40 protein-coding genes and 5 tRNA genes (1 of these 45 running past the window's edge) are annotated in these 48,860 nt (G+C 75.3%); 25 read left to right on the top strand and 20 right to left on the bottom strand.

Annotation, left to right across the window (positions count from 1 at the left end; translation table 11 throughout):
- Positions 1-259 precede the first annotated feature (259 nt).
- From ACGF5C_RS02260 to ACGF5C_RS02240, 5 genes are all read left to right on the top strand, one after another.
- Positions 260-1,087 (top strand): universal stress protein, encoded by an 828-nt coding sequence (locus tag ACGF5C_RS02260; protein WP_393295907.1) that lies wholly within the window; start codon positions 260-262, stop codon positions 1,085-1,087.
- 127 nt (positions 1,088-1,214) lie between these two features.
- Positions 1,215-3,617: a phosphoketolase gene (locus ACGF5C_RS02255; protein ID WP_393295905.1), complete on the top strand. Its 2,403-nt coding sequence runs from the start codon at positions 1,215-1,217 to the stop codon at positions 3,615-3,617.
- Entirely contained in the window at positions 3,614-4,486 is an 873-nt protein-coding gene (locus ACGF5C_RS02250; RefSeq protein WP_393295903.1) for a universal stress protein, read from the top strand. Before ACGF5C_RS02255 ends, ACGF5C_RS02250 begins: the two co-directional genes overlap by 4 nt.
- A 69-nt stretch (positions 4,487-4,555) precedes the next feature.
- Positions 4,556-5,566 (top strand): Acg family FMN-binding oxidoreductase, encoded by a 1,011-nt coding sequence (locus ACGF5C_RS02245; RefSeq protein ID WP_393295901.1) that lies wholly within the window; start codon positions 4,556-4,558, stop codon positions 5,564-5,566.
- A gap of 99 nt (positions 5,567-5,665) precedes the next feature.
- The gene (locus ACGF5C_RS02240; RefSeq protein WP_393295952.1) at positions 5,666-7,342 is read left to right on the top strand and encodes a GAF domain-containing protein; all 1,677 of its coding nucleotides are present in this window, start codon (positions 5,666-5,668) and stop codon (positions 7,340-7,342) included.
- Between the two features lie 154 nt (positions 7,343-7,496).
- Here ACGF5C_RS02240 and ACGF5C_RS02235 read toward each other — a convergent pair whose 3' ends face one another.
- Positions 7,497-8,135 (bottom strand): response regulator transcription factor, encoded by a 639-nt coding sequence (locus tag ACGF5C_RS02235; protein WP_350711705.1) that lies wholly within the window; start codon positions 8,133-8,135, stop codon positions 7,497-7,499.
- Between the two features lie 302 nt (positions 8,136-8,437).
- Here ACGF5C_RS02235 and ACGF5C_RS02230 point away from each other — a divergent pair, with 302 nt between their 5' ends.
- Positions 8,438-9,412 carry an Acg family FMN-binding oxidoreductase gene (locus tag ACGF5C_RS02230; RefSeq protein WP_393295898.1) on the top strand — a complete coding sequence of 325 codons (975 nt, stop codon included), beginning with the start codon at positions 8,438-8,440 and terminating at the stop codon, positions 9,410-9,412.
- Here ACGF5C_RS02230 and ACGF5C_RS02225 read toward each other — a convergent pair.
- The 4 genes from ACGF5C_RS02225 to ACGF5C_RS02210 form a co-directional block, all read right to left on the bottom strand.
- The gene (locus ACGF5C_RS02225; protein ID WP_393295896.1) at positions 9,399-10,172 is read right to left on the bottom strand and encodes a hypothetical protein; all 774 of its coding nucleotides are present in this window, start codon (positions 10,170-10,172) and stop codon (positions 9,399-9,401) included. The genes ACGF5C_RS02230 and ACGF5C_RS02225 overlap by 14 nt on opposite strands.
- A gap of 188 nt (positions 10,173-10,360) precedes the next feature.
- Positions 10,361-11,371, bottom strand: coding sequence for an NAD-dependent epimerase/dehydratase family protein (locus ACGF5C_RS02220; protein WP_393295894.1), 1,011 nt, complete (start codon positions 11,369-11,371; stop codon positions 10,361-10,363).
- 182 nt (positions 11,372-11,553) lie between these two features.
- Positions 11,554-11,628, bottom strand: a tRNA-Val gene (locus tag ACGF5C_RS02215).
- Positions 11,629-11,677: 49 nt separating this feature from the next.
- Positions 11,678-11,750, bottom strand: a tRNA-Gly gene (locus ACGF5C_RS02210).
- Positions 11,751-11,925: 175 nt separating this feature from the next.
- Between ACGF5C_RS02210 and ACGF5C_RS02205 the strand changes: the two genes are divergently transcribed.
- Positions 11,926-12,165, top strand: coding sequence for a DUF6458 family protein (locus ACGF5C_RS02205; protein ID WP_357696420.1), 240 nt, complete (start codon positions 11,926-11,928; stop codon positions 12,163-12,165).
- Between the two features lie 128 nt (positions 12,166-12,293).
- On the top strand, positions 12,294-13,964 hold the full coding sequence (locus tag ACGF5C_RS02200) for a helix-turn-helix domain-containing protein (protein WP_393295892.1): 1,671 nt from the start codon (positions 12,294-12,296) through the stop codon (positions 13,962-13,964).
- 446 nt (positions 13,965-14,410) lie between these two features.
- Here ACGF5C_RS02200 and ACGF5C_RS02195 read toward each other — a convergent pair.
- The 3 genes from ACGF5C_RS02195 to ACGF5C_RS02185 form a co-directional block, all read right to left on the bottom strand.
- Positions 14,411-14,485, bottom strand: a tRNA-Val gene (locus tag ACGF5C_RS02195).
- Between the two features lie 13 nt (positions 14,486-14,498).
- Positions 14,499-14,569, bottom strand: a tRNA-Cys gene (locus ACGF5C_RS02190).
- A gap of 34 nt (positions 14,570-14,603) precedes the next feature.
- A tRNA-Gly gene (locus tag ACGF5C_RS02185) sits at positions 14,604-14,676 on the bottom strand.
- A 281-nt stretch (positions 14,677-14,957) separates the two neighbouring features.
- Between ACGF5C_RS02185 and ACGF5C_RS02180 the strand changes: the two genes are divergently transcribed.
- The 5 genes from ACGF5C_RS02180 to ACGF5C_RS02160 all read left to right on the top strand — a co-directional run bounded on the left by ACGF5C_RS02180 (position 14,958) and on the right by ACGF5C_RS02160 (position 21,413).
- Positions 14,958-15,560, top strand: a complete 603-nt coding sequence (locus ACGF5C_RS02180; RefSeq protein WP_393295890.1) for a TetR/AcrR family transcriptional regulator — start codon at positions 14,958-14,960, stop codon at positions 15,558-15,560.
- A gap of 148 nt (positions 15,561-15,708) precedes the next feature.
- Positions 15,709-16,284, top strand: coding sequence for a TIGR03086 family metal-binding protein (locus ACGF5C_RS02175; protein ID WP_393295888.1), 576 nt, complete (start codon positions 15,709-15,711; stop codon positions 16,282-16,284).
- 276 nt (positions 16,285-16,560) lie between these two features.
- Positions 16,561-19,488 carry a M36 family metallopeptidase gene (locus ACGF5C_RS02170; protein ID WP_393295886.1) on the top strand — a complete coding sequence of 976 codons (2,928 nt, stop codon included), beginning with the start codon at positions 16,561-16,563 and terminating at the stop codon, positions 19,486-19,488.
- A gap of 83 nt (positions 19,489-19,571) precedes the next feature.
- Complete coding sequence (locus ACGF5C_RS02165; protein ID WP_350684270.1) at positions 19,572-20,240, top strand: 50S ribosomal protein L11 methyltransferase; 669 nt, start codon at positions 19,572-19,574, stop codon at positions 20,238-20,240.
- Positions 20,241-20,249: 9 nt separating this feature from the next.
- Positions 20,250-21,413 carry a cytochrome P450 gene (locus ACGF5C_RS02160; protein ID WP_393295884.1) on the top strand — a complete coding sequence of 388 codons (1,164 nt, stop codon included), beginning with the start codon at positions 20,250-20,252 and terminating at the stop codon, positions 21,411-21,413.
- Between the two features lie 129 nt (positions 21,414-21,542).
- Here the strand turns inward: ACGF5C_RS02160 and ACGF5C_RS02155 are convergent, their stop codons facing one another.
- The 4 genes from ACGF5C_RS02155 to ACGF5C_RS02140 all read right to left on the bottom strand — a co-directional run bounded on the left by ACGF5C_RS02155 (position 21,543) and on the right by ACGF5C_RS02140 (position 25,899).
- A complete protein-coding gene (locus ACGF5C_RS02155) occupies positions 21,543-22,220 on the bottom strand; it encodes a response regulator transcription factor (RefSeq protein ID WP_350711683.1) in 678 nt (225 codons plus the stop codon).
- Positions 22,217-23,806 (bottom strand): sensor histidine kinase, encoded by a 1,590-nt coding sequence (locus ACGF5C_RS02150; protein ID WP_393295882.1) that lies wholly within the window; start codon positions 23,804-23,806, stop codon positions 22,217-22,219. Before ACGF5C_RS02150 ends, ACGF5C_RS02155 begins: the two co-directional genes overlap by 4 nt.
- 54 nt (positions 23,807-23,860) lie before the next feature.
- Positions 23,861-24,565, bottom strand: coding sequence for a dethiobiotin synthase (gene bioD / locus ACGF5C_RS02145; RefSeq protein WP_393295950.1), 705 nt, complete (start codon positions 24,563-24,565; stop codon positions 23,861-23,863).
- Positions 24,566-24,762: 197 nt separating this feature from the next.
- Positions 24,763-25,899, bottom strand: coding sequence for an 8-amino-7-oxononanoate synthase (locus tag ACGF5C_RS02140; protein ID WP_393295880.1), 1,137 nt, complete (start codon positions 25,897-25,899; stop codon positions 24,763-24,765).
- Positions 25,900-26,054: 155 nt separating this feature from the next.
- Here ACGF5C_RS02140 and bioB point away from each other — a divergent pair, with 155 nt between their 5' ends.
- The 3 genes from bioB to ACGF5C_RS02125 are packed head-to-tail and all read left to right on the top strand — an operon-like array spanning position 26,055 to position 27,827.
- Positions 26,055-27,050 (top strand): biotin synthase BioB, encoded by a 996-nt coding sequence (gene bioB / locus ACGF5C_RS02135; protein WP_350711677.1) that lies wholly within the window; start codon positions 26,055-26,057, stop codon positions 27,048-27,050.
- A 25-nt stretch (positions 27,051-27,075) separates the two neighbouring features.
- A complete protein-coding gene (locus tag ACGF5C_RS02130; protein ID WP_393295948.1) occupies positions 27,076-27,315 on the top strand; it encodes a hypothetical protein in 240 nt (79 codons plus the stop codon).
- 5 nt (positions 27,316-27,320) lie between these two features.
- On the top strand, positions 27,321-27,827 hold the full coding sequence (locus ACGF5C_RS02125; RefSeq protein WP_393295878.1) for a GNAT family N-acetyltransferase: 507 nt from the start codon (positions 27,321-27,323) through the stop codon (positions 27,825-27,827).
- Here the strand turns inward: ACGF5C_RS02125 and ACGF5C_RS02120 are convergent.
- From ACGF5C_RS02120 to ACGF5C_RS02110, 3 genes are all read right to left on the bottom strand, one after another.
- Positions 27,817-29,232, bottom strand: coding sequence for a WD40 repeat domain-containing protein (locus ACGF5C_RS02120; RefSeq protein WP_393295876.1), 1,416 nt, complete (start codon positions 29,230-29,232; stop codon positions 27,817-27,819). The two genes, ACGF5C_RS02125 and ACGF5C_RS02120, sit on opposite strands and share 11 nt — an antisense overlap.
- Positions 29,232-29,747, bottom strand: coding sequence for a SigE family RNA polymerase sigma factor (locus ACGF5C_RS02115; RefSeq protein WP_393295874.1), 516 nt, complete (start codon positions 29,745-29,747; stop codon positions 29,232-29,234). The genes ACGF5C_RS02120 and ACGF5C_RS02115 overlap by 1 nt, the downstream gene beginning before the upstream one ends.
- Before the next feature lie 66 nt (positions 29,748-29,813).
- Positions 29,814-30,338, bottom strand: coding sequence for a DUF488 family protein (locus ACGF5C_RS02110; protein ID WP_393295872.1), 525 nt, complete (start codon positions 30,336-30,338; stop codon positions 29,814-29,816).
- A 126-nt stretch (positions 30,339-30,464) separates the two neighbouring features.
- On the opposite strand from ACGF5C_RS02110, the gene ACGF5C_RS02105 reads away from it, so the two are divergent.
- The 3 genes from ACGF5C_RS02105 to ACGF5C_RS02095 all read left to right on the top strand — a co-directional run bounded on the left by ACGF5C_RS02105 (position 30,465) and on the right by ACGF5C_RS02095 (position 34,705).
- Positions 30,465-31,424, top strand: a complete 960-nt coding sequence (locus tag ACGF5C_RS02105; RefSeq protein WP_393295870.1) for a hypothetical protein — start codon at positions 30,465-30,467, stop codon at positions 31,422-31,424.
- A 457-nt stretch (positions 31,425-31,881) separates the two neighbouring features.
- On the top strand, positions 31,882-32,658 hold the full coding sequence (locus ACGF5C_RS02100) for an LPXTG cell wall anchor domain-containing protein (RefSeq protein WP_393295868.1): 777 nt from the start codon (positions 31,882-31,884) through the stop codon (positions 32,656-32,658).
- A 481-nt stretch (positions 32,659-33,139) separates the two neighbouring features.
- Positions 33,140-34,705, top strand: coding sequence for an aldehyde dehydrogenase family protein (locus ACGF5C_RS02095; RefSeq protein WP_393295866.1), 1,566 nt, complete (start codon positions 33,140-33,142; stop codon positions 34,703-34,705).
- A gap of 21 nt (positions 34,706-34,726) precedes the next feature.
- Here ACGF5C_RS02095 and ACGF5C_RS02090 read toward each other — a convergent pair whose 3' ends face one another.
- Positions 34,727-35,803, bottom strand: a complete 1,077-nt coding sequence (locus ACGF5C_RS02090) for a GNAT family N-acetyltransferase (protein WP_393295864.1) — start codon at positions 35,801-35,803, stop codon at positions 34,727-34,729.
- Between the two features lie 149 nt (positions 35,804-35,952).
- Entirely contained in the window at positions 35,953-36,657 is a 705-nt protein-coding gene (locus tag ACGF5C_RS02085) for an amino acid-binding protein (protein WP_393295862.1), read from the bottom strand.
- Positions 36,658-36,806: 149 nt separating this feature from the next.
- Between ACGF5C_RS02085 and ACGF5C_RS02080 the strand changes: the two genes are divergently transcribed.
- Together ACGF5C_RS02080 and ACGF5C_RS02075 are read left to right on the top strand one after the other, a co-directional pair.
- The gene (locus tag ACGF5C_RS02080) at positions 36,807-37,895 is read left to right on the top strand and encodes a phosphotransferase family protein (protein ID WP_393295860.1); all 1,089 of its coding nucleotides are present in this window, start codon (positions 36,807-36,809) and stop codon (positions 37,893-37,895) included.
- Positions 37,895-39,118 carry an acyl-CoA dehydrogenase family protein gene (locus ACGF5C_RS02075; protein ID WP_393295858.1) on the top strand — a complete coding sequence of 408 codons (1,224 nt, stop codon included), beginning with the start codon at positions 37,895-37,897 and terminating at the stop codon, positions 39,116-39,118. The genes ACGF5C_RS02080 and ACGF5C_RS02075 overlap by 1 nt, the downstream gene beginning before the upstream one ends.
- Before the next feature lie 156 nt (positions 39,119-39,274).
- On the opposite strand, the gene ACGF5C_RS02070 is transcribed toward ACGF5C_RS02075, so the two are convergent.
- The 3 genes from ACGF5C_RS02070 to ACGF5C_RS02060 form a co-directional block, all read right to left on the bottom strand.
- A complete protein-coding gene (locus ACGF5C_RS02070) occupies positions 39,275-40,321 on the bottom strand; it encodes a LacI family DNA-binding transcriptional regulator (protein WP_393295856.1) in 1,047 nt (348 codons plus the stop codon).
- Between the two features lie 86 nt (positions 40,322-40,407).
- Positions 40,408-41,841 carry a GH1 family beta-glucosidase gene (locus ACGF5C_RS02065; RefSeq protein WP_393295854.1) on the bottom strand — a complete coding sequence of 478 codons (1,434 nt, stop codon included), beginning with the start codon at positions 41,839-41,841 and terminating at the stop codon, positions 40,408-40,410.
- A gap of 185 nt (positions 41,842-42,026) precedes the next feature.
- Complete coding sequence (locus ACGF5C_RS02060; RefSeq protein ID WP_393295852.1) at positions 42,027-42,572, bottom strand: plasmid pRiA4b ORF-3 family protein; 546 nt, start codon at positions 42,570-42,572, stop codon at positions 42,027-42,029.
- Positions 42,573-42,722: 150 nt separating this feature from the next.
- Here ACGF5C_RS02060 and ACGF5C_RS02055 point away from each other — a divergent pair, with 150 nt between their 5' ends.
- The 4 genes from ACGF5C_RS02055 to ACGF5C_RS02040 all read left to right on the top strand — a co-directional run.
- Positions 42,723-43,469 carry a pyrimidine reductase family protein gene (locus ACGF5C_RS02055; protein WP_393295850.1) on the top strand — a complete coding sequence of 249 codons (747 nt, stop codon included), beginning with the start codon at positions 42,723-42,725 and terminating at the stop codon, positions 43,467-43,469.
- 143 nt (positions 43,470-43,612) lie between these two features.
- Positions 43,613-45,367, top strand: a complete 1,755-nt coding sequence (locus ACGF5C_RS02050; RefSeq protein WP_350711645.1) for an ATP-binding protein — start codon at positions 43,613-43,615, stop codon at positions 45,365-45,367.
- Between the two features lie 64 nt (positions 45,368-45,431).
- The gene (locus ACGF5C_RS02045; protein ID WP_393295848.1) at positions 45,432-46,580 is read left to right on the top strand and encodes an exonuclease SbcCD subunit D; all 1,149 of its coding nucleotides are present in this window, start codon (positions 45,432-45,434) and stop codon (positions 46,578-46,580) included.
- Positions 46,580-48,860, top strand: the 5' portion of a protein-coding gene (locus ACGF5C_RS02040; RefSeq protein ID WP_393295846.1) for an AAA family ATPase. Its footprint extends 194 nt past the window's final position; 2,281 of the gene's 2,475 nt are visible here — the first part of the coding sequence; the start codon lies at positions 46,580-46,582; its stop codon lies beyond the right edge, outside the window. The genes ACGF5C_RS02045 and ACGF5C_RS02040 overlap by 1 nt, the downstream gene beginning before the upstream one ends.

Below are 48,860 nucleotides of genomic sequence, written 5' to 3'. Positions count from 1 at the left end.
GCCCGGAGCCGGGCACGGCGGGCCACACCCCCACCACCACGCACCGCAACCCAACACCCCACCACGACCGCAGAACAACCCACACCCCACCACGAGCGCAGAACAAGCCACACCCCCACCACGACCGCACAGCAAGCCACAACGCCACCAAGCCGGCGAGCCACGACGCAGAGCAACCGCCGATCACACCCCGCGGCCCCACCGCCGGTACTAGCCTCGACAGCAGGGCCGGGCGCGACGCCTGCGGAGGTGATGCCGGATGGCCGCAGCCACCGAGGCGGCCGTGCTGGTCGGGCTCGGCTCGGAGCGCAACCTGCCGGTGGTCAGGCTGGCCGCGCAGGAGGCCGCCGCGCACGGTCACCCGCTGTGCCTGCTGCACGCGTTCGACTGGACGGCCGCACTGAAGGCCCCGTCGATCGCCGGGCCGCGCGCCGAGGCCGACGAGCTGATCTCCCGGGCCGCCGAGGTCGCCGCCGAGGTCGCGCCGGCGGTGCCGGTCAGCGGTGAGATCGTCGAGGGTGCCGTCGTCGACACCCTGGTCCGCCGGTCGGAGTCGGCGTTCCTGCTCGCCATCGGGGACGCCGGCATGGCGGCATGCGGCGACTGCGTGCCGGCCGACGCGCCGGCGGTGCAGCTCGCCGCCCGGGCCGGATGCCCGGTGCTGGTGGCCCGCCGGGATCCGCCGCCGCAGGGCCCGGTGCTGGTCGGAGTGGACGGCTCCACCAGTTCCCTGGGCGCGCTGGAGTGGGCGTTCGAGTGCGCGGCCCGGCGGGAGTCGCGGCTGCTGGCCGTCCGGGTCGTCGAGCCGGAGGACGGCACCGAGGATCCCGAGTTGCTCGTCGGGTTGGTGGCGCGCTGCGCGCGCCGGTTCCCGTCGGTGCCGGCGGAGTGCCACACGATCCGCGGCGACCCCGGCACCGTCCTGGTCGAGCAGTCCCGCTCGGCGCAGGTGGCGCTGGTCGCCGCCCGGGGCGACGAGCCGTGGCGGGGCATGCTCGGCGCGGTGAGCCAGGCGCTGCTCTACCACTCCCCCGCGCCGGTGATCGTGGTGCGCGGGCTGACGGGGGTGCCGGTGGACGGGGCGTAGCGCCCGCCCGGCGCGGGACCAACGGCCCTGATCCACATCGGCGCCGACCTGCGAAGCTGGGACCGGCCCGGACGAATCCGCGCTCCGAGGATGCAGGATTCCCCTATCCGCGAGAGGCTCATGCAGTATGGACACCGCTCTCGACCTGCACAGCCCCCTGACACGAGACGAGCTGCGCCGGCTGGACGCCTACTGGCGGGCGGCGAACTACCTGACCGTGGGGCAGATCTACCTGCTGGACAATCCGTTGCTCCGCGAACCGCTGGCGCCCGAGCACGTCAAGCCGCGGCTGCTCGGCCACTGGGGCACCAGCCCCGGCCTGAACCTGCTCTATGCCCACCTCAACCGGGTGATCGTCGCCCGTGACCTGCGGGCCATGTTCGTGACCGGTCCCGGCCACGGCGGCCCGGCGATCGTCGCGAACACCTGGCTGGAGGGCACCTGGAGCGAGCGGTACCACCACATCGGCCGCGACGAGGCCGGCATGGCCGGGCTGTTCCGCCAGTTCTCCTTCCCCGGCGGCGTCCCGAGCCATGTGGCGGCGGAGGTGCCCGGCTCGATCCACGAGGGCGGCGAGCTGGGGTACGCGCTGAGCCACGCCTACGGCGCGGCGTTCGACAACCCCGACCTGCTGGTCGCCTGCGTCATCGGGGACGGGGAGGCGGAGACCGGCCCGCTCGCGGGGAGCTGGCTGTCCAACGTGTTCCTCAACCCGGCCCGCGACGGGGCGGTGCTGCCCGTCCTGCACCTCAACGGCTACAAGATCGCCAGCCCGACCGTGCTGGACCGGATTCCCGAGGACGACCTGCTGGACATGATGCGCGGCTTCGGCTACCAGCCGTACGTGGTGGCCGGTGACGACCCGGCGACCGTGCACCAGACGCTCGCCGCCACGCTGGACCGGGCGCTCGACGAGATCGCCGACATCCAGCGGCGGGCCCGCTCCGGCGGCGCCGTCGAGCGGCCCCGCTGGCCGATGATCGTCCTGCGTACGCCGAAGGGCTGGACCGGGCCGCGGGACGTCGACGGCAAGCAGGTGGAGGGCACCTACCGCGCGCACCAGGTGCCCCTGGCGGAGGTACGTAAGAACCCAGAGCACCTGGCCGAGTTGGAGCGCTGGCTACGCAGCTACCGCCCGGAGGAACTCTTCGACGCGACCGGCGCGCCGGTGGCCGAGCTGGCCGAGCTGCCCCCGACGGGCGAGCGGCGGATGAGCGCCAACCCGGTCACCAACGGCGGGCTGGTGCTGCGCGACCTGAGGCTGCCGGACTTCCGCGACTACGCCGTCGACGTGCAGCGGCCCGGCGAGACCGTGGCCGGGGCCACGGGCGCGCTGGGCCCGTGGATACGCGACGTGATCACCGCCAACCCGCAGACGTTCCGCCTCTTCGGCCCGGACGAGGTCGCCTCGAACCGGCTGGGCGCGGCGTTCGAGGTCACCGACCGGGCGTGGATGGCCGGGACGGTGCCCGGCGACGAGCACCTCTCGCCGGACGGGCGGGTGATGGAGGTCCTCTCCGAGCACCTGTGCCAGGGCTGGCTGGAGGGGTACCTGCTCACCGGCCGGCACGGCATCTTCACCAGCTACGAGGCGTTCATCCACATCGTCGACTCGATGGTCAACCAGCACGCCAAGTGGCTGAAGGTCACCCGGGGCATCCCGTGGCGCACGCCGGTGGCGTCGCTGAACTACCTGCTGTCGAGCCACGTGTGGCGGCAGGACCACAACGGCTTCTCCCACCAGGACCCGGGCTTCATCGACCACGTGATGAACAAGAAGGCGGAGGTGGTACGGGTCTACCTGCCGCCGGACGCGAACACCCTGCTCTCGACGATGGACCACTGCCTGCGCAGCCGGCACTACATCAACGTGGTGGTGGCCGGCAAGCAGCCCGCGCCGAACTGGCTGTCGATGGACGAGGCGGTCATGCACTGCCGGCGGGGCATCGGCATCTGGGACTGGGCCAGCACCGACGGCGGCGAGGAGCCGGACGTCGTGCTCGCCTGCGCCGGCGACGTGCCGACGCTGGAGACGCTGGCCGCCGCCGACCTGCTGCACAAGCACCTGCCGGAGCTGAAGGTGCGGGTGGTCAACGTGGTCGACCTGATGCGCCTGCAGCCCCCGACGGAGCACCCGCACGGGCTGTCGGACAAGGAGTTCGACACGATCTTCACGCGGGACAGGCAGGTCATCTTCGCCTACCACGGCTACCCGTGGCTGATCCACCGGCTGACCTACCGCCGCACCAACCACGAAAACCTGCACGTGCGCGGCTACAAGGAGGAGGGCACCACCACCACGCCGTTCGACATGGTGATGCTCAACGACCTGGACCGCTTCCACCTGGTCATCGACGTGATCGACCGGGTGCCGGGGCTGGCCGCCCGGGCCGCCCACCTGCGGCAGGACATGGTCGACGCGCGCCAGTCCTGCCGGGACCACACCCGCCGGTACGGCGAGGACGACCCTCGGGTCGCGGAATGGCGCTGGGTCCGCGAGACGGACGCCGGTCTGAGAGGTGAGGCATGAGCGGCAACGAGATCCTGGTCGGCTACGACGGCTCCCCCGACGCCTCGGTCGCGCTGGAGTGGGCGCTGGAGGAGGCCAGCCGCAGCGGACGCCCCGTCCGGCTGGCGTACGTCTTCGAGTGGGTCACCGTGGCCGGCTGGGTCGGCCCCGGCATCGCCCCGGGCATCTGGCCGGACGAGGCGGCCCGCCGGCAGGTCGAGGAGCTGGTACGCAAGGCGGCGGCGGACGCGATCGCCGCGCACCCGGAACTGACCGTCGCCGGTGAGGTGTTCGACGGGCCGCCCACGGTGGTGCTCCAGGAGCGTTCGGCCCGGGCCGGCCTGCTGGTGCTGGGCACGCGGGGGCACGGCGGTTTCGGCGGGCTGCTCGTCGGTTCGACGGCGGTCGCGGTCACGGCCCACGCGCACTGCCCGGTCGTGGTGGTCCGCCAGGAGGCAGCCGCGGGCGGGCGGGCGGGGCCCGTGGTGGTCGGCGTCGACGGCTCGGAGTGCTCGCTGGTGGCGCTCGGCTTCGCGTACGAGCAGGCGGCCGCCCGGGAGCTGCCGCTGCACGTGCTGCGGGCCTGGCATCCGGGGGCCGTCCAGCGCCCGCCGTCGGATCCCGAGGCGCGGGAGGCGGCGGCCGCCGACCGGGCCGAGCTGGACGAGCCGCTGGCCCGCTGGAGCCGGACCTTCCCCGACGTGGAGGTCGAGGTACAGGTGGCGGCGGGCAGCCCGGCGTCCCTGCTGGTCGACGCCAGCCGCAACGCGTCCCTGGTGGTGGTCGGCACCCGCGGCCGGGGCGGCCTGAAGGGGATGCTGCTCGGCTCGGTCAGCCAGCAGCTCATCCAGCACGCCCACTGCCCGGTGGCGGTCGTCCGCGAGCGGTGAGAGGAGGGGGACCTGGTCCGGGCAGCGTCGGGCTGGGGCACGATGGGGAGAAACGGAAGGGTCGAGACGATGAGCCACGAAACGCCGGCCAGGGACCGCCCGCTGGCCACCGCCCTCGCGGAGGCCGCCGCGACGGCCGGGCACGCGCCGTCGGTGCACAACAGCCAGCCGTGGCGGTGGCGGGTGCTGCCGGACGCGCTGGAGCTGCGCGTGGTCCGGGATCCCCGGCTGACCGCCACGGACCCGGAGGGTCGGCTGGTGGCGTACAGCTGCGGGGCGGCGCTGCACCACGCGCGGGTGGCGCTGACCGCGGAGGGCTGGACGGCCGTGGTGGAGCGGATGCCGGACCCGGACGCCCCTGATCTGCTCGCCCGGCTGACCGGGCTGGGCCGCGTGGAGGCCGACCCGGAGGCCATGCGCCTGGTGCAGTGCATGCAGGTCCGGCACACGGACCGGCGCCCGGTCAGCGACGAGCCGGTGCCGACCGACACCCTGGGGCGGATCGCGGCGGCGGTCGCCGCCGAGGGGTGCCAGCTCCAGTTCCTCGACCGCGACAACATCCTGGAGCTGGCCGCCGTCGCCAGCCACGCCGCGACGGTCGAGGCGGAGGACTCGCAGCTGCGCGAGGAGTTGGAGTACTGGACCAGCCGGAGCGGATCCGGCACCGGCCTGCCGCCGGAGGTGCTGCCCGAGGAGGCGCCGCAGACCACCGTGCCGGCCCGGGACTTCGGCCGCCCCGGCACCCTGCCGGTCGGTCCGGGGCACGACCGGGCCGCCGTGTACGGGCTCCTCTACGGCGACGAGGACGAGCCGGACAGCTGGCTGCGCGCCGGCGAGGCGCTCTCGGCCGCCTGGCTGACCGCCACCCGGCTCGGGGTGTCGGTGGTGCCGCTGAGCGGCGTGGTGGAGGTGGCGGGCACCCGGCAGACGCTGCGTGGGCTGCTGGCCGGCCTCGGCTACCCGTACCTCGTGCTGCGGCTGGGGATCGCGGACCCGGCGCACGCCGGCCCGCCGCACACCCCGCGGCTCGAGGTGCGGCAGGTGGTGGACACGTCGGCGGTCCGCTCCGGGGGCGCGTAGCGCGCGCCTTGGGCCACGGCCACCGGGAGATACCATCGCCCGGTGGCCGCCAGCGCACCGAACCCGCCGTACGAACCGCACGTGACCCCTTCCCTGGGGCTGAGCCCGCTGTCCCGGATCCGGCTCGACGAGCTGCTCCAGGAGATGCTGGACCGGGTCGGCGAGGTGGTGACCAGCCGGGAGCGGCTGCGGGCCCTGCTCGACGCGGTGGTCGGCATCGGCAGCGACCTGGATCTGCGCAGCACCCTGCAACGCATCGTGGAGGCGGCCTGCGAGCTGGCCGGCGCCCGCTACGGCGCGCTCGGCGTGATCGGCCACGACCGGATGCTGCACGACTTCGTCACCCACGGCATCGACGCGGAGCTGCACGCGAAGATCGGCGACCTGCCCCACGGGCGGGGCGTGCTCGGCCTGCTCATCGACGATCCGCGCCCGCTGCGGATGCCCGACATCACCCAGCACCCGAAGTCCTACGGGTTCCCGCCGCACCACCCGCCGATGCACAGCTTCCTCGGCGTGCCCGTGCGCATCCGCGACCACGTCTTCGGCAACCTCTACCTGGCCGAGAAGCAGGGCGGCGCGGAGTTCACCGAGGACGACGAGGAGATCGTGGTCGCGCTCGCCGCGGCGGCCGGCGTGGCGGTCGAGAACGCCCGCCTCTACGCGCTGGCCCACCGGCGGGAGCGCTGGCTCGCGGCGACCGCCGAGATCACCGGCGTGCTGCTGGGCGAGGTGCGCCGCACCGACGCGCTGGCGCTGGTGGCGCGGCGCGCCCGCGAGGTCGCCGAGGCGGAGGTGGCGCTGGTCCTGCTCTACGACCCCGACGCCGAGGAGTTCACCGTCGAGGTGGTGGACGGGGCGGACGAGCAGGCCGGCGCGCTGGTCGGCACGGTGCTGCCCGCGGCCGAGACGAGCTTCGCCGCCGCCGTCGCCGAGGGCCGGCACGACCAGGTGGCGGACCTGGCCCACGCCGCGCCCTGGCCGGCGTTGCTGAGCACCGGGCCGGCGGTGGTCTCCCCGCTGGCCACCGCCGACACCCTGCATGGCGTGCTGGTGATCGCGCACCGCCCCGACCGGTTGCCCGTGGCCACCGACGACGACATGGCCCTGTTGGGCAGCTTCGCGGGGCAGGCCGCGCTGGCCATGGAACGGGCCCGCGGGCAGGAGGAACGGGAGCTTCTGGTGGTCCTGGAGGACCGCGAGCGGATCGCCCGGGACCTGCACGACGTGGTCATCCAGCGGCTCTTCGCCACGGGCCTGCAGTTGCAGAGCGCCGCCCCCATGGCCGCCCGGCCGGAGCTGGCCAAGCGGATCAACGCGGCGGTCGACGACCTGGACGCCACCATCAAGGACATCCGCCGCACCATCTTCGAGCTGCGCACCCCGATGAGCGCGGCGCTGCGCACCGAGATCCGCGAGGCGGTCGAGGTGGCCGCCGAGTCACTCGGCTACCGGCCCCACCTGGAGCTGACCGGGCCGATCGACAGCGCCGTCCCCGACGAGATCCGTCCCGACGTCACCGCCGTGCTGCGGGAGGCGCTCTCCAACGCCGTACGCCACGCCCAGGCCACCCGGATGACCGTTGCGGTGCTCGTCGACGCTGGCAGGGTGACGCTGACCGTCACCGACGACGGGGTGGGCTGCGACCCGGCCGCCGCGCGCGGCGGGCTGGTCAACCTGCGCGAGCGCGCCGAACGTCACGGCGGCGAGTTCGAGGTACGCCGGGCCGAGCCCCACGGCACCGAACTCCACTGGTCCGTCCCCCTGCCCGCCTAACCCCGCGCCCCCGTCCCCGCCCCGCCCTCGTGCGCGATCTTGGACTTTTGGCCCCAGCAAAAGGCGCATATGGCGCGTATCAGGGGCCGAAGGTGCAAGATCGGCGAGGAAGGGGGCGGGTGGGACGGCGGCGCGGGCGGCGTACCGGGGTCGGTCAGCGGGTCTTGCCGAGGAGCCGGGTGGCGAGGACGGCGGCCTGGGTGCGGCGCTCCAGGCCGAGCTTGGCCAGCACGCTGGAGACGTAGTTCTTCACCGTCTTCTCGGCCAGGAACATCTTCCCGGCGATCTCCCGGTTGGTGAGGCCTTCGGCCACGTACTCCAGGATCCGCCGCTCCTGCTCGGTGAGCGACTTCAGCTCGCGGGGCTGCTCGACGCCGCTGCGGATGCGCTCCAGCACGCGGGTGGTGATCGCCGGGTCGAGCAGCGACTGGCCAGCCGCCACCCGGCGCACGGCGTCGACCAGGTCCGTGCCGCGGATCTGCTTGAGCACGTAGCCGGCGGCGCCGGCCATGATCGCCGCGAAGAGCGCTTCGTCGTCCTCGTACGAGGTGAGGATCAGGCCCTTGATCGACGAGTCCACGGCCCGGACGTCCCGGCACACGTCGATGCCGTTGCCGTCGGGCAGCCGCGCGTCGAGGATCGCCACGTCCGGCCGCAGGGCCGGGATGCGGCGGGCTGCCTCCTGGGCCAGGCCCGACTCGCCCACCACCTCGATGTCACCGCTGCTCTGCAGCAGGTCGGCCAGGCCACGACGGACGACCTCGTGGTCGTCGAGCAGAAACACGCGGATCATCCCTCGTTTCTACCCCGTTCCCACCGGTTTTCGCACGGGCCGAAGGTCCCGAACCGGCTCGTCCAGGCCGTCGTCCGGCCCCACTCCGCCGGGATGCCCGTGGGCGGGTCGGCGGAGCCAGCCGGGCCGAAGGCCCCTGACCTGCGACGAAGCCCGCCGGGCCGAAGGCCCCTGACCTGGGACGGGGCCGGTCGGGCCCGGCGGGACGGGACGTCCGGCCCTGCCCGCGCCCCGCCCCGCTGACGCACCGTGGAGGTGTCCCGGACGGGGGCGGCACGACCTGCCACGGAAGGAGCACAATCATGGACACCGGCTTCACCGTCGAGCAGCTACGGGCCGCCGCGACAGACGCCGTACGGGCACCGTCGCTGCACAACACCCAGCCGTGGCGGTTCCGGCTGCGCGACGGCGGCATCGAGGTGCTGGTCGACCCGGCCCGGCGCCTGCCGGCCACCGACCCGAACGGCTGGGGCGCCCGGATCGCCTGCGGGGCGGCGCTGTTCAACCTGCGGCTCTCCCTCGCCGCGGCCGGCGCCCCGGCGACCGTACGGCTGCGTCCCTACCCGGCGGAGCCGGACGTGGTGGCCCGGCTGGTCCCGGACGTGCCGCGCCACCCCACCCCCGCCGACCAGGCCCTGCACGCGGCGATCCCCCGCCGGTTCAGCAACCGGGCGCCGTTCTGGCCCGACCCGGTGCCCGCCGACGCCCGCTGGCGGCTGGCCGAGGCGGCCCGCGCCGAGCACTGCTGGCTGGAGTTGCTGATCGGGGTCAGCGCCGTCAACGCGTTCGCCGAGATCGCCCGCAGCGCCCACCGGGTCCTCGAACGCGACCCGGCGTACGTGGCCGAACGCCAGGAGTGGGTGCGCTCGGCCCCCGCCCCCGACGGGGTGCCGGTCGCGTCCGGCGGCCCGCTGGGCGAGCCGCAGGACCTGCTGCCCTCCCGGGGCTTCGGCGGCCTGGACCGGGCGCCGGGGCGGGACTTCGAGCCGGAGCCGCTGGTCGTGGTGCTCGGTTCGCCCGGCAACACCGCCGTCGACCAGGTCGTCGCCGGCCAGGCGTTGCAGCGGGTGCTGCTGACCGCGACGGATTCGGGGCTGGCGGTGTCGATGCTGTCCCAGCCGATCGAGGTGCCCAGCGCGCGGGAGCGGTTGCGGCTGTCGCTGGGGCGGTTCGGCACGCCGCAGATGGTGATGCGCGTCGGGTACGGCCAGCCGGGCTGGCCGACCCCACGCCGGGAGGTGGACGAGGTGCTGGACGTGCCGGTCAGGCGGTCATGACCAGCCCCCGCTCGCTTTCCGACGTATACGAACGGGGGCTGCCCGCCGCAGCTTCCACTGCGATCCCATTGAGCGTCCTTCGACGATCTAGCGGGAGGCGGCGGGCGAGCTCTCCGTCACCCGCGATGGCTTCGGCTGGCCAGGTGGCAGTGCCCAACCAGGCGAGCAACGGGCGCACCACCGCAGCCGGATCAGCTTCCGACCGCGTCATCTTGTCGATCATCCGTGTGATCGACGTCTGATCGATGTTGGCCGCCTGGTCGCCCGACAGTTCGCGCAACTCGTCGTGCAGGGCCTCGGGCACACGACGTCGCACCAACGCCGCAGCGTCGCCGGCCGGCCTGAACTGGACGTCCCCCTCTTCCAATTCCAGGGCGGTGATCATCTCACTCAACAGGCTCCTCGAGCCGCCCTGAACACCCAACCCCGAAAGAAAGAGTTCCAGGTCGATTGGATTCGAGGTGGCGAGATCGGCCCCGAACCGGTCGCGTTGCCAGGCGATCGCACCCGGGTGCACCGACGCGGAGCCGATGAGAACGTCGTCGGCGTCGTGCAGGGCCAGCGTGAGATCACCAGGACACCTGCAGATGTCTTTCAACACCTCACCTGACGTGGTCAATGTCCGCAGCTTCTCCAACGCCGTGGGTTCCGCGACTTCGGCGAGCACGTCGCGATCCGGCAATGGAGGGCCGTCCTCCCCTTCGGACAGGATTCGAGCAACGCGGACATGAGCCCATGCGTCTTCGAGCCATTGCCGCATCCGCATAGTGTTCTTGCGTGAATTCAAGGGACGAACACCATCCTGGTCGTTCGGGACTACCGGAAACGTTCGCCGCCCGCCCGGCGCCGGGAAACCACCCACGGTGAACGCTTTCCGGGCAGCACGACGACGACCATCCACCCAGGACAGTGGACGGCCGCCGTCGGGCCGGGGGTGTCGAAGCAGGATCAGGCCCGGGCCGGGCCCGTCGCCGACAACAGCGCCGCCTCCCGCTCCGGGGCCAGACCGACCGGGGCGCGCTGTGGCCGGCCCGCCCGCGGCGGAACCGTGCCCACCTTCCGCAGCCACGCCCAGGTGTCCGCGACCGTCTCCGCCACCGGGCGGCAGGTCAGCCCGGCCGCGTACGCCTTCTCGACGCCGCGCTCCTGCAACCAGCGGTACTCGTGCCCGGCAGGGATCCAGGCCGGCAGGTCGTTCCACGGCACCACCCCGGCAGCCAGGATCGGCTCCGGGTCGGTCCACCGCAGCCGCGCGTCGGCGCCGGTGACGGCGACGCAGGCGTCGAGCAGGTCGCCCATGGTCGCGTGCCCGGTGCGGCTCACCACGTTGAACGCCCCGCCCAGCCCCTCCGCGCCCCGGTCCAACATCCAGCCCGCCAGGTCCCGCACGTCGACGTACTGCAACGGCAGGTCGACCGGGCCCGGCGCCAGCACCTCCCCGCCCCGGGCGATCCGCTCCAGCCACCAGGGCAGCCGGCCGATGTCCTCCCCCGGCCCGAGGATCAGCCCGGCCCGGGCGAGCAGCGCCCGGTCGCCGAACACCTCCCGCACGGCCCGCTCGCCGCCGGCCTTGTTGTGCGCGTAGTCGCCGTCGTCGGCGTCCGACTCGGCGTCCACCACGGGGGCCTCCTCGCCCACCCCGTCGACGACCGGCTGCGCGTAGACCGAGCCGCTGGAGACGTAGACGTAGCTGCCGACGCGGTCGACCAGCGCGCGGGCGGCGTCCCGCGCCGCCCGGGGCGCGCCGTCCCAGGTGTCGACCACCAGGTCCCACTCGCCGTCCGCCAGCGCCGCAAGACCGCCGGGCGCGGTCCGGTCACCCCGCAACCGGCGTACGCCCTGCGGCGCCGCGCCGTGCAGGCCCCGGTTGAACACCGTCACCGACCAGCCCCGACGCACCCCCTCGGCGACCGTGGCGCCGCCCACGAAACCCGTCCCACCCAACACCAGCAGTCTCATGGGCTCCACTGTGCCGGCTCGGACCGGTCGTCCGGCCCCCTGTTCACGGTGAGCGGATCTGCCCAGGGCAGAAGATCCGGCGGGCGGCGGGAGACACGGGTGGCGGAGCACACCGCCCCTCCGTACACCTGGACAGCACGAAGGCCCGCCACCGACGACGGTGACGGGCCTCGCGGATCATCTGGTGGGCGATACTGGGTTTGAACCAGTGACCTCTTCCGTGTCAAGGAAGCGCGCTCCCACTGCGCCAATCGCCCGTGGTGGCCACCCGGGCCCGGCAGACCGGGCCGGCAGGGGCAGGATGCGAGCGGACGACGGGATTCGAACCCGCGACCCTCACCTTGGCAAGGTGATGCGCTACCAGCTGCGCTACGTCCGCGTGCCGCCAGCGTTCCCCGGCGACGGAAGGAACTCTACCCGACGGCAAGATCGCCCGGCACGCCGCCCCGCCGGCCGCCGCGTCGGTTCCCGCGCAGCCGATGGTTGCGCTGGTCAGCGACGGGGTACTGACCTCCATCGACAGCACACCACATCCCCTGACCAAGGAGGCTGTCGTGGGTATCGGCACCAGCATCTTCCTGATCGCGCTCGGCGCGATCCTCACCTTCGCGCTCGACGCGAGCCTCGGCGGCATCGACCTCGACATCGTCGGCTGGATCCTGATGGCGGCCGGCGTGCTCGGCCTGATCATGACCACGCTCATCTGGGGACGCCGCCGCCAGGTGGTCAGCACGACCGAGCCGGTGGAGTACCGGCGGGTCGAGGAGCGCCGGGACATCGCCCCGCCGCTCTGAACCAACGAACCGACCGCCCCGCGCGGCCGACGGCTTCCCCGAGGGGCGGGAGCGCCGGCGTGCCGGGCGTCACCCCTCCGCCGCCTCTCCTCGTGACCCGCGCCACCCGGGTACTACCGTCTGCTGTCGTGCGGACGGAGCAGGACGGGTCGCGAACGCCCGGGCGACAGCCGTCGCGAGTCCGCTCCGAGCGCGCCGAGGCCGTCGTCGCGATGACCCGCCTCGCCGCCGGCCCCGATCCCGTCCGGGCCGTCCTCGACACGCTCGCCCGTCGATCCACCGCGGCCGCCCTGATCGGCGTGGACGGCGCCCTGCTGACGGTCCACCCGGGCCGGAACCCGCTCGACCGGACCGTGCTGGGCACCGCCGCCCGCGCCGTACCCGAGCTGCACGGACGCGGCACGCCGGCGGCCGTGTGGGGCGGCACGGGCGCGCCCACCGTCCACCTGGTCTCCCTCGGCGCCGGGGAGCCCGACGACGGCGCGGGGTGCGACCCCGACCGCGGGACCGAGCCCGCCCCCTGGCTCGCGGTGGTGGATCCGGTGGACCCGCTCCCCGGCGACCTGCTCGCCGACGCGGCGCGCGTCCTCGGTCTCTGCTGGCGGCTGGAACGCTCGGAGCGGGCCCGGCGGCGGGTCGCCGCCGGCGACGTCCGCAGCCGGGAGGCGGTGCTGCACCTGCTGATGGTCGGCGACGTGGCACCGGCCCGGCGCATCGCCGCGGCACTGCGCCCCCACCTGCCCGACCTGGTCCGGGTGTGCGTCGTCGAGTGCGCGCCCCGGCGACGCGGCGAGGCGGCCGGGCAGGTGACCCGCGCGCTGGGCGGGCGGGCCTGGGTGGTGCCCTGCCCGGTCCGCTCCCGGCACCTCATCGCGCTGGTGCCGGCCCCGGACCGCGCCGGGCCGCGAGAGGCCGGCGACGCGGACGCGCTGGGGAGACTCGTCACCGGACGGGTGCCCGGGACGCGGATCGGGGTGAGCGAGCCGGTCCCGCTGCGCCGCACCGCCGCCGGCTACGAGCAGGCGTTCCACGCCCTCGCGGTGGCCCGGAACGGGCCGGACGGGCACTGTCGCTTCGACCGGGCGACGGAGCTGCGCGCCCTGCTCGGCGCCGCGGGGCAGGACTGGGCGCGGACGCTGCTGGCGCCGTGCCTGTCGTACCGGCCGGCCCGACGGATCGATCCCGACGGGCAGGAACTGCTCGCCACCCTCGGCTCCTGGCTCGCCTTCGACGGCGCGGCCCACCGGCACCTGCGGATCCACCGCAACACCCTGGCGGCCCGGCTGGCGCTGCTGCGCGACCGCCTCGGGCTCGACCTGTCCCGGATCTCCGACCAGTCGGTCGCATGGTTGGCCCTGCACCTGCTCGGTTCCGCCGCGACCCCGGAAGACGCGCCGGAGGCGCCGCCCGTCGTCGGTGGTGGCGCGGACGACGCGTTCGGGCAGGGGGCGGCGGCCGGTGACCGGTGGGTCGGCCTCGACCGGCTGCTGGCGACACCCGCCCTGCGCCTCTGGGCGCGCGGCCAGCTCGCACCCCTGGAGGCCGGCGGGACGCCCGTCGCCCTGGTCACCGTACGGGCGTGGCTGCGCGCCGGGGCGCGACTGCCCGACACCGCCGCCGCGCTCGGCGTCTCGGTGTCCGCCGTACGCAAACGCCTCGGCCGGGCCGAGCAGGCGCTGGGGCGTTCGCTGCTGCGCGGGCCGAGCGCCCGGCACGAGCTCTGGCTTGCCCTGCGGACCCTCGACGCGACCGCCGACGCGGGCCTGGTCGACGATCCGGCCGGGTGGCCGCCCGCCTGACCGCCGGTGGCCTCCCGCCCGCGCGCCCCCGAGCAGCGGCGCCGGTTGCGGTCGCTGTGCAGCCCGACACCGCCGGTGCCGTCGCTGTGCGGATCGGTCCTCGCGTCCGGCCGGCGGTGCTCCCTACCGTTGACGGGAGACGGCGGCGAGGACGCCACCAGTTGAGCCCGACCGGCGATCCGGTGAGCTGACGACCGACGTCCGGACGCGCCGCAACGGGGGACGCGTCCGGCCGGCTCCGGGGGGTGCGGCCGCCCAGTCCGCGACGACACCGCGGGCGGGCGGCCGTGGTCGTCCGTGGCTCCGGGTGCACCGGGGCGATCCGGGCGCGGCCCGCGAACGGTGGCGGTCCGAACGGCAGTGCCTTGTGCGCGGCGGAGGCTCGGCGCAGCGCGGCGTCCGGGAACGGCGAAGGCCCGTCACCGAATGGTGACGGGCCTTCGTTCTGGTGGGCGATACTGGGTTTGAACCAGTGACCTCTTCCGTGTCAAGGAAGCGCGCTCCCACTGCGCCAATCGCCCTCGTCTGTTGCCGAGGTGGGGACGGGATTTGAACCCGCGTACACGGCTTTGCAGGCCGTTGCCTCGCCTCTCGGCCACCCCACCGAGGTTGCCCCCGTCATGCGTGGCGGCATCTCCGAGCGGACGACGGGATTCGAACCCGCGACCCTCACCTTGGCAAGGTGATGCGCTACCAGCTGCGCTACGTCCGCGTGTCTCCGGCGTTAACCGGTGACGGGTGAGAACTTTAGCCGAGCCGGCGAGCGGTTGCCAAATCGGGGTGGTTCTCGGCGCGTCCGACGGTGGCGGGCCGACCCACCCCTGAGCTTCCTAGGAGGCTGCCCAGCCACTCTCCCCGGGTCCAGGCGAAGAGCGGGTCGGCCGCGGCGCCGGTCGCGGCGTGGGCGAACTGTCCGGCTTCCGACTCTCGGGAGGGCGGACGGGCCGTGATCGGTGACGCCTCGTGTTCAAGCTGATGCGCTACGGTAACGGCGTGACGAGACGTGCGGCCGAAATCCGCCTGGATGCCCTGCTGCGCACGGCCTGTGACGTGATCGTGGAGCGGGGCCTGGCCAACACCCGCACGGCCGACGTGGCGCAGGCGGCCGGGGTGAGCCAGGCGTTGGTCTTCTACCACTTCGCCACGAAGGACCGGCTGCTCGCGCAGGCGTTCGCGTACGCGGTGGAGCAGGACCTGGCCCGGCTGGACGCGGTGATGCGGTCCAGCGCCCCGCCGCTGGCCAAGCTGCGCCGGATCGTGAAGCTCTACACGCCGGCCGGCCGGGCGACGTCGTGGGCCATGTGGATCGACGGCTGGGCGGAGTCGCTGCGCACCCCGGAGCTGGAGAAGGTCTCCCGCCGGCTCGACCTGCGCTGGCGGGAGGACCTCGCGGCGGTGATCTCGGAAGGCGTTCGCGACGGCACCTTCGAGTGCGCCGACCCGGCCGGCGCCGCGTGGCGGATCAGCGCCGTGATGGACGGCCTGGCGGTGCAGCTCGCGGTGCACGACCGGGTGATCTCCCGCCGCCAGTTCGCCGAATGGGTCCGCCTGGTCACCGCCCGCGAACTCGGGCTCGACCCGGACCAGCTCGACTGACCTCGACCGCCCGAGGCCGGCGGACCGGACCAGCTCGACCGATGCCACCGGAGGGCGGTGAAGCGGACAGGCTCGGCCGATGCGGCCATCCCCGGCCGAAGCCGGCAAAACGGCTCGGCCCCCGAGGCCACCCGGAACAATCGTCGGCATGGACCCGCTGGAGACGTACCGCCGCAGCCTGGCCGAGTTCACCGAGCGGGTGGAGCTGGTCGGCCCCGGGCAGTGGTCGGACCCGACCCCCTGCCCGGACTGGGACGTCCGGGCGCTGGTCAACCACGTCGTCGGCGAGGACCGGTGGAGCGTGCCGCTGCTCGCCGGCCGGACGATCGAGGAGGTCGGCGACCGCTACGACGGCGACGTGCTCGGCCCGGATCCGGTCGAGGCGGCCCGGGAGGCGGCGGCGCAGGCGGAGCTGGCCTTCACCCGCCCCGGGGCACTGGAGCGCACCGTCGCGCTCTCCGCCGGCGAGACCCCGGCGGACGAGTACCTGCACCAGCTCGTCGCGGAGCACCTCATCCACGGCTGGGACCTGGCCGTGGCGATCGGCGCCGACCCCCGGCTGGACGCCGACGCGGTCGCCGAGTGCGCCCGCTGGTTCGGCCGACGGATCGGCGACTACCAGCGGGACAGGCTGATCCGGTCGGAGGCCGACGTGCCGGCGGAGGCTGACCAGCAGGACCGCCTCGTCGCCGCCTTCGGCCGCGACCCCGACTGGGCGCCGTAGCCCCCGCGTCGCGCCCGCCGCCACCAGGGCGGCACAGCGCGGCGCCCACCACCCCCTCCTGGTGGCGCGCCGCGGGTGCGTCGCCCACGAGCCCGTGGCGCTCCCGGTAATCGATCACCGCCGGTCTCCACGATCCGTGCAGCCGCCATCGCGGCCGGCCCTTGAGTAGGCGTGGCCCTTGTTCCCGCCGACCCGGCCTGATATCCACAGATGCGCATGCTTCACCGCGCGCGGCCGGTGGACAGCCGGCCACCCCCGCTCCCACGAGGAGGTCCCGTGGCACAACCGGAGTGGACACCCTGGATGAGCCGGCGGCGACGCCGGCTCGTTCCCGTCCTGGCAGCGACCGCGGTGGTGGCCGCGCTGCTCCCCGCCGGCCCCACCGGCGCCGCCCCCACCGGCGGTGCCGCCACCGAACGGCGCTCCGGCCCGTTCGCCGAGGGGCACGAGCACGCCGACGTCGACAACCGCCCCGGCACCGCCGCCCCCGACGCCCGGCAGCGGGGCCTGGCCCGCAAGGCCGACCCGGACGTCCGCTGGAACCGGCTCGGCACCCCGCACGCGCTCGGCCCCGCACGCGCCCCGCTCGCCACCGGCCTCCCCGGCGACCCGGAAGCGGCCGCCCGCGCGTACCTGACCGGCAACCAGGACCTCTTCGGCCTGGACGCCGCCGCGGTCGAGGCGATGGACCGGCTGCTGGTCCGGCCGATCGGCGACGGCGCGGTGGTCACCCTCCGGCAGCGCTTCGGCGCCCTGCCGGCCGGGCACGACGGCCTGGTCACCGTCGCGGTCGCCGACGGCACGGTCCTCGCGGTCAGCTCCTCGCTCTCCCGGGACACCGCCGCGCCGGCGCCCGCCACCCTCACCGACGAGCAGGCGTACGGCGCGGCGCTCGCCGACGCCGGCCTGTCCGCCGACGCGGTCCGCAGCCACAGCGTGCGGGCCGTCGCCGTGCCCACCCCGCTCGACGGGCCCCGGGCCGCGTACGAGGTGACCCTGATCGGCGCCGACGACGACCAGCCGGAGGCGTTCACCACCTACGTCGACGGGATCACCGGGCAGGTGCTGATCCGCGAGGACCTCGTTGACTTCGACTCCGACAACCCGAGCTGGGCCGTCTTCCCGGCCACCCCGCCGCGCGACCTCGGCCCCGGGCAGGACCCGCGGGTGCGCTGGTGCGGCGACCCCGCACCGGAGTGCCGGGAGGCGTTCCGCGACCCGGCCACCGGGCAGCCGTGGGACGTCGACGCGGCCACCGGCACGCCGACCGGCACCGCGCGCGGCAACTCCGCCAACACCGTACGGTCCTGGGGCGGCGGCACGCCGGCCGTGCCGGTCACGCCCAGCCCGGCGCGGCGCTACGAGTACCCGTTCACCGACCAGTGGCACCAGGCCCGCTGCAACCCCGCGGTGTTCACCTCGGCGCAGCGCAACGACGACGACGCCGCGATCGCCAACCTCTTCGCCATGCACAACCGGATGCACGACTGGGCCTGGCACCTCGGCTTCACCGAGGCCACCTGGAACCTCCAGGCGGTGAACCTGACCCCGCAGGGCCGGGGCGGCGACGCCGAGCAGGGCCGCGCGCAGCAGGGCGCGCTCAGCGGCAACCGGAACAACGCCAACCAGGGCACGCCGCGCGACGGGCTGCCGCCGACCACCAACATGTACCTGTGGCAGCCGCAGGCCGGCGGGCCGTACCCGCCCTGCGTCGACGGCGACTACGACATGACGGTGATCGGGCACGAGTACACCCACGCCATCACCAACCGGATGATCGCCGGCCCGGACAGCGGCATCGGCGGGCACCAGGGCGGTTCGATGGGCGAGTCGTGGAGCGACCTGCTGGCCGCCGAGTACCTCTTCGAGCACGGGCTGCGCGCCCCCGGCGAGACGCCCTACGTCACCGGCGGGTACGTCACCGGCAACCTGGTCAGCGGCATCCGCAACCACGACTTCAGCCGCAGCCCGCTGAACTACTCCGACGTCGGCTACAACACCGGCGGGCCGGCGGTGCACGCCGACGGCGAGATCTGGAGCGCCACCAACTTCCGGGTCCGTGCCGCGCTGATGAAGCGGTACGGCCTCGGCACCCCGCAGCGCCAGCTCGACTGCGCGCAGGGCAGGGTGACGGTGGACCGGTGCCCGGGCAACCGGCGCTGGGCGCAGCTCGTCTTCGACTCGTTCCTGCTCCAGGCCGCCAGTCAGGTCAGCATGCTCGACATGCGGGACAACATGCTCACCGCCGACCTGCTCCGTTTCGGCGGCGCCAACCAGGACCTGCTCTGGGCCGAGTTCGCCCGCTCCGGGATGGGCCGGGACGCCGCCAGCAACGGCGCCTCCGACACCGACCCGACGCCGAGCTTCGCCGCCCCCGACGCCGACAACGCCGTGCTCACCCTCCGCCCGAAGGGCGACAGCGCCGACGCGCCGATCCGGGTGTACGTCGGGGCGTACGAGGCGCGGGCGGTCCCGGTGGCCGACACCGACCCGGCGACGGCGCTGCCGGACCGGATCGAGCTGGTGCCCGGCACGTACCAACTGCTCGCCGTCGCGCCCGGCTTCGGCCACCAGCGGCTCACCGTGGTCGCCAAGGCCGGCAAGGAGGGGTACGTCGACCTGCGGATGAGCCGCAACCTGGCGTCCACCGCCTCTGGCGCGACGATCACCGGCGACGGGGTCAACCTGGACCGGATCGCCGACGACACCGAGGCGACCAACTGGGCCTCCCTCGACGGGGTGGCCGGCAGGCAGGTCACCGTGGCGCTGCCCGGCGACGCGCCGCAGGTCGTGAAGCGGGTCAACGTCAGCGCGATGCTGCGCCCGTCGATCACCGGCGACGCCGACCCGGGCAGCCAGAACTCGCTCAGCGCGCTGCGGTCGTTCGCGGTGTCGGCCTGCAACGCGAAGACCACCGACTGCGCGGATCCGGCGAGCTGGCAGCGGATCCACACCAGCGCGGCGGACGCGTTCCCGGGCGGGGCGTACCGGGCGTACGTGCGGGACATCAACCTGCGCGAGTTCCCGGTGCCGACCACGCTGGCCACGCACCTGCGGCTGGAGGTCCTGGCCAGCCAGTGCACCGGCGGGCCGGACTACGCGGGCGAGCAGGACGACGACCCGGCGACCACCACCGACTGCGCGACCGCCAGCCCGGCGCGTACGCAGGTGCGGATCGCGGAGTTCCAGGCGTTCTCGAAGTGACCGTCCGTCGGGCCGGTCGGTACGCCGACCGGCCCCGACGGCCGGTGGCGCCGGCCGGCGGACGGCGGGGGACAATCGACGGCGTGTCCGACCTTTCCACCGCCTTCGTCCGGCTGCACGCCCGCCTCGCCCCGGTCGCCTTCGTCCCCGAGGTGCGGCTGCACCAGGCGGACGACGCCATCGGGCTGTGGGAGCTGACCGAAGGCGAGTTCCGTAGCGCGCAGCCGCCGCCGTTCTGGGCCTTCGCCTGGGCCGGCGGGCAGGCGCTGGCCAGGTACGTCAGCGACCATCCCGAGCTGGTCGCCGGCCGCCGGGTACTCGACCTCGCCGCCGGCTCCGGCCTGGTCGCCATCGCCGCCGCGCGGGCCGGCGCCGCCGCCGTCCGCGCCGTGGAGATCGACGAGCTGGCCGTCGCGGCCGTGGCGGTCAACGCCGAGGCCAACGGGGTACGCGTCGACGCGGAGCTCGGCGACATCCTCGACGGCGACGCCGGCGGGGCCGAGGTGGTGTTCGCCGGGGACGTGTTCTACAGCGAGGCGATGGCCAACCGGGTGCTGCGTTTCCTGCTCCGGGCCGCCCGCGCCGGGGCGGACGTGCTGGTCGGCGATCCGGGCCGGGCGTTCCTGCCCCGCGACCGCTTCGACGAGCTGGCCGCCTACGACGTGCCGGTGCCCGAGACGCTGGAGAGCGTACGGGTGAAGCGCACCACGGTGTGGCAGTTGCGGGCCGGGCTGCCGGGAGCCGCCCGATAGCGTGTCGACGTGCTGTTCCGGAGCTGGGCGCAGACCACCGACGCGCGCTGGCCGGACGTGGCCCGGGTGGCCGACCACGTGGGTGTCGAACACCTGGTGGTGACCCGGCACGCGCTGGTCCGGGAGGTGCTGACCGACCCGGTCACGTACCGGCCGGACAACGCGCTGGACGCGGTGACCCCGATCCCGGTGGCCGCCCTGCGGGTGCTGGCCGGGCACCGGTTCCGGCTGCCGCCGACCCTGGCGAACAACGGCGGCGCCAGCCACCCGCAGATCCGGGCGATCGTCGCCGAGGCCCTGCACCCGACCCGGGTCGCCGCGCAGCGGCCCTGGCTGACCGGACTGGTCCGGGAGCGCCTCACCGCGATCGGCGCCGCCCTGGACGCGGGCGCGCCGGTCGACCTCTACGCCGAACTCGCCGCCGACCTGCCGCTGCTGGTGCTGGCCCGGCTGGTCGAGCTGCCCGACGCGCCGGTCGGGGCCGTGAAGGAGTTCGCCCGCGCGGCGCTGGAACTGTTCTGGGCGCCGCTGGACGCCGACCGCCAGGCGGCGCTCGCGGCCGAGGTGGGCCGGTTCCACCGAGTGCTGCGGGAGTTCGCCGAGACCGGGGGCGGGCTGGCGGGGTCGCTGCGGGCCGCCGGGCACCCGCCCGACGTGGTGGTCGGCGCGCTGTTCTTCCTGCTCGTCGCCGGCCAGGAGACCACGTCGCAGTTCCTCACCCTGCTGCTGCACCGGCTGGCCGGCGAGCCGGCCGTGCTGGCCGGCCTGCGGGGCGGCACCGTCGCGGTCGCCGACGTGGTCGAGGAGGGACTCCGGCTGGAGCCGCCGATCGTCACCTGGCGACGGGTGGCCGCCGTGGACGCCACGCTGGGCGCGACGGCGGTGCCGGCGGGCACCAGCATCGTGCTGTGGCTGGCCCGCGCCGGCCGGGACCCGGCCGCCGTGGAGGCGCCCGACGAGTTCCGGCCCGGGCAGCGCGGATCCCGCCGGCACCTGGCCTTCGGGGCGGGCGCGCACCGCTGCGTCGGCGACCAGCTCGCCCGGATGGAGGCGGCGGTGGTGGTCGGCGAGACGGCCCCGCTGCTGGACGGGGTCACCGTCGTCCGCGAGCCGTGGTGCCCCGACAACCTCACGTTCCGGATGCCCGACGCCTTCGTCGTCCAACGCCGCTGAGCCGCCGACGCCCCGATGCCCCGGCGCGGCGGCGCGGGTCGCTTTTCGGCCGAGGGCGGGCAGTCTGAGCGCCCCGGTGGGGTGCCGCGCCCGGTGGCGCCGCCCTGGGCGCGTGCGGCCCGGGGCGGGTCAGCCGCTGGGCTCGACCAGCCCCGCCTCGTACGCGAGGATCGCCGCCTGCACCCGGTTGCGCACCTCCAGCCGGGTGAAGATGCTGGTCAGGTAGCTCTTCACGGTCCCCTCGACCAGGTACAGCCGGCGGGCGATCTCGGCGTTGGACAGTCCCGCCCCGACCAGCGCGAGCACCTCCCGCTCCCGCTCGGTCAGCCCGGCGAGCCGGTCCCGCGCCACCGGCCGGCGGGCCACCCGGTCCCCGCCCAGCTCGATCACCCGACGGGCCACCCGCGGCGACAGGTACGCGCCGCCGTCGGCGACGGCGTGCACCCCGGCGATCAGCTCGCGCGGGTCGCCGGCCTTGAGCAGGAACCCGCTGGCCCCGTGCCCGAGCGCCCGGGCCACGTGGTCGTCCTCGCCGAAGGTGGTCAGCATGACCGTCGCGGTCTCCGGCACGAGGCGGCGGATCTCGGCGGCCGCGCTGAGCCCGTCCAGCCTCGGCATCCGGATGTCCAGCAGCGCCACCCGGGGCCGGTGCGCCCGGACGAGGTCCACCGCGGCCCGGCCGTCGGCGGCCTCGCCGATCACCTCGATCCCGGGGTCGGTGGCCAGGATGGCCCGGACACCGGCCCGGATCATCGCCTCGTCGTCGGCGAGCACGACCCGCACCGGGCCGCCCGTGTCGGCGTTCATCCTTCGATCCGCTCCTTGCTGACCAGCCGGCCGTCGGCGAAGCAGAGCCGCCAGGTCGGCTCGGCCAGGGGGAAGTTCCCGTCGGTGTAGTACTCGCAGCCGGGCCGCGCCGGTTCGGTGGGCGGGTCGAGCTGGCGCCGGGGCAGCCCGGTCAGCGCGGCGCGCTCCGCGCCGAGGGGCATCCGGGCGAAGGCCTCCGCGTGAAGCACCGTACCGGCGGTGGCCACCGGGTAGTAGACCAGCGACAGGACGAGGGCGAGGCCCACCGGGGCGCCGAGCGCCGTGAGCAGGCTACGCCGGACCCGCCGGCGGGCGGCGCGCAGCCGCCGCTCGGCCTCGGCCGGCCGAGGGCCGCCGGCGGAGCCTGGGCCGCCGCCGGGGCCTGGGGCGTCGCCGGGCGGGAGGACGGCGTCGGCGCCGGGAAGGCCGCCCAGCGGCAGCCGGGCGCGGACGGCGAAGCCGCCACCGCCACGGGGACCGGCCGTCAGGGCGCCGCCGGCGAGGCGGACCCGCTCGGCGAGGGCGAGCAGGCCGGAACCGCTGGACGGCGGCCCCGGCAGCGGCCCGGCCGGCGGCGGCGCGTTGACGACCGACACCTCGACCCGGTCGCCGTCGCCGGCCAGGGCGACGGTGACCGCCGCGCCGGGCGCGTACCGGGCAGCGTTGGTGAGCGCCTCCCGGACCACCCGGTGCAGGGTGCGCGCGGTGGCCGCCGGCAGGTCCGGCAGCCCGCCCGGCGGGTCCACGTCGACCGCCATGCCGGCCTCCCGGGCCCCGTCGACCAGGTCCGCGACGGTCTCGTCGGCCGGCCGGGTGGTGGCCGTTCCGCCCTCGTCCCGGAGCACCCCGATGATCCCGTGCAGCCGCTCGGTGGCGGCCGCGACGCTGGCCCGCAGTTCGCCGGCGGCGGCCCGGTGCGCCGGGGCGAGGTCGTCGGTGACCTCCAGGGTGGCCGCGCGCAGAGCGATCAGGCTCAGGTCGTGCCCGAGCGAGTCGTGCATCTCCTGCGCGATGCGGGCCCGTTCCCGCAGTCGGATCCGCTCCGCGGCACCCCGCTGCTCGCGGTCCCGGGCCTCGGCGTGCCACCGGCCGGCGTCGGCCAGGGCGGCCTGCTGGCGCCGGTACCGCCCCACGAGCCACGGAAACACCCCGGCGAAGAGCAGCACCGAGGCAAGCAGGAACCAGGTGGCCGCGCCGGTGCCGAGCAGCCCCAGGTTGAGGGCGGTGCCGCCGGCCGCGATGGCGGCGAAGGCGAGAGCAGCCGGCACGGCGGTGGCGCTGCGCCGGCCGGCCAGGTAGCTGAACACCGGGATCGCGAAGAGGAAGTTGCCGTCCAGCAACGAGCCGAGCACCGCCGCCACCAAGGCGGCCACCGGCCACCGCCGGCTCACCGCGACCGCCCCCGAGAGCAGCAGCAGCGCGCCGACCGTCAGGGCGACGGCCCGCCCGGAGTGCGGCGGCGTGACGCCCGCGTACCCGATCGGGGCGGCGGTCACCAGCCACAGGAACAGGTCACCGGTCCACCGCCGGACGCCCGCCCGGGCCACCCGTCCGCCGCCCGCGAGCGCGGCCCACCAGCTCTCCACCGCGGCCAGGCTACCCACGCCCGCCCCGGGCGGGCACCGACGAAAGTCAGATGCTCAGCTGATCTCCTCGGCCCAGGCACGCCAGTCGTCGAGCACCCCGTAGAGCGCCGGGGTGAGCCAGCCGGGCGCGGACCGCCGGAACACACCCGGGTCCATCGCGCCGGCACCCGCCGGCAGGGCGCCCAGCAGGTGCGGCACCAGGTCGGTGAGGTTGGCCCAGTGCACCAGCTCCGGGCCGGCCGGCCACGCGCCGATCACCACGCCGGCCGGCACCGCCCGGCGTTCCAGTGCCTCAAGGGTGAGCGCCGTGTGGTTCAGGGTGCCCAGCCCGGCCCGGGCCACCACCACGGCCGGACACCCCAGCGAGACCGCCAGGTCGGCCACCGTCCAGGGCTCACCCGACGGACGCAGCCCCATCGGTACGAGCAGCCCGCCGGCGCCCTCCACCAGCACCAGGTCGTGCTTCTCGGCCTCCTCGCGGACCGCGTCGACGGCGGTGTAGAGCTCCAGCGGCTCCAGCTCGGCGACCCGGGCCGCGGCCAGCGGCGCGAGCGGGTCCGGGAAGCTGGCCAGGGTGCGGCCGGTCAGCGGGGCGGCCAGCCGGGTGACGGAGTCGACGTCGCCGGGCTCGCCGGTGGCCGTACCCGTCTGGCCGGGCTTGACCACCGCGACGCGCAGGCCGGCGGCCTGCGCAGCGGCCGCGATCGCGGCGGTCACCACGGTCTTGCCGACCTCGGTGTCGGTGCCGGTCACCAACACCGGCCCCCGCCACGGCTTGGTCACTGTGCCACCTCAGTTCGCGACTGCGGGGCTCGCAGAACCGGCTCACTCCTCGCGCTCACGGTGCCACCTCAGTTCGCGACTGCGGGGCTCGCAGAATCGGCTCACTCCTCGCGCTCACGGTGCCACCTCAGTTCGCGACTGCGGGGCTCGCAGAATCGGCTCACTCCTCGCGCTCACGGTGCACACTCCACGATGACCTCCAGGGCCCGCTCGAAGTCCCGCCGGGGCACCCCCGCGTTGATGGTGAGCCGCAGCCGGGACCGGCTGTCCGGGGTGGACGGGGGGCGGAAGCAGCCGACGGCCACCCCCCGGTCGCGGCAGTCGGCCGCCCACGCGGTCGCCGCCTCGGGCCCCGGTGCGGTGACCGAGACGACCGCGCCGTCGGGGTCGGAGACGGCCAGGCCGGCGGCCGTCAGCCGGCGCACCGCGAGGGCGGCCCGCTCGGCCAACTCCGCGCGCAGGCCGTCGCCGGCGCGGGCCAGCCCGACGGCGGTGTGGACGCCGGCGGCGACCGCCGGGGGCAACGCGGTGTCGAAGATGAACGTCCGCCCGGTCTCGACCACGTGCCGGACGAGCGCGGCCGGCCCGGCGACCACGCCGCCCGCGCCGCCCAGCGCCTTGGACAGGGTCGCGGTGACCACCACGTCGGGCTGGCCGGCGAGACCGGCGGCGGCGACGCCCCCGGCGCCCGCCGGGCCGGTCACCCCGAGGGCGTGCGCGTCGTCGACGAGCAGTATCGCGCCGTGCTCCCGGGCGACGGCGTGCAGCCGGGCCAGCGGGGCGAGGTCGCCGTCGACGGAGAAGACCGACTCGGTGACGACCACCGCCGGCCGGCCCGGCGCGGCGGCGAGCGCGGCGGCCACCGCCGCCACGTCGGCGTGCGGCGTCACCACGGTCTCCGCGCCGGAGATCCGGCAGCCGTCGATCAGCGACGCGTGGTTGTGGGCATCGGAGACCAGGAGCGTACGCGGCCGCACGAGCGCCCGGACCGCCCCGAGGTTGGCCAGGTAGCCGGACGAGAAGACCAGCGCCCGGTCGGTGCCGAGCCAGTCGGCGAGGGCGTCCTCGAGCGCGTGGTGGGCGTCGGTGGAGCCACGCACCAGCCGCGACCCGGTGGCCCCCAGCCCGTACGCGGACAGCGCCCGCGCCGCCGCGGCGGTGACCTCGGGGTGGGTGGCCAGGCCGAGGTAGTCGTTGCCGGCCAGGTCGACCACGGCGTCGCCGCCGGCCCGGGGCAACAGCGTGCGGGTCAGCCCCGCCTTCGCGCGCAGCTCGGCGCGGCGGTCGAGCGCCGCCAGCCAGTCCGCCACCGTCACCCCCACGCCGCCCGTGCCGCTCGTCGTCGGCTGCTTCCGCCGGGCGAAATTACCACCCGCCGGACCTGGCCCGGCGCGTCCACCCCGGCGCCGCCGGCCCGACACGCTGGCCGTTCTTCCCGGCCGGGCGGCCTTGTAGGGTACGAGCCATGCCAGAGATCCTCGACCAGGCCCGAACCCAGGTGCTGGAGAACGGCGTCGGTCTCGACGAGGCCGGCGTCCTCGCCGTGCTGAACCTGCCCGACGAACACCTGCCCGCCGCGCTCCAGCTCGCCCACGAGGTGCGGATGCGCTGGTGCGGCCCCGAGGTGGAGGTCGAGGGGATCGTCTCGCTGAAGACCGGCGGCTGCCCGGAGGACTGCCACTTCTGCTCGCAGTCCGGCCTGTTCACCTCGCCGGTGCGCTCGGTCTGGCTGGACATTCCGTCGCTGGTCGAGGCGGCCAGGCAGACGGCCGCGACCGGGGCGACGGAGTTCTGCATCGTGGCCGCCGTGCGCGGCCCGGACGCCCGACTGATGAAGCAGATGCGTGAGGGCGTCGCCGCGATCAAGGCCGAGGTCGACATCCAGGTGGCCGCGTCCCTGGGCATGCTCAGCCAGGAGCAGGTCGACGAGCTGGTCGACATGGGCGTGCACCGCTACAACCACAACCTGGAGACCTGCCGCTCCTACTTCCCGAACGTGGTCACCACGCACTCGTGGGAGGAGCGCTGGGAGACGCTGCGGATGGTCCGCGAGTCCGGCATGGAGGTCTGCTGCGGCGGCATCCTCGGCCTCGGCGAGACGGTGGAGCAGCGGGCCGAGTTCGCCGCGCAGCTCGCCGAGCTGGACCCGCACGAGGTCCCGCTGAACTTCCTCAACCCCCGGCCCGGCACCCCGCTCGGCGACCGGCCGGTGGTGGAGGGCAAGGACGCCCTGCGCGCCATCGCCGCCTTCCGGCTCGCGATGCCGCGCACCATTCTGCGGTACGCGGGCGGCCGCGAGATCACCCTCGGTGACCTGGGCACGCGCGACGGCCTGCTGGGCGGCATCAACGCGGTGATCGTCGGCAACTACCTGACCACCCTGGGCCGGCCGGCGACCGCGGATCTCGAGCTGCTCGACGACCTGAAGATGCCGGTCAAGGCGCTCTCCGCGACGCTGTGAGCGCCCGGTGACGACGAGCGACGCGGTGAGCGCCCCGGTGACGGCGGGCGGCGCGGTGCCGGCGGCGGGCGGCGGGGTGGCCGCCGACCCGTGGTGCGACCGGTGCGGCGAGCCGGCCGGCGCCGGTGCCCACGCGGCCTGCCGGGCGGCGCGCGAGCTGGAGCCGCCGCGGTACTGCGCGCGCTGCCGCCGCCGGATGAAGGTGCAGGTGCTGCCGGTCGGCTGGGCGGCGGTCTGCGTCGAGCACGGCGAGATCCGGGGCTGAGGGGGATGCTGCGGGGCAGGGCGGTCACGCTGCGTCCGGCCACCGCGGCCGACGTGCCGGCGCTCGCCGCGATCCGCGCCACCCCGCAGGTCCGGCGCTGGTGGCGCGGCGGCGACGACCTCGCCGCGGCCGTGCGGACCGACCTGGCCGACGACGACCTGTCGGTGTACGCGATCGAGCACGACGGCCGGGTGGTCGGGGCCATCCAGTGGTACGCCGAGGACGACCCGGACTACCGGCACGCCAGCGTGGACGTCTTCCTCGACCCGTCGGTGCACGGCCGGGGGCTCGGGCCGGACGCGATCCGCACCCTGGTCCGGCACCTGGTCGAGGCGCACGGGCACCACCGGTTCACCATCGACCCGGCGGCGGCGAACACCCCGGCCGTGCGCAGCTACGCCAAGGTCGGCTTCCGTCCGGTGGGCGTGCTGCGCCGCTACGAGCGCGGCGAGGACGGCCGCTGGCACGACGGGCTGCTGATGGACCTGCTCGCCGACGAGCTCACCGACTGACCGCCCGGCGCCGGCGCCGGCGCCACCACAGCACCGCCCCGGCGACCCCGCCGACCATCAGCAGCACCGGCACGGCCGGCAGCAGGACGAGCGGCCGGGCCGGGAACGGACGCGGGTCGGGGGGCGAGGCGCCGAACCGTCCGGCCTCCATCAGGTGGCGCGCCACGTCCATCGCCCGCACGCCGTCGGGCGGGTCGAGCAGCACCTGGACCCGCCCGTCGGGGCGCAGCGACACCAGCTGGACGTGGCCGGTCTCCCGGTAGGCGGTGTCGTCCCACTCGTTGCTCTCCCCCATGGTCATGCCGGGCTCCGGGGCGTACCTGAGCGCGACCAGGGCTCGGCCGTTGCTCCAGCCCAGCGCCCGCAGGGCCTGCCCCTGGGCCGGGGGCAGGGCGGGGCCGCTGCCGTCCCCGCCGGTCGCCGCGTCGACGTAGCCGGTCCGCCACGTGCGGGCGGCCCGCTGGTCGGCGTCGCACCCGCTCCGGCAGCCGTCGAGACGGAAGACGGCGACCGCCGAGCCGTCGGGGGTGAACGCGCCGACCCCGGCGAGCCGTTCGTCCGGCCCCAGCTCGCGGGACCAGGCGACCGTGCCGGCGCGGTCCAGCATGGTCAGCTCGCCGCCGGCGTCGACGGCGATCCGGGTGCCGTCCGGGGAGAACGCGGCCAGCGACCCGGTACGCAGGCCCCACCGGTCGCCGAGGTCGCCCCCTACCCGGCGGCTGGCGCCGGTGGCCAGGTCCAGCAGGAGCAGCCGGCTGGGGCGTACCCCGTCGCCGTCCGGGTCGCCGTCGTGGTGGTGCAGCACGAGCAGGGCGTCGCCGCCCGGGGCCCAGGCGACCGGCGTGGTGCAGCAGGTGCTTTCCGCCCCGCCGGCGAAGGACCGCCGGTCGCCGGTGGTGAGGTCGGTGACGTGGACCCACCCGTCGGCGGAACCGTCCGCGACGTACCGGCTGTCCGGAGAGAGCAGCACGTCGATCCCGGCGCTGCGCTCGGCCTCGCCGTAGAGCATCATGCGGTACTTCCCACCCATGCCGAGCACCGCCACCTTGCCCTCGTGGTCGATCGGGTCGACGCCACGCAGGCCGAGGTGGTCGCCGCCGCTGAACAGCAGCGACGCCCGGCCGGGCGGATCCTGTTCGACGGTCGCCTGCCACATGTACGGCAGCCCGATCCGGTGCGGCACGGCGGCGGGCACGGCGCCCGTCATCGACCGCTGCTCGACGGCGCCGAGCGTCACCGGCACGCCGAGGGCGCAGGCCAGCACCACCACCAGCGACGCCACGGCGGCCCGCCGCCGCGCCCGCCGCCGCAGCCGCCGTCCCGCCGTCCACGGGTCGTCGCCCAGCCGGACCGGTGGCATCCGCTCGCCCAGATCCCGCAGCACGTTCCGCAGCTCCTCGCCCATCACGCCTCCCCCGCCGTCGCGCCGGCCAGCTCGGCCAGTTCGGGAGCGTGCGTACGCAGCCGCGCCAGCGCGTCCCGGGTCTGGCTCTTGACGGTGGAGACCGAGCAGCCGAGCGTCTGGGCCGTCTCCACCTCGGTGAGGTCCTCGTAGAAGCGCAGCACCAGCACGGCCCGCTGCCGGGGCGCCAGCCGGGCCAGCGCGGCCCGCACCACCAGGGCGCGGGCGACGTCGGCGCTGCCGTCCGGCAGGGCCCGCTCCGGCGGCTCGGCCCGCAGCTCCACGCCCCGCCACCGGCGCCGCCACAGCGACACGTGCTGGCTGTACATGGTGCGCCGCACGTACGGGTCGGGGTCGCCGGCCGCGCTGATCCGCTCCCAGTGCCGGGCGACCCGCACCAGCGTGAGCTGGACGAGGTCCTCGGCCTGGTGGCGGTCGCCGGTCAGCAGCCACGCCGCGCGGGACAGCGCCGCGATGCGCCCCGACACGTACGCGCGGAACGACTCCTCAGGGTCCACGCCCCACCTCCCGACCGGGACCACGCGCGGCGACGCCCCGACGGGTGGGTCCGGTGGGAGATTCTTTCAGCCGTCCCAGACGAGGTCGCCGCCGTCGAGCCGGCGGGCGCCGACGGCGGGCCGGTGCGGGGTGAGCCGTCCGTCGGGCATCAGGTGGACCACCGGCACGCCGCGCCCCAGCGCGGCCACGTCGGCGACCAGCCGCCGGTGGCAGCGCCACCAGACGCTCTCGCTGCACATCACCGCCGTGGTCCGGGCCGCCGCGTCGGCGAGCACCGCGTCCAGCGCCGCCCGGAAGTCGACGGTACGGGTGTACGCCGCGTACGCCCGGAAGGCGGCGACGGTCCACCAGCTGTCCGGCTCGGCGGCGCCGGCCCGGGTGTGCCGCCGCCCGCCGAGGCGCTGCTCCCAGCGGTAGTCGATCCCGGCCACCGGCAGCCAGCGTGCCAGCTCCTCGCGGCGGACGTCGGGGTTGGTGCGGCTCGCGGGGAACCGCCGCACGTCCACGACGAGGGCGATCCCGGCGCCGGCGAGCAGCTCGCCCAGCCGCGCCCGGTCCGCCGCCCCGTGCCCCACCGTCAGCAGCTCCACGTGGAGGGGATGCCCCGAATCCTGGACAGTTACCGTCCGCGGGAAACGGAAGCTGTCCAAGATCCGCGGGCCGGGCGGTCGGGGATCCGGCGGCGCGGGGCCGGGCGGGCGGCGATGGTGGGACGGATGTGGCCCATCCTTCCCTCCGACGAAGCCGACGCGCTCGACTGGCTGGCGTTCGACCAGGCCGGCGTCGTCACCACCGCCCAGGCGACCCGGCTGCTGACCGAGGGCACCGTACGCGGACACGTCCGCTCCGGGCGCTGGCGCTCGATCTGCCGGGGCGTCCTGCTCACCGGCAACGGCCGGCTGACCCGGGACCAGCAGTTGTGGGTGGCCGTGCTCGCCACGGGTCCCGGGGCCGTGCTGGCCGGCGCGACGGCTGCCGCCGAGGCGGGCGTACGCGGACTGCGGCCCGAGCCGCTGCACGTGCTCGTGCCGGCGCACCGGCGGGCGGGCCGCACGGTGTTGGGCCGGCTGCCGATGGACATGCCGGCGGTCGTCGTGCACCGCACGTCGGTGCTGCCGGCGGCGCATCTCCAGCGCGCCCGTCCGCCGCGGACCTGCACCGCCCGGGCACTGGTGGACGTGGCCGGCTGGGCCCGTACGGTCGATCAGGCGCAGGCGACGCTGGCGGCGGGCTGTCAGCAGCGACGGGTCACGCCGGACGAGTTGTCGGCCGTGGTGGAGGCGCTGCCCCGAGCCCGTCGGCGGGCGCTGATCCGGCAGACCGTGGCCGACATCTCCGGCGGCGCGGAGGCGCTCTCGGAGCTCGACTTCGTCCGGCTCTGCCGCCGCCACGGCCTGCCCGCGCCCGGTCTTCAGCAGCGGCGCGCCGACGCCTCCGGGCGCACCCGGTGGCTCGACGCCTACTGGCGGGAGTGGGGGCTGCACGTGGAGATCGACGGGGCGCACCACATGGACGTCCGGCACTGGGCGGCCGACATGAAGCGCCAGAACGACGTCTGGACCTCCGGGGACCGCATCCTCCGCTTCCCGGCGTGGCTGGTCCGCGCCCGCCCCGACGAGGTCGCCGACTCCGTCCGCCGTGCCCTCATCGCCGCCGGCTGGCGACCCGCAAAGTAAATCTTGGACAGTTCCCGCACTCCGCGAACGGGTACCGTCCAAGATCCGCGTGACCGGCGAGCGTCAGGGGGCGAAGGGGTGGCGTGAGAGAGGCCGGCGGGCTGGGGCCCGGGGCGGTGTGGTGTCGTGTGAGAGCCCGGCGGGCTCGGGTCCGGGGCGGTGTGGGTGTCGTGTGAGAGCCCTGGCGGGCTGGGGCCTGGGGCGGTTTGGGTGCCGTGACGGGCGGCCAGGAGGGACCGGTCCCAGCGCGGGCGCCGGGAGCGAGCGTCGGCGGGGCCGATCGCGTTACGTCGACACGCCTGCGAAGTGCGAGAAATTCCGACGCCGAGCCGCTCTATCTTGCCACGTCGCCGCTGCTCAGGCCGATCGACCGATGTCCACGACCGTCACGCATTGTGCGATCATGTGCTGTCCCCTCGATCAACTCCGGAGGAACCTCATGGCACACCGTCGGCGCGTGGCGCGCGCTGCCGTTTCCACAGCCGCCGCCACGGCCCTTCTCGCGCTCGCCGCCCCCGCCTGGGCGTCCAGCACCATCCCTCTGCACAAGCCCCATGAGGGCAAGACGGCAAAGTTTCAGGAGGAGTGCGACGACCCCAAGTTCAAGGACCGGCCGGCCGATCACGACGGCTGGCATTTCGTCCTCGACGGTGGCAGAAAGACCGCGGGTGACTTCGAGAACCTGACCCTCACCTTCAAGAACCTGGCCGGCGCCACGGTGACGGTGAAGATTCAGGACCCCACCGACGCCTACCCCGACTTCCTCTCGGCCAACGGCGACAACGGCCAGGTCAAGCACGCCTACGTGTTCACCCCGGCTGGATGGACGCTGCTTACCGGCAGCGCCACGATCACGGGGGTGGCCGACAGCTTCAAGCTGAGCCACACCTGCGCCGGAACCACCTCGACGCAGTCGCCGACCCCCAGCCCGTCGGCGTCGACCTCACCGTCGCCGTCCACCTCGGTGTCGCCCTCGACGTCGGTGTCCCCGTCGGAGTCCACCGCCCCGAGCGGGTCCGTCTCGCCGTCGGAGTCGGTCTCCCCGTCGGGCTCCGTCACGCCGTCGGAGAGCACGGGCGGCAGCGGTGGCGGCAACGACGACGAGAACGAGGGCGGCCTGCCGCTGACCGGCGTGGCGACGACCAGCATCGCGCTGGGCGGCCTCGCCCTGATCGGCGGTGGCGCGCTGCTGATGCTGCGCCGCCGGCGCGACAACGTCACCTTCACCAGCTGATCCGACCCAGCACCCGACCGGCCGCCGGACACCTCGTCCGGCGGCCGGTCGCCGTTTCCACCCCCAGCCGTCGCACCCGCCGCCACCCGTGGGGCTGCTCCGGTCTCGTCCCGGGCCGGCCGGCCGCCGTTCCGCCCGTCGGCGGCGCCAATCGGCGGCCCCTCGGCCGGCGCCATTTCCCGACCTGGCGGCCGGCGCGTCGATCCGCCGGAGCCGCTTGAGCGCACTGACGGGCGGGCCGGTCGACGCCACCCGGACGTTCATCACATCATCTAAGTTTATGGATGCCCTGCCCGCGTACGACCAGCTCAGAGCCATGGTCGACGGACGGGAGGTCGCGCCGCGGCCGGCCGGGCGCGGGCCGGGCGTTCCGGCATACGAACGTACGGTTGCCGCGCCGCTTTCCGGCGCGCGACAGTACGCGACACCAGCGGTGCCATCGACGCCGCCGCTCCCCCGGCCACACCCTGAGGAGATCGCGATGGCTCTACGACTTGCCGACGGCACCGCCTGGTCCGACACCCTCGCCCGCGCGGTGGCCGCCGCGCCGGAGGCGTTCGGCGCCCCGGTCGACGGCGTCACCACGCTGCACAACCTCGTGCGCGGCGACTGGCACGCGGTGGGCACGCCCAGCCCGGTCCGCACCCCGGTCGACAACACCGTGCTGGTCAACCTGCCCCGCCTCGACGCGGAGACCGCCCGCGCCGCGGTCGCGCACGCCGCCGCCGCGCACCGCGCCTGGGCCGACACCCCGCTCGCCGAGCGCAAGGCCCGGGTCACCGACGCGCTGGACGCCCTCACCGCCCACCGCGACCTGCTCGCCCTGCTGCTGGTCTGGGAGATCGGCAAGCCGTGGCGGCTGGCCTGCGCCGACGTGGACCGGGCGCTGGACGGCGTCCGCTGGTACGTCGGCGAGATCGACCGGATGCTCGCCGACGGCCGGGAGCCGTTGCCCGGACCGGTCAGCAACATCGCGTCGTGGAACTACCCGATGAGCGTGCTCGTGCACGCCGAGCTGGTGCAACTGCTCGCCGGCAACGCGGTGATCGCCAAGACCCCGTCGCAGGGCGGCGCGGTCTGCCTCACCGTCGCGCACGCGCTGATGCGCCGGGCCGGGCTGCCCGCCACGCTGGTCTCCGGCGGCGGCGAGGAACTCTCCGAGGTGCTCGTCCGGGCCCCGGAGGTCGGCGCGGTGGCGTTCGTCGGCGGCCGCTCCAACGGCGGCAAGGTGGCCGCCGCGCTGCTCGACTCCGACAAGCGGCACTTCATCGAGCAGGAGGGCCTCAACGCCTGGGGCATCTGGGACTTCTCGCAGTGGGACCTGCTCGCCGGGCACCTCAAGAAGGGCTTCGAGTACGGCAAGCAGCGCTGCACCGCGTACCCGCGCTTCGTGGTCCAGCGGGACCTCGTCGACGAGTTCCTCGACATGTACCTTCCGGTGGTGCGCTCGGTCCGGTTCGGACACCCGCTCGCGGTGGACGAGAACTGGCGGGCCGGGGACCCGCTGCCCGAGCTGGACTTCGGCCCGCTGATCAGCGCCGCCAAGGCCGACGAGCTGCGCCGCAAGGTCGACGAGGCGGTACGCGGCGGCGCGGTGCCGCTGCACCGGGGCAAGCTGGCCGGCGCGCCGTTCCTGGACGGGCAGGACACCTCCGCGTACGTGGCGCCGTCGGTGCTGCTGGCCCCGCCCGGCCGGTCCCGGCTGATGCACGCCGAGCCGTTCGGCCCGGTCGACACCATCGTGGTGGTGGACACCACCGACGAGCTGCTGGCCGCGATGAACGCCTCCAACGGCGCGCTGGTCGCCTCGCTGGCCTGCGACGACGAGGAGCTGGCCGGGAAGCTGGCGGTCGACCTCCAGGCGTTCAAGGTGGGCATCAACAAGCCGCGTTCCCGGGGCGACCGGGAGGAGCCGTTCGGCGGCCGGGGCGCGTCCTGGAAGGGCGCCTTCGTGGGCGGCGACCTGCTGGTGCAGGCGGTCACCCAGGGTGGCGACGGTCGCCTCTACGGCAACTTCCCCGACTACAGCAGCTACCCGACGACCTGAGGTGCAAGGAAGGGGCCCTTCCTATACCGGAGGCGTTAACAAGGGCCCCTTCCTTTCACCGCGGGCGCCGGCGGCGAGCGGGACGGTCACGGTCACCAGGGCGCCGTCGCGCTCGGTCGACGCCGGCCGGCCGAGTCGCCGCAGGGCGCGCAGCATCGGGGCGTTCTCAGCGTGGACGTGCAGCACCAGGGCCGCGTACCCGGCCTGATCGGCGTGCCGGACCAGCCGGCGGAGCAGGGCCGAACCGAGCCCCCGCCGCTGCCAGTCGTCCCGGACCAGCAGCGCCACCTCCGCCTCGTCGCCCTCGGCGAGCAGGTTCGCCATCGCCAGCACCGTCTCCGTCGGCCCGGCGTCGCCGTTGGCCGTGGCGAGCAGGGTCAGGCCCCGGGCCGGCTCCAGCAGCCGGCGAAGCCGGGCCGCCGAGGGCGCCGCCGCGCCGCCCAGGTAGCGGCGGTGCCGGCTGCGCGCCGAGCACGCCTCGTGCAGCTCGACCACGCCCGCCAGGTCGTCGGCACCCGCCGGGCGTACGGCCGCCTCGGTCCCGTCGGGCAGGACCAGGGTGACCTGCTCGGCGGCCCGGCGTGCGGCCGTGGCCGACAACTCCAGCAGGGCCTGCGCCCGGGCGTACTCGGCCGGGGTGAAGTCCGGGGCGACGCGGCGCAGGGTGAACGCGCCGCCGCCCGGGTCGGCCAGCAGCATGGTGCTGCCGGTGATCCCGGCACCGGCGCCGGCCGGCGCGGGCCGCCAGGTGACCGTGTCCGCGCCGAGCAGGGTGCGCAGCGCATCCCCGGCCGCGTCCGGGTCCCGCACGAGGCGGTTGGCCAGGCCGAGCACCCGGGTGGGCTGGTCGGCCAGCCCGCGCGCCTCGCTGCGCGCGACCCAGCAGTCCCGGCCCCGCCCCCGCTCCACGGCGGCGACGAGGTCGGCCTCGTCGAGCGCGTCCGGCGCGTCGACCAGGAAGTCGTCGACCGCGCCCCGCTCGGTGGTGTGCACCTGCACGGCGAGGATGTTGACCCCGCGCAACGCCAGGCTGGCCGTGAGCACCGACAGGTAGCCCGGCCGGTCGTCCACGGTCGCCCGGATCCGCCACAACGTCATGGTTGCCTCCCTTCCCCGTACGACCCTCGCCGCTGGCTGTTGCGGGCCGGTTGCCCCGGGGTGACGGCCCGGATCGGCCGCCGCGACCTGCGCCACAGTGACCGCCGGCGGCGCGACCTGCGCCACAGTGACCGCCGGGCGGGCCGGGCTCAGGGGTTCGCCACCGCCGGCGGAGCCCCGACCAGGTCGAGCCGGTCGCCGAGGATCACCGCGCCGGCCCGGACGAGCTGCGCCAGCCGGTCCACCTCGGTGGCGTGGAACGCCGCCGCGGCCGGCGTCCCGGTGCGCTCGCGGGCCACCACCAGCACCAGGCCGGCCCGGCCGAACGGCGCGACCGCGAAGTGTTCACCGTCGGGCGAGGTCATCGCCCGGGCGCGCAGCGGGGTCACCTCGGGCAGCCGCGCCGGTACGGGTGCGCGCCAGCTCGCGTAGCCGACGGTCGCCTCCCCCGTGGTGCCGGTCCGCGCGGCCCAGTCAATGGGCACCACCGCGGCCACGGCCCAGTCGGCGGCGAGCAGCCCGGGCACGGCGTCGACCAGGGTGGCCACGCCCTCGGCGGGGTTCGCCGCGACCTGGGCCAGCAGTTCGGCGTCCTGCCCGGTGGTGGTGGGCGCGCCGATCGCCCGCCACACCCCGTCCACCCGGACCCCGGGGATCGCGGCCAGGCCGGCCAGCAGCCGCTCCACCCGCGCCGCGCCCGGCCAGACCACGGTGAAGTCGTCCACCGCCCGACCGCCGAGCCGCTCAAGGACGACCACCTGGACGATGTCCGCGCCGGACACGCCCATGGTGCGCGCGACCTGGCCGAGGGTGCCCGGACGGTCCGGCAGGGTGACCCGAACTCGCAGCAACATGTCTGAACCCTCCGCTCGGCGGCCGGCGCCACTGGCCGGCAGGCTGGGCACCAGCCTGACCCGTGGCCGTTTCGCCCCTGTTGCAGCGGCATGTCCCGAGGGTCAAATCCGACCTTGACAACCTGACGGAGCTGCCATCAACTAGTCGGATGTCCGAGCCGGCCGTCGACGCGTACGGGCCGGGGAGCGGTCCTGCCCCCGCCGCCTCGCCCCGGGGGTTGGATCTGGACCGGCTCGCCGGCTACCTGGCGCGGCACCGGCCCGAGCTGGCCGGCGGGCCGCTGCGGGCCCGGCTGATCGCCGGCGGCAAGTCCAACCTGACCTACCTGCTGCACGCCGGCGGGCAGGAGGTCGTGCTGCGCCGCCCGCCGCTCGGGCACGTGCTGGCCACCGCCCACGACATGGCCCGGGAGCACCGGGTGATCTCCGCGCTGGCGCCGACCGACGTGCCGGTGCCGCGGGCGCTGCTGCTGTGCGAGGACCCCGAGGTGATCGGCGCGCCCTTCTACCTGATGGAGCGGGTGCGCGGCGAGGTGTTCCGCACCCGCGCCCAGACGGACCCGCTCACCGCCGGCCAGCGGCGGGAGCTGGCGATGGGGATGATGGACACCCTCGCCGCCCTGCACGCCGTCGAGCCGGCGTCGGTGGGGCTGGGCGACTTCGGCCGGCCGCAGGGCTACCTCGCCCGTCAGGTCCGCCGCTGGTCCCGCCAGCTCGACCGCTCCCGCAGCCGGCCGCTGCCCGGCATCGAGGAGCTGCGCGACCGGCTCGCCGCCACCGCGCCGGAGGGCGCCGACGCGGGCCGGATCGTGCACGGCGACTACCGGCTGGACAACCTCCTCGCCACGGTCGACCCGGTGGCCGTCCGGGCGGTGCTCGACTGGGAGATGGCCACCCTCGGCGACCCGCTGGCCGACCTCGGGCTGCTGTTGACCTACTGGGACGTGCTCGGCGGCAGCGACTCGGCCGCCGGCAACCCGGTCGCCGACGGGCTCGGCCCGCGCGCCGGCTTCCCCACCGGGTCGGAGCTGATCGAGCGGTACGCCGGGCGCGGCGACGTCGACGTCGGGCCGCTGCACTGGCACGTCGCGCTCGGCTGCTTCAAGCTCGCGGTGATCTGCGAGGGCATCCACTACCGGCACACGCTCGGGCAGACCCTCGGCGAGGGCTTCGACCGGATCGGCGACATGGTGGCACCGCTGGTCGAGCACGGGCTGACCGCCGCCGGGGAGCGGTGATGGACTTCGCGTACGACGCCCGCACGGAAGCGCTGCGGGCCGAGCTGACCGAGTTCCTGGAGCAGCACGTCTGTCCCGCCGAGCCGGTGCACGCCGCGCAGGTCGCCGCCGCCGGTGACCCGTGGGCGCGGCCGCCGGTGCTGGCGGAGCTGAAGGCCGAGGCGCGCAGGCGCGGCCTGTGGAACCTCTTCCTCCCCGACCCGCGCCACGGCGCCGGGCTGACCAACCTCCAGTACGCCCCGCTGGCCGAGCTGACCGGGCGCAGCCCGCACCTCGCGCCGGAGGCGGTCAACTGCGCCGCGCCGGACACGGGCAACATGGAGCTGCTCGCCGAGTTCGGCTCGCCGGAGCAGCAGGAGCGCTGGCTGCGGCCCCTGCTGGAGGGCGAGATCCGTTCGGCGTTCTGCATGACCGAGCCGGAGGTCGCCTCCTCGGACGCGACCAACATCGCCACCCGGATCACCCGGGACGGCGACCACTACGTGGTCAACGGGCGCAAGTGGTGGTCGTCGGGGGCGATGGACCCGGCCTGCGAGATCTTCATTGTGATGGGCAAGACCGACCCGGGGGCCGACCGGCACCGCCAGCAGAGCATGATCCTGGTGCCGCGGGACACCCCCGGCGTGACGGTGCGCCGGGGCATGACGGTGTTCGGCTACAGCGACGCCCCGCACGGCGGGCACGCCGAGATCGACTTCACCGACGTCCGGGTGCCGGCGGAGAACCTGGTCGGGGCGGAGGGCTCCGGCTTCGCGATCGCCCAGGCCCGGCTCGGCCCCGGCCGGATCCACCACTGCATGCGGCTGGTCGGCATGGCGGAGCGGGCCCTCGAGCTGCTCTGCCGGCGGGTCACCGAGCGGGTCGCGTTCGGCCGGCCCCTCGCCGAGCAGGGCGTCGTGCGCGAGTGGATCGCCGAGTCGCGGGTGCGCATCGAGCAGGCCCGCCTGCTGGTGCTCAAGACCGCCTGGCTGATGGACACCGTGGGAAACAAGGGCGCGCACACCGAGATCCAGGCCATCAAGATCGCCACGCCGGCGATGGCCGAGTGGGTGATCGACAAGGCCATTCAGGCGTACGGCGCCGCCGGCGTCAGTCAGGACACCCCGCTGGCCGCCCTCTGGGCCCAGGCCCGCACCCTGCGCCTGGCCGACGGCCCGGACGAGGTGCACCGCGCCAGCCTCGCCAAGCGCGAACTCCGCCGCTGCTCCCCTCCCCCACCCTGACCCACCCACCCACCCCGCCCTGACCCACCCACCCCACCCCACCCCACCGCGCTCCCACCCCTGCTCGCCTCGTTGATCATGAGGTTGTTGCCGCGACACGCCGATGTCATCGCCAACAACTTCATGATCAGCGGCATGGTCCGCGGGGTGGGGGGGTCAGGAGGTGGCGCGGTTGATTAGGTTGGTGGCTAGGAGGAGGTGGGGGGACGGGAGCTTCTCGCCGCGGATGCGGGAGACCAGCAGGCGGGCCATCTGCCGGCCCATCTCCTCCACCGGTTGGAAGACCGTGGTCAGCGGCGGGTCGGACTGCCGGGCGATCGGGGCGTCGTCGAAGCCGACCACCGCCACGTCCTCCGGCACCCGCCGGCCCGCCTCGCGCAGCGCCCGCAGCGCGCCGAACGCCATCAGGTCGGAGGCGACGAAGACGGCGTCGACGTCGGGGCAGACCTCCAGCAGCCGGCGCATCCCGGCCGCCCCGCTGCCCTCGCTGAAGTCCCCGTACGCGATCAGGTCAGGGTCGACCCGGCCCCCGGCGGCCTGGATTGCCTCCTTGTAGCCGGTCAGGCGGGCCAGGCCGGCGCCCATGTCCTGCGGGCCGGCGATGGTGGCGATGCGCCGCCGCCCCCGGCCGGCCAGGTGCTCCACCGCCTGGCGGGCGCCGCCGACGTTGTCCACGTCGACGTAGTACGCGGGCTGCGCGCCGGGCTGGAGCATCCGGGCCGGCCGCCCGCCCAGCACGGTGGGCAGGCCGCGCTCCTCCAGCAGGGTGGGCAGCGGGTCGGAGTCGTGCAGCGACAGCAGCAGGACCCCGTCGACGTGCTGGCTGGTCAGGTGGTGCTCGACCCGCTCCCGCTCGATCGGCGACTGCACCATGGCGAGCCAGAGCTGCAACGGGGTCTCCAGCAGCCCCGAGCTGACACCCCGGACGATGCCGGCGAAGAACGGCTCGGTGAAGACCCGGTCACCGGACTCGGAGACGACCAGGGCGACGGAGTCGGTGCGCTGGGTGACCAGGGCGCGGGCGGCGCGGTTCGGCACGTACCCCAGCTCGGCGATGGCCTGCTGCACGGCGGCGCGCGCCTCGGGGCTCACCTGCGGTGAGCCGTTGACCACCCGGGAGACCGTCCCGCGGCCGACGCCGGCGCGGGCGGCGACGGCGTCGAGGGTCGGGCGCCCGAGCGACCGGGTGCGCTGCGTTGTCATCGTCTGCTCCTCCGACGGCGGGCCGGCCCCGGCCCCACCCCCGGGCGGGTGGTTGCCGGGGCCGCCCGTTGCTGGCTGGCCCTCGCCTATTGTGCGGCCAGACCGTTGCGTCGGATCACCTCGGCGTACCACCTGGCGCTGGACTTGGGGATCCGGGCCTGGCTGTCGTAGTCGACGTAGACCATCCCGAACCGCTTGGTGTAGCCCCAGGCCCACTCGAAATTATCCATCAGCGACCAGGCGAAGTAGCCGCGCAGAGGAACGCCGGCCCCGATCGCCTCGTGCGCGGCACGCAGGTGGGCGTCGAAGTACGCCACCCGGTCGACGTCGTCGACCCGCCCGTCGACCACCGCGTCGACGAAGGCGGCGCCGTTCTCGGTGACGTAGAGCGGGAGGTCCGTGTACTCCTCGTGGACCCGGCGCAGCGTCTCCACCAGGCCCGGGGCGTCGATCTCCCAGTCCATGTCGGTGACCGGGACGCCCCGGGTGACGAAGCGGACGTCCTCGCTGCCCGGCCAGCAGGACGGCGCCCGCCAGTACGGCTCCGGCTCGGCGCCCGCCACCGGGGCGGCGACGACGTGGCGGCTGTAGTAGTTGACGCCGACCAGGTCCAGCGGGGTGGCGATGGTCGCCAGGTCGCCCGCGCGTACGTGCCCGAAGTCGGTGACCCGGGCGAGGTCGGCTGTCAGGTCCGCCGGGTACGACCCGCGCAGCAGCGGGTCGAGGAAGAACCGGTTGGCCAGCCCGTCGATGCGCCGCGCGGCGTCGACGTCGGCGGGCGCGTCGCTGGCCGGGGTGACCGGGTAGAGGTTGACCGTCACCCCGACCTCGGCGGCCGGCCGGGCCGCGCGCAGCGCCCGCACGGCGAGGCCGTGGCCGAGCATCAGGTGGTGCCCGGCCCGGACGGCGTCCGCCCCGTCGGAGCGGCCCGGCGCGTGCGCCCCGGAGCCGTAGCCGAGGAACGCCGAGCACCACGGCTCGTTCAGCGTGGTCCAGTAGCGCACCCGGTCGCCGAGCGCGTCGGCGACCAGCGTGGCGTAGTCGGCGAACCGGGCGGCCGTGTCCCGGGCCGGCCAGCCGCCCGCGTCCTCCAGCGGCTGCGGCAGGTCCCAGTGGTAGAGGGTGAGCCAGGGCTCGATCCCGTGCGCCAGCAGCTCGTCGACGAGCCGCCGGTAGAAGTCCAGCCCCTCCGCGTTGGCCGGGCCGGAGCCGCCCGGCTGCACGCGGGGCCAGGAGACCGAGAACCGGTACGACCTCAGCCCCAGCTCGGCCATCAGTGCGACGTCCGGCCCCAGTCGGTGGTAGTGGTCGCAGGCCACGTCGCCGGTGTGCCCGGCGACCACCCGGCCGGGGGTGTGGCTGAAGGTGTCCCAGATCGACGGGGTCCGGCCGCCCTCGGCCACCGCGCCCTCGATCTGGTACGCGGCGGTCGCCGCGCCCCAGATGAAGCCGGGCGGGAAGGCCAGCGACGGGCGGTCGGCGAGGACGCCGACGGCCGGCGGGGTGGCGGGGTTGCTCACGGCGTGACGGCACCTTCCATGATCCCGCGGTGTCGCGGGCGGACGACGGGAACGCCAGCGGGGCAGGCAGCGCTGCCACGAGCATGTCGGGGCTGTCCGGGGGTGTCAACGAACGAATGGGAGCGTTCCCAGATCGTTACCGCGGCCGCCGCCGCACGACTCGGAGCCGGCCGGCGGTGGCGCGTTCAGCAGAAGCGGCGCAGCAGAGTGGCGACACGGCCGGCGTCGAAGGCTGCCGGGTCGAAGCGCTCACCCACCCAGTCCCGCATCGACCGGTGCTCGGGGTGGCCCGGGTCGGCCACCGCGGCCAACAGGGCCTGGTAGCCGAGCGGCCCGCCCACGTCCTCCGGCGGGCACGCCCGCTCCCCGTCCAGACAGGACGGGTAGCGCTCGTCGGGGTCGGCGGTGAAGGCGTCCTCCACCACCAGGTCGTGCTCCCACCAGTCGCCGAAGTCGTAGGTGTAGTGGAACCGGCTGCCCTTGCCGACCACCGCGTCGAGCCGGACGTCCAGCTCGTCGCGCAGGGCCAGCTCGCCGTCGGCGTCGGGCTCGCCGTACTGCCGGCCCTCGATCTCGAACGAGTGCAGGTGGCAGTCCCGCCAGCCCATGCCGTGCTGCACCACCCGGTGCACCCGGTCCAGCGTGTAGCCGCCCGGGACGAGCACCCGGCGCCAGACGGACGGCCGGACCCCGGCCAGGGAAATCTTCAGCTGGAAGATCTGACGCGGCATGCTGTCCCATCCTTCCTCGGCATAGGCTGCGAGCATGATCTGCCGAGCGTGCCGGGCGAGACGGCACGACGACTGTCCGGGGCGGAACTGGTGCGACTGCCAGCACCGTACCCCCCGACCCACCCCTCCGGTCACCGGTCCGGCCGGCGAATGAGCGTCGGAATCCCGATTTCGGCGCTCTGGCCGGAGCCGTCGGCGCAGCCCCTGGACGACGCCGCGCTCACGGCCCGCTACGGGCGCGCGGACCGCCCCCACCTGCGGGTGAACTTCGTGACGAGCGTCGACGGCGCGGTCGCCGTCGACGATTACTCCGCCGGGCTCTCCGGCGAGCCGGACAAGCGCGTCTTCGGCCTGCTGCGGATGCTCTGCGACGCCCTCGTCGTGGCCGCCGGCACCCTGCGGCACGAGGGCTACCGCGCGGTCCGGCTCGACGAGCGGCGCCGGGCATGGCGCCGGGAGCACGGCCTGCCCGAGTACCCGACCCTGGTCGTCGTCTCCGGCTCGCTCGACCTCGACCCGGCGCAGGCGGCGTTCGCCGACGCGCCGACGCGGCCCGTCGTGCTCACCCGGTCCGACGCGGCGGCGCCGCCCGGCCTGACCGACGTCGCCGACGTGGTGCGCTGCGGCGACGACCGGGTGGACCTCGCTGCGGGCCTGGCCGAGCTGCGCCGCCGCGGCTTCGACCAGCTGCTCTGCGAGGGCGGGCCGCGGTTGTTCGGCGCGCTCACCGCCGCCGACCTGGTGGACGAGGTCTGCCTCACCGTCGCCCCGCTGCTCGCCGGGGCGGGCCCGGGGCGGATCACCGCCGGGGACGCCAGCGAGGTACGCCACCTGCCGCTGCGGCACGTGCTGGCCGCCGCCGACGGCGTCCTCATGCTCCGCTACGCCCGCGACTGAGCGTGGCCGGGCGGGCACCCTGCGACGGGGTGGCGGGCCGGGTGCGTGGCGTCCGCCGCGTCGCGTGGCAACCTGTCGTACTCCTGCGGCAGGATGCACCACGTGTGCCCCGACCGCGACGACCAGCCGACCGGAGTTGCCCGATGACTGACGACGGGTTCGACGGCCCGGGCGAGGAGGTCGGCCGGGTGCTGGGCACGGCCGACGCCACCCCCCTGCAGTTCTGGACGGCGGTCTCCCCCGGCAGCTACCTCCAGCTCGACGACGTCGTGGTGACCCGCCGGGAGCTGCCCGACCGCGAGCCGGTGACGATCGCCGGGGTGGTCACCCAGGTGCGCGCCCGGCACGAGGGCGCCCAGTTCGACTCCGACGTCTTCGCCATCGCCGACGGCACGCTGCCGGCGCAGGTGCAGGAGGCTGCCGAGATCACCACCACCCGCGTCGACCCGGAGCTCTACGTGCCGCCGTCGCCCGGTGCCGTGGTGCACCGCGCCGAGGGCGACGCCCGGGCGCGGGCGCTGCACTTCGACCGGATGGAGCGGCGGATCCCGATGGGGATGGGCCGCGACGGGGTGCCGGTCTACCTCAACGCCGACTTCCTCGACGGCAGCCGGGGCGCGCACGTGTCGATCTCCGGCATCTCCGGCGTCGCCACGAAGACGAGCTTCGCCACCTTCCTGCTCTACTCGGTCTTCCGCTCCGGGGTGCTCGGCGGCGACGCCGTCAACGCCAAGGCGCTCATCTTCAACGTCAAGGGCGAGGACCTGCTCTTCCTCGACCATCCCAACACCCGGCTCGACGACGCCACCCGCGCCGCGTACGCGAAGCTCGGCCTGACCGCCGGCGCGTTCCCCGACGTGCGGGTCTACGCCCCGCCCCGGGTCGGCGACTCCTCCGGTACGCCCGACGTGAGCAGCCGGCTCACCGGGGTGGACAGCTTCTACTGGACGCTCGCCGAGTTCTGCGCCGACCGCCTGCTGCCCTACGTGTTCGCCGACGCCGACGACGAGCGCCAGCAGTACACGATGGTCGTCCACTCGGTCGCCGCCCACCTGGCCCGGCACGCCCAGCCCGCCGACGGCGGGGTGAGCATCGACGGGGTGCGGCTCGGCTCGTACGCCGACCTGGTCGACCACGTCGTCGAGCAGCTCAACGACGACGAGACCCGCTCCGACTGGGCCGGCAGCGCGGTCGGGCTGGGCACGGTCAACGCGTTCGCCCGCCGGCTGATCGGCAGCAAGAAGGACCTGTCCCGGCTGATCCGGGGCGACCTGGCCACCCGCCGCCCGCACTCGATCAACACCGCCGAGAGCGCCCAGGTCACCGTGGTCGACCTGCACAACCTGCCGGACCGCGCGCAGCGGTTCGTGGTCGGCGTGACGCTCAAGAGCGAGTTCGAGCGCAAGGAGAAGGCCGGCACCGCCAAGCCGCTGCTCTTCGTGGTGCTCGACGAGCTCAACAAGTACGCCCCCCGCGAGGGCTCCTCCCCCATCAAGGAGGTGCTGCTCGACATCGCCGAACGGGGCCGCTCGCTCGGGGTGATCCTGGTCGGCGCCCAGCAGACGGCGAGCGAGGTGGAGCGGCGGATCGTCACCAACTCGGCGATCCGGGTGGTCGGCCGGCTCGACCCGGCCGAGGCGTCCCGCCCGGAGTACGGCTTCCTGCCGCCCGCCCAGCGGCAGCGCGCGCTGCTGGCCAAGCCCGGCACGATGTTCGTCAACCAGCCCGACATCCCGGTGCCGCTCTGCCTGGAATTCCCGTTCCCGGCCTGGGCCACCCGGGTCTCCGAGGCCGGCCGGGCGCCGTCGGAGACACTCCGGTCGATCACCCAGTCCGCCGACCCGTTCGCGGTGGTGGGCTCCGGCGGCGGCGCCAGCGACGACGACATCCCGTTCTAGGGGGACCGGTGAGCGCGAGGAGTGAGCCTGCGAGCCCCACAGTCGCGAACGGAAGGCTGGCACCGTGAAGATCCTGCACACCTCCGACTGGCACGTCGGCAAGGTCCTCAAGGGCCAGTCGCGGGCCGAGGAGCACAAGCAGGTCCTCGCCGGGGTGATCGACGTCGCCCGGGCCGAGCGGCCCGACCTGGTCATCGTCGCCGGTGACCTCTACGACACCGCCGCGCCGACGCCCGAGGCCACCCGGCTGGTCACCCGGGCCCTGACCGCGCTGCGCCGCACCGGCGCCGACGTGGTGGCCATCGGCGGCAACCACGACAACGGCCAGGCCCTCGACGCGCTGCGCCCCTGGGCCGAGGCCGCCGGGATCACGCTGCGCGGCGGCGTCCGGGAGAACCCGGACGAGCACGTCGTCGACGGCACCACGGCCGGCGGCGAGCGCTGGCGGCTGGCCGTGCTGCCGTTCCTCTCCCAGCGCTACGCCATCCGGGCCGTGGAGATGTACGAGCTGACCGCCGCCGAGGCCTCCCAGACGTACGCCGACCACCTGGGCCGGGTGCTGGGCCGGCTGACCGAGAGCTTCACCGAGCCGGACCGGGTGCACCTGGTCACCGCCCACCTGACCGTGGTCGGCGCGGCGACCGGCGGCGGCGAGCGGGACGCGCACACCGTGCTCGGCTACGCGGTGCCGGCGACCGTCTTCCCGGGCACCGCGCACTACGTGGCGCTGGGCCACCTGCACCGCTCGCAGCGGGTCCAGGGCCCCTGCCCGATCCGCTACAGCGGCAGCCCGCTCGCCGTCGACTTCGGCGAGCAGGAGAACGTGCCGTCGGTGACGGTCGTCGAGGTCACCGCGACCACGGCGGCGCAGGTCCGCGAGGTGCCGGTGGTCGCGGCGGCCACGCTGCGCACGGTCCGGGGCACCCTGGCCCAGCTCGCCGAGATGGACGTGCCGGACGCCTGGCTGCGGGTGTACGTGCGGGAGCAGCCCCGCGCCGGGCTGCGCGAGGAGGTGCAGGAGCTGCTGCCCCGCGCCCTGGAGATCCGCATCGACCCCGAGCTGGTGCCCGCCCCGGGCGGCGGCGCCCGGGTGGCGCAGCGGGCCGGCCGCTCGCCCCGGCAGCTCTTCGCCGACTACCTGGACAGCCGGGGGCACACCGACGACGGGGTGCGGGAGCTCTTCGACGAGCTCTTCGAGGAGGTCGAGCACTGATGCGGCCGATGCGGCTCGACATGGCGGGCTTCACCGTCTTCCGGGACGAGACCACGATCGACTTCACCGACGCCGACTTCTTCGCCCTGGTCGGGCCGACCGGCTCGGGCAAGTCGACGGTGCTGGACGCGATCTGCTTCGCCCTCTACGGCACGGTGCCCCGCTGGGGCGGCACCCGGGGGCTGGCCAACGCCCTCGCGCCGTCGGCCACCGAGGCGCGAGTGCGGCTGGTCTTCGAGTCCGGCGGGTCCCGCTACGTGGCGACCCGGGTGGTGCGCCGGGACGGGCGGGGCAACGTCAAGACGGCCAACGCCGGGTTGCAGCTCATGCCGGCCGGCTTCGACGTGACCAAGCTCGACACCGGGCTGAGCCCCGACGATCTCGGCGAGGTGGTCGCCGGCACCCCCGCCGAGATGGAGCAGGCGGTGCTGGAGGCCGTCGGGCTGCCGTACGAGCAGTTCACCAGCTGCGTGGTGCTGCCGCAGGGGCAGTTCGCGGACTTCCTGCACGCCAAGCCGGCCACCCGGCAGCAGATCCTGGTGAACCTGCTCGGTCTCGGGGTCTACGAGGAGGTGCAGAAGAAGGCGACCGCGCGGGCCGCGCAGGCCGAGGCGAAGCTGGAGGCGGTCGACCAGGCGCTGGCCGGGCTCGCCGACGTCGACGACGCGGCGCTGGCGGCGGCGACCGGGCAGGTCGACCGGATGCGGGAGCTGGTCGGGGCGGTGGCGGCGGCCGTACCGGAGCTGGCGGCGGCCCGGGAGACGGCGCGCGAGGCGGGCGCGGCGCTGGCCGCGCTCGACGCCGACCTGGCGGTGCTGTCCGCCGTGCGCGCGCCCGACGGGGTGGCCGAGGTGGCCCGGGCGGTGGCGTCGGCGCGGGCGGGCGCGGACGAGGCGGCGACGGCGGTGTCGCTGGCCGAGGAGCGGGAGGAGAAGCTCCGCGGCGAGCTGGCTGCGGCCGGCGACGAGAGCGCGCTGCGGCTGCTGCTGCGGGCGTACACCGACCGGGAGAAGCTGGCCGGCGAGGCGGAGACGGTCCGCGCGGCGGTGGGCGCAGCGCGGGGCGAGCACGCGGCGGCGGTGACCGCGCTGACGCAGGCGCGGGCGGCGGCCGAGCGGGCCGAGGGCGAGTTGGAGGCCGCCTTCCGGGCCCACGAGGAGGCCAAGGCGACCGACCAGGCGGTGGCGCTGCGGGCGCACCTGCGCGACGGGGCGACCTGCCCGGTCTGCGAGCAGACGGTGGCGAGGGTGCCGGTGGTGCCGGCGGACTCGGCGGTCGCCGCCGCCACGGCGGCGGGCCGGGCGGCGCGGGCCGCCACGAAGGCCGCGCAGGCGGTGGTGGCGGAGCGCGACGCCGCGGCCCGCGAGCTGGAGCGGGTGCTGGTGCGGGCGCGGGCCCGGCAGGACCAGTTGGACGCCCGGCTGGCCGAGCTGGACGGGCAGCTGGCCGGGGCGGCGGAGCCGGCGGTGCTGCGCCGCGAGCTGGACGACCACGCGCGGCTGCGCCGGGCGTTGGACGAGTCGGCGGCGGCGGTGCGGGCCGGCCGGGAGGCGGCCCGCCGGGCCCGGGCGGCCGTGGAGGCCGCCGAGGAGCGGCTGCGCGCGACCTGGCGGGCGTTCGACGCCGCCCGCGACGGGCTGGCCCGGTTCGGGCCGCCGGCGGCCGACCGCGACGACCTCGGCGCGGCGTGGGCGGCCCTCACCGGGTGGGCCGGCGCGGAGGCGGAGCGCCGCCGCGCCGAGCGGGCGGGGCGGGCCGCCGCGGTGGCGGAGGCCGAGGCGGTGGCGGCCGGCGTCGGCGAGCGCATCGCGGGCATCTTCGCCGCCGCCGGGCTGCCGGCCACCGACGATCCGGTACGCGCCGCCGACCGCGCCCTGGAGCGGGCCGAGGGCGACCTGCGCGAGCTGGAGCGCCGCCGCGAGCAGGCCGGCGGGCTGCGCGAGCAGCGGGCCGGGTACGAGCACGAGGCGCAGGTGGCCCGGGCCCTCGCGGGGCACCTGCGGGCCAACAACTTCGAGCGGTGGCTGCTGGCCGAGGCGTTGGACCTGCTGGTCGACGGCGCGTCGGGCATCCTGCGGGAGCTGTCCGGCGGGCAGTACGACCTGGTGCACGACAAGGGCGAGTTCTTCGTCGTCGACCACCACGACGCCGGGCTGCGCCGGGGCGTGCGCACGCTGTCCGGCGGCGAGACCTTCCAGGCGTCGCTGGCGCTGGCGCTGGCGTTGTCCGAGCAGCTCGCCGGCATGTCCACCACCGCGGCGAGCCTGGAGTCGATCGTGC

The sequence above is a fragment of the Micromonospora sp. NPDC047620 genome (assembly GCF_043205005.1).
GTDB lineage: Bacteria > Actinomycetota > Actinomycetes > Mycobacteriales > Micromonosporaceae > Micromonospora.
Note: the sequence above shows the minus strand (reverse complement) of the source record. Positions and strands in the feature narration are given on the sequence as shown.

What these genes read in the sequence shown, in the direction of transcription:
- ACGF5C_RS02070 (WP_393295856.1), bottom strand. Translation starts at nt 40,321, where the DNA reads ATGACAACGCAGCGCACCCGGTCGCTCGGGCGCCCGACCCTCGACGCC.
- ACGF5C_RS02105 (WP_393295870.1), top strand. Translation starts at nt 30,465, where the DNA reads ATGTGGCCCATCCTTCCCTCCGACGAAGCCGACGCGCTCGACTGGCTG.
- ACGF5C_RS02220 (WP_393295894.1), bottom strand. Translation starts at nt 11,371, where the DNA reads ATGAGACTGCTGGTGTTGGGTGGGACGGGTTTCGTGGGCGGCGCCACG.
- ACGF5C_RS02155 (WP_350711683.1), bottom strand. Translation starts at nt 22,220, where the DNA reads ATGAACGCCGACACGGGCGGCCCGGTGCGGGTCGTGCTCGCCGACGAC.
- ACGF5C_RS02120 (WP_393295876.1), bottom strand. Translation starts at nt 29,232, where the DNA reads ATGGGCGAGGAGCTGCGGAACGTGCTGCGGGATCTGGGCGAGCGGATG.
- ACGF5C_RS02075 (WP_393295858.1), top strand. Translation starts at nt 37,895, where the DNA reads ATGGACTTCGCGTACGACGCCCGCACGGAAGCGCTGCGGGCCGAGCTG.
- ACGF5C_RS02085 (WP_393295862.1), bottom strand. Translation starts at nt 36,657, where the DNA reads ATGTTGCTGCGAGTTCGGGTCACCCTGCCGGACCGTCCGGGCACCCTC.
- bioB (WP_350711677.1), top strand. Translation starts at nt 26,055, where the DNA reads ATGCCAGAGATCCTCGACCAGGCCCGAACCCAGGTGCTGGAGAACGGC.
- ACGF5C_RS02260 (WP_393295907.1), top strand. Translation starts at nt 260, where the DNA reads ATGGCCGCAGCCACCGAGGCGGCCGTGCTGGTCGGGCTCGGCTCGGAG.
- ACGF5C_RS02095 (WP_393295866.1), top strand. Translation starts at nt 33,140, where the DNA reads ATGGCTCTACGACTTGCCGACGGCACCGCCTGGTCCGACACCCTCGCC.
- ACGF5C_RS02250 (WP_393295903.1), top strand. Translation starts at nt 3,614, where the DNA reads ATGAGCGGCAACGAGATCCTGGTCGGCTACGACGGCTCCCCCGACGCC.
- ACGF5C_RS02080 (WP_393295860.1), top strand. Translation starts at nt 36,807, where the DNA reads ATGTCCGAGCCGGCCGTCGACGCGTACGGGCCGGGGAGCGGTCCTGCC.
- ACGF5C_RS02230 (WP_393295898.1), top strand. Translation starts at nt 8,438, where the DNA reads ATGGACACCGGCTTCACCGTCGAGCAGCTACGGGCCGCCGCGACAGAC.
- ACGF5C_RS02175 (WP_393295888.1), top strand. Translation starts at nt 15,709, where the DNA reads ATGGACCCGCTGGAGACGTACCGCCGCAGCCTGGCCGAGTTCACCGAG.
- ACGF5C_RS02235 (WP_350711705.1), bottom strand. Translation starts at nt 8,135, where the DNA reads ATGATCCGCGTGTTTCTGCTCGACGACCACGAGGTCGTCCGTCGTGGC.
- ACGF5C_RS02060 (WP_393295852.1), bottom strand. Translation starts at nt 42,572, where the DNA reads ATGCCGCGTCAGATCTTCCAGCTGAAGATTTCCCTGGCCGGGGTCCGG.
- ACGF5C_RS02125 (WP_393295878.1), top strand. Translation starts at nt 27,321, where the DNA reads ATGCTGCGGGGCAGGGCGGTCACGCTGCGTCCGGCCACCGCGGCCGAC.
- ACGF5C_RS02050 (WP_350711645.1), top strand. Translation starts at nt 43,613, where the DNA reads ATGACTGACGACGGGTTCGACGGCCCGGGCGAGGAGGTCGGCCGGGTG.
- ACGF5C_RS02245 (WP_393295901.1), top strand. Translation starts at nt 4,556, where the DNA reads ATGAGCCACGAAACGCCGGCCAGGGACCGCCCGCTGGCCACCGCCCTC.
- ACGF5C_RS02255 (WP_393295905.1), top strand. Translation starts at nt 1,215, where the DNA reads ATGGACACCGCTCTCGACCTGCACAGCCCCCTGACACGAGACGAGCTG.
- ACGF5C_RS02090 (WP_393295864.1), bottom strand. Translation starts at nt 35,803, where the DNA reads ATGACGTTGTGGCGGATCCGGGCGACCGTGGACGACCGGCCGGGCTAC.
- ACGF5C_RS02225 (WP_393295896.1), bottom strand. Translation starts at nt 10,172, where the DNA reads ATGCGGCAATGGCTCGAAGACGCATGGGCTCATGTCCGCGTTGCTCGA.
- ACGF5C_RS02055 (WP_393295850.1), top strand. Translation starts at nt 42,723, where the DNA reads ATGAGCGTCGGAATCCCGATTTCGGCGCTCTGGCCGGAGCCGTCGGCG.